Origin of the sequence: Geobacter sp. AOG1 (assembly GCF_019972315.1) — a bacterium.
In the GTDB taxonomy this organism is placed as follows: domain Bacteria; phylum Desulfobacterota; class Desulfuromonadia; order Geobacterales; family Geobacteraceae; genus Geomobilimonas.
In genome coordinates this window covers 2,863,550-2,921,220 of record NZ_BLIZ01000001.1, presented here as the reverse complement: position 1 = coordinate 2,921,220, position 57,671 = coordinate 2,863,550, and the positions used below count along the sequence as shown (strand labels likewise).

Below are 57,671 nucleotides of genomic sequence, written 5' to 3'. Positions count from 1 at the left end.
TCAAAGGTCAGGGTGATGAACAGGCGAAAGGTAGTCAAGCCACTCTCCACAGCACGCCTGATCGTCTTTCGTGCCTGTCTGGTGAACTCCTGGGAGATGATCCGTTCTTTCTTCCTGGGGAGTGATCGACGACCCGTCCGGAAAAAGCCGCCGGTGATCTCGCCACTGGGAAAGATGTTGATACAGGCACCTCGACTCGAAGAGCTTTCCACTTCCCATTTTTTGAGAAGGTTTTTGGCCTCTTCTGTCAGACTTATCGAACTATTATTAAATTCAAGAGGCGGAGGCGGGAAGTAGCTTTCCAGACCGGGGAGGGTAGGTTGATGTTCCGGTAGGTTTTCCGGTTCCGGCGGACTGGCAGTGGTACCAGCCGAGCTGGAAACCACAGCCAGTCCGTCCGGCGATCCAGGATCATGAGGGGTGATTGTTTCAGTTTGGGAAGGTTGGTCGGTAGGTGCTTCTTTGGTGTCCATAGTGCCTCCTGAGGGTATAAATTTTCCTCAGGATGCAACGAGGTCAGGAAAGGGGCTCGGACACGGAATTCACATATTTTTGTCCGAGGGTAATAACTGTCGCCACAGGTTCCGGTCTGGGGATAGAGCACGCGCCAATGCGTCGTAGTTTTCGGGAAGGTCGTCAAGGAGCTTGTTCTTGCTGTCCTGGTCAAATGCATGGACAAGTTCAAACAAATCTTGTGGGGTAAGAGGTTTTGTCGTCAGGTGTGATATGGCGGAGATCAAGCCGACCTGGGAGAGAAGGATGTTTTTGCTGGAGTCGCTTCCCTTCGGGGACTTGGTTGCGGCATCCAGAAGTTTCCGGTATTTGCTTGATGAATGCTTGAAACGATAGTCAATTATCTGTTTGCCGATAGCTGGATCGTGCAGCATGAGCTGATCTAAACAGAGAAGTTTTTCCAAAGCATCAAAATCTCCTTGTCTGGCCTTACGATATAAGGCAGTAGGTGACATTCGATAGAGTGCCCAGCAGGGAACCGCCACAAAAAGGTAAAAACCAAGCTCCAGCGGATTTTTCTCAATAAGCTTGCTCATCCTCCTTTTAGCAGCCTGTTTGATGGATACGTTATTGAATTCATCCTCTAGCTCTTTTTCTGATGCTGAAAGCATGGTTTGTAGGAATTTTACGGATGCATCCAATTCATTTTGTGTTGGTTGAGTGGAGATGGAATTTCCCCGCTTCTTCTTTTTCGCTTCTTCGCTGAGCCCGGAAAAGAAATCGACAATATTTCTGCCAAAGACCGCAGCCCAGATGTCTTTAACCTGTTGGACGGTTTTTCTATGGGAACGATACATGGCAAACCAAGAGGGAAGGTGGGGCGGGGAGAACTTTTGACTGGCAAAGCGCCGAAGCTTGATGGTCTTAAACTCTTCAGCCATACCCTGGACAGTAGAAACCAGATGAGCAGCAAATATCTTGATGATGTCTGGCTTGTCCTTCGCCCATTTTCGCAGTTCTTTCATGGATACCCCTAGGAAAATGTTGACTAGATTTAATCAAGGGTTTACAACATGTCGTAAGTTAGCAAATGGATTCTAGGTAAACAGATGGGATGTATGCTGGGATTGGAACACCTGAGTTACCGAAACGGGGATTGAAAAAAAGTCTTCGAGCCCCTTACTTTTATCTACCTGAATATGACTATAACCATTTGTTTAATCAATAGAAAATTTATATGAGTGACGACTACAAGAATAAACTTTATGAAGTATACTCGGCAGAACGAGAGAAACTCGATGCTGCTTCCATCGAAGCGGCAGGTAGATATGATAAAGCTGTCCTAGCGATTAGTACGGGGGCCTTGGCGCTTTCAGTTACATTCATTGAAAAAATTGCATCAAATCCTCAATTTTGGACACTATTTCTTCTCGTTCTAGGCTGGGTTCTACTCCTAGCAGCTATCATTTTTCAATTATGTGCACTTTCTTCAAGCCATAACTCAACACGCGATCAAATCAGCATTTTAGATCAGCAGTATGCCAAGTATTTTTTAGCTGAAGACCCAGCCAAACTAGTTGAGGCAGGGATGAAAGAACCAGCCACAACTAATCAGTATGTTGACCTAACTAACAAATATAATAGCTGGTCACAGATCACATTATATGTTGGCATAACTTGTATCCTTGCATTTTCATCCATCAACATTTTCCTAAAAAAGGAGATAGATGTCGCAGCAAAGTCTTCAGCCCTAAAGCCAACAGAAAAGAGCGAAAATGGAATTAAAGGAAGCTATACGCTACCAGTGAACCAACTGCCCCCACCTCCGCCGAAGAAAGGTAAGTAATCAAACTAAGATCAAAACCTTAAAAGGAGACAGACATGGCAGTTAAGTCTACGCCTACACCACCAACGTCGACAAAAAAGACAGTAATCAGAGGAAGCTATACGCCGCCAGTGAACAAGCTTCCCCCACCTCCGCCTAAGAAAGGCAAGTAATCAAACTAATATCATATCCTTAAGAGGAGTCAGATATGGCAGTTAAGCCTACACCTACACCCCCAACGTCGACAAAAAAGACAGTAATCAAGAATACTTATACGCCGCCAGTGAACAAGCTTCCCCCACCTCCGCCGAAAAAAGGCAAGTGATCAAACCGTTTGTTGGCCTAATATTGATGTTATTTACAATAGATCATGCAATAAGCTCAGAAAATAACAATAAATGTGTGACTTGGTAAAATTTATATTTAGGATATGTCAATGAAATTTTCAGAGTTTTTTCGTCTAAATAGAACACAACCTTTTCTGGACTTCGTTGATGTACCCTTAGACACCGATATAAACGTGTTCTTGGAACCAGTAGCAATAAAAAAACTGGAGTCACCTTGGGGAAATGAACTTGCATCTCTATTACAAACTTTTTTTGAGACGGTGCTGCGACTTATAAATAAGGGAGAACACCATAAAGCACAAGTGTATCTATCCTCTCTGAATGAAAGAAATGAGTTTCATTTGGGATATTCCAGTGGAAGATCAAGAGGACATGGTTTTGGTAAAGAGTCTGCAAAAAGTGTTTGGGGCGCACTGACAAAAAGCAATGCCAGCGTAACTGGACTCCTAAGAGACTTGGAAGATGCTGCATTGCTTATCCCTGGAATCGGTACTGATATGATTTCAGACGCTGTATGCAACATTCTACGTGGCCCCTTGATTAAATACACACAAGATATGTGTATTTATTATGGCGTTCCATTAACACCCGGTGTCGCATCAGGCCCAATTTGGAATCCTGGTAAAGAGGAGTGGGAAGAAACATTACTACAATTACCTATGACTACCTTTGGCAAGGTAATTTTAGTTCCAAAAATACTCGTGCGGCATCGTTTGTGTTTCCAATCTGATGAATATTACAGACATTATATCCTACCCGAAATGCAAGAGGAGCATTTACACGCACATTCTTCCTTGGTTGAAGTTTTGAACAGTGGTGAAAAAAGAGTTACTAAGAAGGCACTTATTGGAAAGTATGGAAGCGATAAACTTGCTGTTGTAAGGGAAACTATCGCTAGACCACATATTCTTGATGAATATAGACAAGAAAAGGCTAATTCACCATCCATACCACTAACACAAGAGCAATTTTCAGAGTTAGAAGGAATTGAGTTACCAGACGTAGAAGGCTTATTGGCGACCCTGACTCAGTTACCAGTTGGAAATGATTCTGCTTCTAAATATGAAGACTTAATAGAAAAAATATTTTCTGTTATATTTTATCCCTCTTTATGTAATCCAAAGAAACAAGATAAAATCCACAATGGTAGAAAGCGAATTGATATAACTTATACGAATGAGGCTAAAAGCGGTTTTTTTTATTGGCTGGCGTTACATTACCCATGCCCTTTGATCTTTATTGAATGTAAAAATTATGGAAAAGAAGTCGGGAATCCAGAAATTGACCAATTAGCTGGTAGATTTTCACCAAGCAGAGGCAAAGTAGGAATGCTTGTTTGTCGTTCCATAGAAAATAAGAAACTTTTACATCAAAGATGCATAGATACTGCTAAAGACGGAAGGGGATATATGCTTGTACTCGACGATCAAGATATAATAGCCCTAGCGAGAGAAAATCAAAATTCTGAAGGTAGCCAGTTATTTAAGCTATTACATAATCAATGGGAGCAACTAATAAAGTGAGGACAAATATTTATTTCATTACGAGCTATCTCATAAGGAGGATAAGTACTTTCACCCAGCTTTCACCAAACGGCTTGACTTTGACTAGCTTTTGCTGGATTATCTTGGACTATGGCTGGTGGGTTATGTAGGTACAGCTACTTGAAATAATTGATAATTTAGCTTTTGTGGATTCTTCAAAAGCAGCTTTCGAATCCCGTTTCCCGCTCCAAAAAATTATTAAGGACTTAACCGATACCGGTTAAGTCCTTTTTTATTGTTTTGAAGTTTGTGTTCCCCATCAGAATATAGGGCGAAAAATTGGCTACGGTTCTGCATTAAGGTATTGCTACAAAACCTTGGGCATGTACGGAGTATTTCGCGTGTGCTATTAAACTGGAAAGGTGAGTGGCTGACCTGCTATGATAAAAATCGGGCACATGGTCTTTGCAACTCTGCGCACGGCGACATTTGTTGCATCTATTGGAGCGGCTACCGTCAGTTGTGAAAACTGCTGTCGCCGATGACGGTGCTGCAGAACGCCGAAAACAGGCTCTGTTTTGATTCAGAATACAGGGAGTGATGTCTAGCATGAAACTTACTACTGCACGCATCGTACAATATTTATTCCTGGCGCTGTTCCTCATACTGTTCGTTCAAACCGAGTACCGCGGTCAGGATGAGATCAACGCGGCGGTGAACTCTTTTTTTCGGGTTGATCCTCTGGTGCTGTTCAGCTACCTGTTGGCTGCCAAATCCTGGACACACCTGCTTCTGCCCGCGGCGCTAATGACGCTGGCAACGCTGCTGCTTGGACGTTTCTTTTGCGGCTGGATCTGCCCGTTGGGGACGACCCTTGATCTGGTGACGTCCCGGATTCGCAAGACCGCCCCGGTTGCCGCACTCAAGGGAAGCCTGAAATACTGGCTGCTCGTGCCGATACTTGCGGCGGCCCTGTTAAACCTGAATCTTGCCGGACTTCTGGACCCTTTTGCCATCCTGCTGAGGGGGTTGACCTTCTTCTTCTACCCGCTTCTGGGGCTCTTTGCTCGAAAGGGGTGGGTGGAACTCTACCACCTGATCGGCGAACGTCGCGATGTGCTTGCCCCGGCCTGGAACCTGGTGCACTCCAGCATCCTTCCCTTCCGCGAGACTCTCTACCCGCTGGCATTCCTATCGACGGTAATCCTGGTGGGCATCATATATCTGGAACGATACGAGGAGCGCAACTGGTGCCGCAATCTCTGCCCGTTGGGCACTCTCCTTGGATGGCTGGGACGTTTTTCCCTGTTCAAGCGTGTACCAGGCGGTTTATGCGCCGATTGCGGGAAATGCCGCGAACTCTGCCCGACAACTTTTGACCGGGACATTCTGGCCAAGGAGGAATGTATTCTTTGCCTGGAATGTCAGGTGCGTTGCCCGCATCAACGTATTAGATTCCTGGCTGTTGCACCAAACCGCGGGATGGGGCCGTTGTTGCCGGAGCGGAGGGTGCTGCTGGGGGGGGTGGCGGCGGGTATGTTGCTGGCGATTCCTGCCCGTTTCCGCCCGCCGGAGAAACAATCACGCCTGCTGCGTCCTCCCGGCGTACGCAGTGAGGACGAGTTCCTAGAAAAATGCGTCCGCTGCGGAGAGTGTATGAAAGTCTGCCTGAAGAATGCACTTTACCCGGCGGCCTTCCAGGCCGGAATTGAAGGTATCTATACGCCACTGGTCATCCCGCGCCTGGGATATTGCGAGTACAACTGCACTCTGTGCGGCCAGGTCTGTCCCACCGGGGCAATACCGCGCTTGCCGGTGGAACAGAAGCGACGCGAGGTGATTGGCAAGGCGGTCCTTGATAAAAACCACTGCCTGCCGTTTGCGAAACGCGTCGACTGCATTGTCTGCGAGGAGCATTGCCCCATCCCCAGCAAAGCCATCCGCTCACGGGAAGTTGAAACCGTCGGTCTGGACGGTATTCGCAAAAAAGTCAAGGAGCCCTATGTTGTGGACGAAATCTGCAATGGCTGCGGTATTTGTGAGAACGTTTGCCCATTGGAAACCAAGGCCGGCATCGAAGTGTTTGCAGTACAGAACCGGACTCCATTGCCCGAGGTGACAGAAGGGACATCCCAGCCTGCTGACCCTTATGCCGGGGGCGGTTCCTGAATGGCGCTGGCAACCATGCACGCAGAAAGAAAGGTTAACTATGTCAACAATAACGGTAGTGGCAAAGCTCGTAGCCAAGAAGGATTCCATTGCAGCCGTCAAAACGGAACTGTTGAAGCTCGTCGCACCGACCAGGAAAGAGCAGGGGTGCATCGAGTACCGCCTCCATCAGGACAACGCTGATCCCGCCGTATTTGTCTTCTACGAGAACTGGGAGAATGCGACCTGCCTGGAAAAGCACATGAGCACCGATCATTACAAAGCCTACGTCAGCGCTGTCGATGGCATTATTGAGGGAAAAACCGTGAACAAAATGATCCAGATCGCATAGGCGTCCATGATTGGGAATATGTCTATCTGAAGGCGGGGAACATAAACAGATGTGGGATTGTCTTATTGTATGAGTCATGAACGGGATACCACTATGGATGACGATGCCGCTCTGGTAGCATCCTGGCGTAAAGGGAATGTATCTTCCTTCGAGGCGCTGGTGAACAAATACCAGAAGCGGATGCTCAATATCGCCTTCAGGATCACGGGAAACTACGATGATGCCTGCGAGGTGGTGCAGGACGTCTTTGTCGCGGCCTTCCGGAAGATCGATTCCTTTCGCGGCGAATCGCGCTTCTCCACCTGGCTGACGAGTATTGTGGTCAACATGTCGCGCAATCGGTTCCAGCAGATCCAGACAAAGCGGATGCACGAGCCATTCTCCCTGGATGGGTCCTCCACCGACGATGATTGTCCTGTCCATGAGCATCCCTCACACGCTCCATCCGCCTTGGAGCGTCTGGAGCGGCTCGATCTCCATGAAAAGCTGCAGGGGTGTATCAAGGCCCTGGCCACCGAGTTTCGGGAGACCATCGTGCTGAGGGATCTGCAGGATTTTTCCTACGATGAGATCTGCGCCATTCTCAAGGTTCGGGAAGGGACGGTCAAGTCCCGACTGTTCCGGGCCAGGGAAATGGTGAAGGACTGCCTGAAACGGGCAGTGGGAGAGTTGTGATGGAGCATACGGAGATACGCCGCAGGCTGTCTGACTATCTCGACAATGTCGTCAGCGCCACGGAAAAGTCGGAAATAGAGGCGCACCTCGCAACGTGCGGGAGCTGCCGCGGGGCGCTGGCAGACCTCCAACGGACAATCGCGCACATGAAAAGCCTTCCCGAGGTGGAACCGCCACCCTGGCTGACCGCGAAGATCATGGCACGGGTGAAAGATGTAGCGGAGCCCAGGCCCGCTCTCTGGAAACGGCTCTTCTTCCCGCTCCACGTCAAGCTCCCCCTGGAGGCGCTCGCTCTCGTCTTTCTCTGCGTTACCGGCTACTATCTGGCACGGACGACCGCCCCCCAGGTCCCCCTTACCGATATCCCAACCATGAGCCGTGAGGAAGTCATGCAACCCTCCGCAGTACCGCAGCCGAAACAGCGGCCTTCTGCTCCTTCGGCTGCGTCCCCCCAGCCCCAGCCAGCAACTCCGCCTGTCGCTTCGGGAGCACCGGCCGGTGCCCCCCCTCCTGCCGCCGACAGGGGCGGCTACGCTCCGCCGCCACCGGCAGCGGCCCCTCTTGCTACCCAGCCTCCTGCTCCTGCGTATTCCCCACCATTAGTCGGCTCCGGTCCGGCCGCTCAACGGTCGAAGGCAGTGGCGCCCCGGGCGGAGACAATGAAGGGCGGGGCACCTTCCCAGGAATCCGAAACGATGGAGGTACGCAAGGGAGCCCGGGAAGAACTGAAGGCGTTCGGAGGGGTGAGACAACAAGACGGCGCTTCCGGCACCAGGTTTCCCGCTGAGGTCATGGAAAGGCCGCCTGCGCCAGCTGCGTCTGCGAAATACCGGCCGGAGACGGCGGGAGAGGTGAGGGGAGAGCCGGTCGAAATCGCCCTCCAGGTTGAGGACTCCGCCAGCGCTGCCGGGGCGGTCGAAGAAGCTGTTACACGTGTTGAGGGCAGAATTGTCCGCCGCGCGTATGGCGAAGCGGGCCATATTCTCCTTGCTCAAATCGATGGTCGTAAAATTACGGCTCTCGTTACGCGCCTGGAGCGAATTGGGACACTCCGAAAACCGCCGCAGATCGCCGCGCGGGGTGGGGAAATGGTCGAGCTGCGTATCAGATGGTGATCAACTCTACACTCGAAGGAACTGAACCAGCGCCATTTCTCGTGTTCTGAAATTTTTTGCAGTTTATCAGGAACTTTTTTCGCCTCTCCCGTGTCTAACCGTGCAAAGAGTCAATTACACGGCAGGACAGGGAGGGGCGTATGAGAACGATGGTTTTTTTGCTGGTATTCATGGGGCTTACCGTCGGGGCATGGGCGGATTCGGTCGGCGATGCAGTGGATGTAAGGGTCAGGACGGACAACGGGCGTGAGCTCCCTTTGTCCCCGGCAACCGCGAGAGGAAACAACCGGAAGGTTTACGCGGAGGCGATAAGGGGGGATCACTACAGCATCGTCGTGCGCAACCGTCTGGACCGGCGGGTCGGCATCGTTATAGCCGTGGATGGTCGTAACATCATCTCGGGCAAGAAATCGTGGCTCGGAAACAGGGAGAGAATGTACATCCTGGAACCCTATGGTGTGGGAGAATACAACGGGTGGCGCACGGGGGACGACCGGGTCAACCGTTTCTATTTCACCACCGCCGCCGATTCCTATGCCGCGGCTTTCAAAGATGAGTCGGCCATGGGGGTGATCGCTGTTGCCGTCTATCCCGAGGTTCGCCACTACGAGCCGTCGGTTGGGTTATTCCGGGGGCAATCGGGATCGGCCGCGCCGGCGGCACCGTCCATGGAAAAAAGGGCAAAGGCGGCCGACAGGATGGAAGAAAGCGCCGGGACAGGCTACGGTCGGGAGGAGTATTCTCCGGTGCGCACGGTTGAGTTCGAGCCGGAGTCCGGCGCGTGGGAGAAGATATACATCCGGTACGAATGGCGCGAAACCCTCTGCCGCAAGGGGATTATCACCTGCGGCAGATACCAGCCGCCGAGAAACCGGATGTGGGACGATGACGGGTATGCCCCTCCGCCGCCGTGGAGGCATTGAGGAGAGGGAAGTATGCCGCTGTCAGAAAGCCCCGTTGGTCCTGTGACCACCGGGGCTTTTCTTGTCTTGCGGACGGGTATACCCAACGGGCATGGCTTGACCCGCCAGCTTCTTGGGCGGGTCGTAAGCCTTGTTGGAATCGTCATTATGTTTAAGAATAATCCATTAACAAAATGACAAGCAGCGTCTTTAGACCTCGCAACTTACAACTTACGGAGATTGTCTTCCAGAATGGCGCGCGTTTCGGCGACACGGTCTGCAGTATTGTTACCGAGCGGCACGTAAAAATATATTTCGATCAGTTTATTACCTGCTTCAAACAGTGCGTCCTCCCGGTATGATCCGGCAATTTCGTACCCGATCCGATGCACTTTCAGGCCGTTGATGTCTTTGATGTCCGAGAACTTTACGGTATTTCGGCCGGCGACCTGTGCAACATATCCATCCCATCCAAAAGACTTGAAGTTGTCAAGGCTGACGCCTGAAATATTGACAACCAGCAGTGATTCATCAGGTTTTGACGGGCTCGCCAGAAACAGGTACTGGTCCGCATACTCCTTCCGTATCGTTGCGCACGAGATCGCTTCCTTGACGGAATATCTCTTCCAATCGGCAGGGACAGAGACGGCAAACTTGAACTTTTCACTCCGGTACGAATTGCTCTCTGCCGTGCGATCCGCATGCGGGTTCGAGGATACCCACCACTGCCATCCTCCCCCAATACAGACAATGCTGCTGATTACCGCAATAACAAACCTGAGCTTGTAGCTGGCTTGCCTTCCCTCTGTTGCCGGGGATGGGGACGAACCCGTCATCAATGACTGTCGCTTAACGTACTTGGCAATGATCACCTGACAGGCGGTGCATGTATCGGTGATCGGCTGTGTCACGCCGCACTTCGGGCAGGTCATTGTCGCAGCGCCCTTGAGAGTCCTTTCAGTGGTGACGGCGATGGGTTGTGGCTGCAGTTGTTGCTTTCCCTCCAACGGTGCAGCTGCCGGGACGATTAACCCGCATACCTGTCGCAGCTGTCGGGCGATCTCCTCGGCAACGGTTCTCCCTTCAACTCCATCTCCCAGCGTGATGGTTGTGCCATTGCCGCAATCGGCCGTGATCCGGTAGATCAGTTTTGCGGATGTTCCTGTGCCGCGTGCCCCGGATTTCACGATTTCAACTCTCCTGACCAGAGCAGTCTCTATGCGGGAACTATAGACCGGGATGCCGAATAATCGACGCACGACGGATAGTTCGCCTGCTCCGACTGCAACCTGAAGCGAGTTGCTTAAGAGCCATACGGCATAAAGCAGCAAGCCTGCGCCGATCATGCCGAAAATGGGCAGGATCGCAAATCCCATGCCGGGCGATTTGAACACGAAGATTGATGTTCCCCCAAGAAACCAGCCGCTGAAAAATGCGAACAACAATCCGGTCATCAGATTCCGGCGACAGGGGTAGCGGAGCAGGAGCCTCCCCCCCTGACGTTCGACCTGTACTGTTCCGACAGGGAGCTCTTCGCAGGGCATCAGGTCAGGGGCCCGCGGTACGGTCAGGCGGGATGTCCGGGGCGATTCCTCTCGGATTACCGGAATGACGAAGCTTCGATCCAGGTCCAGGCCGGGAAGTTCGGCGGTGATACGTACCGTCCACTGATGGGAATCGCTGCTTGGCGGTTTGGTGGCAGGAACAGCAACCCGGAAAGCGATCCGTGTGCCGGCAGGTCCAAGTGTTGACGCAGCACAGCCGGCCTCCTGCCAGACCAGTTCTTTGCGGCTGCCATCATGGTGCTTGATAACCTGCTCGCAGCTGAGAGAGACCGCGAAGACATTGCCGCTGCTGAAGCGGACCGGAAGTTCGAGCGTACCGCCGGCTTCTCCGCCGATCGAGGAGGGGAACGGGTCCATCCGGAGCTGAATATCACCGAAAATCCGTACCTGGAGTGTCCTTCTGACTGCTTCCCAGAGGAGCCAGAAACCAACCAAGGGGAACATCAGTCCGATTGCCGCCAGACGGTTACCTTCGTAAATTACAGCGTTGATGCAGATGAATCCCGTAGGCTGAGCAATGGCATTCCAGACAGTGGCAAACAGCCAGAAAAAAGCCGCTTCCCTGCCAGTGGCTGACCTGATCGTTGCCGACTGCCAGTCCGATTCTGCCTTCCACTCCGGCACCCCCTTCCGTAGCAGCGCCTCCTTCTGTTCCGCATCCTTTACAGAACGGCGAATGGCGTAGATCATCCCCCCGCCAATCCCGCTGAAAGCAAGTCCGAGGGCCGAGAGGATGATGACCGGCATCCAGAGAGGGATGAACCCCTTGATCTCGGCGTTCCCCTCGTTTGTCGGGTCGTAGTAGACCTCCAGCCGCTGCCCGACGTTGTATGCCGATGTGCTGCCGCTGATCCGGGAGGTGAACCTGATCAGCCTCCCATCCGGGGTATGAAAGGTGACAGCGGGGGCGTAGGTAGTCGATTTCGAGCCTCGCTTCGCCACAAAATCTTCCACGGTTCCGGTGGTTACGGCTGCATTCCGGATGAAGAGAAGTGTTTTCACCGCCTTGACTGGGGCATAGAGCAGACAGCCGCTGCCGACAATGAAAAAGATGGCAAGAAACAGATAGAGCGGCCAGACGGTATGGCTGGATTTTTGGGGGATACGATTAGCTGTGTCAAAGAGTGGCATGTTGATCTGCTCCAAACAAATTCCAGTGTCTTTAGCTACTGTCCGGCCTTGGCCTATTCCTGCTCACGGAATGCTGTGCCGATATTCGTCCAACGGCTCGAGGGTCTGCTGTGTAGCGAAGCGGAAGCAGCAGCACCCGAGTGTTAGGCGGACCTCACTTCACAATTGCTCAACGCAATACAGCCTTACGACTTTCCTTGGAGTGCAGACTCAAAAAACTTTGTCTTCTTCAAGTAACTCAGGACTTTCTTTATGGCTCTAAAATCATATGAGTTGATTGGAAGCAATGCCGTGACGAAAACTTTCACCTGAGTTCGGCTTTCATTGATTTTGAGAAACTTTAAGTTTGCCTTTTCTACTGTGAAACTCCACGGTGACCGCAAATGTTCGATAAACTCTTGTTCGTTTGCGTCGTCCGTACTGAAGCTTTTAAGTGTGTGGCTAGACACATAGTTCATGTGGTTCAGACAGAGATTAAATGCCTGATCCACAGGTAGCTCAAGTAGAAAACTGTCTGTGAAATGCGGGTATTTCATGGTTTTTCTCTTTATTGCCTAACGGCGCGGGCGCTGACCTGACGGCTTTATCGGTCAGGTCTAGCGCTCTGGTTGGTACATCATATTTTCGTCAAACTTGCCGAGGCAGAGCCCTCAGAATTTTCTTTTTCAGAAATGTATTTGTGGTAGTTCAAAACCACTTGATCATAAATCAGAGTACGCTTTTTAGTGCAGGCAGGATGATTGGCATTAATACAGATAATGCTTCCGAATTGATGAATTCGTGTAGAAACTCTCGCCAACTCTGGGATGACATTGTCTTTCACAATCTGAAATGTCCCACCAAAAACAATGATTTCAGGATCTATGATCTCAATTTGTCTTCTAATAAATTTTGAGTATTTCTGTGCACTCTCATCTACTGTTTTGGTAGCAGTTCTACCCCCGGTCGTTTTTTTTAAATTTATGAACGAACATGAAAGTACCGATTTTTTACGATTATTATTTGCGGCCTTATAAGCGCCCACGCTTTGGGGATAATTGAGAAGACCGTAGGCCCATCGGCCGATGTTGTGAAACGTGGGACTACCCCAGAGTCCACTTTTAGGGCGAATAGTAGATGCATCGTGAATCAATTTTGAAATGCTGCCCTTGTAATCATTGGTTTCTTTTAGAATGAATAGGATTTTCTTCCTAGCTTGACTCCACATTTCAGGATAAATGATTCCATCTTCAACGAAATGATCGGCCTCATTCATAACCAACTTCTTCCACTCAGCAAACAAGGCTTCCATTTCATTCATTTGGTTCTCCGTTCTTGTACCAACTCGTTATTGAGCAGTTAGTACTTGGCATCTATATGTATATGCATGCATCTGCTTGTAGATACTTGCATCTATATATAGATGCAAACTAGGCATATACATATAGATGCTTTTTGGCAAATTGCTACTTATCCAATGCATCTATATATATGCTTTTCCAGAATTGTCCCGGAAATTTTTCCATATTGAACAAACCAAAGCCGCCTATCCGGCTTCCAAATTCCCCCGGCTTCCTTGACTTTCTTGCGCAACTCGGTTTCATATCCTTCTATTTTCAGTGCAACGAGAGTTTCTGCTGAGAACTTTTCCGGTGGAGGCTCCCATTCTTTTCGTTCGATAATCAGTTCAATCGTTTTTAACCGTTGACGAGTCTTTGGATCGTATCTGTAACGAACACATACAAGATCATCACCGTATTTGCTGATCAGACTTTTGGTGCCTCGTTGGCCGGGTTTGAGAATAAGGCGGGTTTTCATTATAGCGTCGTTTCCCATAGCACGAAAAATTTGTCGCATACTATACGTAAAATCTGATAAAACGTAAATTAAAAACATTAAGGAATTGGCGATGATTCGGCCACCAACGCACCTTTACAAGCAGTACCGGGAGTTCTGTGTCAAAAGCGGCATCAAGGACTGAGCAATGTGGCTGCCTCCACCCAGAACTAGGCTTTCAACACATAGACAGAAGGTTATAGACTGAAGACTGAAGGCTGAAGGAGAACCCAGTGCGTGATCATAATAAACTGAAGGCTTTTGAAATGGCGGACGAGATTGCATTGTTGGCCTATCAGGTAACAATGGCATTCCCGAAAGAAGAGCAATATGGTCTGACATCGCAGATTCGCAGGGCTGCAGTGTCGGTTCCGTCGAATATAGTCGAAGGCTGCGCGCGTGGCAGCCAGGCCGATTATCACAGATTTCTGACCATTGCTTTCGGCTCATTGAGGGAGCTGCGTTACCAGATCGAGCTATCAAACCGGCTTGGTTTTCTTAACGCGGAAGGATCGAAGCTCATTCAACCGAAAATTGTGGAGACAGAAAAGGTGCTGAATGCTTTGATCTGTTCTTTGCGGGGCTAACCTTTAGCCCTCAGCCTTCAGCCCTATTTTAAAAACCCCGATTGCCTTTCTGGCTTCCGGGGTTTTCGTTGTCGTACGTCAGGGGAGGTAGCGAACGACCGGCCGGTCGCCCGCGCTGGCAAGCGAGGCGCAGTAGCCGTCGGGAAGGGATATGTCTGCGAGGCTCCAGCGGGCGGGCTCGCCGGGAAGTGTACGATGGGCGATGAGGGCCGGAGGATGGCCGGGGAGGAGGGAGACGTCGAAACTGTCGGAGGGTTGGGTGAAGCCGGTGCCGCACCCTTTCAGCCAGGCTTCCTTGCGGGTCCAGCAACGGTAAAAGGCGTCGAGTTGTTCCTGATCGGTGAGACTGAACAGCTCGTCCCGTTCCCGGGGTGAAAAGTAGCGCCGGGCCATATCCCGGTAGGGCAGATCATCCCGCCGCTGCTCCAGGTCGATCCCCACATCGCTGCCGACGGTCACGGCCAGGATGCAGAGGTCGCCGCTATGGGATATGTTGAAGAGCAGTGGCCCGTCATCGGCCAGACGGGGTTTTCCCTGGTCACTCGTTTTAAACCGAAGCGAGGCGGGATCCTTGCCCAGGTAGCGGGCGATAGTTTCGCGGAGAAAACTGCGCCCCGCGATGAAGGTTTCACATGCCTTCTGATCCCGCAGGCGGTCCGCCCGTGCCAGTTCGTCCGGGGAAAGCATGTTTTTGAAACGGGTCAATCTGTCGTCATCGCCGGTGAGAGAGGAGAGCCAGACATGTACTTCTCCCGGCAGGACGGTGAGCGGGGGAGTCACGCTTTTCCCCCGGCAAGCGATTCACGGAGACGGGCGAGTCCTTCATCGATGGAGATGGCAGCCTCGTAGTCGAGGTCCCGGCGGGCGGCGGTGATGTCGAACCAGTGGGCGGTGGCCATCTCCCGCGCAACGAAGCGGGTCATGGGGGGCTCTCCCGAAAGGTTGAAGAGTGACCATATCCCCTCGCAGAGCATGCCGGCAGCATAGGCCACGGCTGGCGATACGTTCCCCGTAACTGGCGGCAGGCCGGCTGCGGCGAGTATTCTGTTGACCATGTCCCAGAGGGGGATCGGTTCGCCGTTGGTGATGAAGTAGCAATTGCCGGCAATAGTGGCGCCGGGAGTCAGCCGGTCAGCGGCGAGCAGGTGGGCTGTGGCGGCGTTGTCCACGTAGACCGTATCAACGAGGCATTCGCGCGTGCCGATCCGGCGCAGTTTGCCGGCACGCCCCTTGGCCACGATGCGGGGGACGAGGTGGTTGTCCCCCGGTCCCCAGATGAGGTGGGGGCGGAGGGAAACGGTGGCCAGGTCGGGTCCGTTGGCCGCGATGACGAGGCGTTCGGCCAGCGCCTTGGTCCGGGGGTAATGGGCCTCGTAGTGCGCAGGGTAGGGGAGGGATTCGTCACCCCCCTCCACGTCCGTGCCATCGAAGACCACGCTCGGGGAGCCGGTGAAGACGAGCCTGTCGATGCCGTGGTGCCGGCAGGCGGCGATGACGTTCTCCGTGCCGGTGACGTTCGCCCGGTGGAACTCCGCAGCACTCCCCCAGATACCGGCTTTTGCCGCCACGTGAAAGATTATGTCACACCCCTCGGCGGCGTGAAGCAGCGCATTCCGATCCCCGACGTCGCCCCGCACCTGTTCCACGCCAAGATGGGCGAGTATGGGGTATGTCTGACGGGAAAAGCTCCGGACCGATTCACCTCGCTCCCGGAGGAGCCTGACGATCGTTCCGCCGAGGAAACCGCCGCCGCCGGTTACCAGTGCCTTCACGAAAGCTTCCTTGCCGCCCAGAGCGCCAGTTTTTCCCGGAAAATCTTGGCGTTGTGGCGAATGTCGACCGGAAAAGCCGGGTGGAAGAGGATGGTGGTGATGGGCTGGGTGTGGATATGGGCGCCGCCGATAGCCAGGAGTTCCTTGCGGACTGTTTCCCGGTCGACCTTTACCCCTTTTTCCAGTTCGACGCAGAGTACCGGTCGCTGATCCCCTTCACCCCCAACTCCCACCAGGGCGGTGCGGAAGACGGCGGGATGGGTAGTGAAGACCGCCTCGCAGGGGATGGTGTAGAACGGCCCATCGGCCGTTTCCAGGCGATGGGACTTCCTGCCGCAGAACCAGATCCTTCCTGCCTCGTCGATTCCCCCCAGGTCACCCATGCGATGGAAAAAACCGCCGGTGGCCGGGTCGGCGATCTTCGACAGCAGGTCTGCTTCGGGGCGATTGTAGTAACCCCGGGTCACCTGTTCACCTTGGACGACGATCTCGCCGATGGTCCCAGCGGCGACGCGGAGTGAATCTTGCCAGACAGGGATGGGATCGTCACTGATACGGATGATTTCGAGCCGAATCCCCTCCACGGGACGTCCGATGCATATGCCTCCCCCCGCGTTGGTTATCTGCTGGGTCTCGGCAAGGATTTCCCTGCTGCCGATGGAGCAGACGGGGAGGGCTTCCGTCGCCCCGTAGGGGGTGTATATTTCCGCACCGGGGCCAAGGAGCCGGTAAAACCGTTCAAGGACCGTCGCCGGCACCGGGGCGCCGGCGGAAATGACCCGGCGCAGGGTCGGGAGACTCACACCACGCTCCGCGCCGTACCGGCCGACCCGGTTGATGAGGGCGGGCGAGCCGAACATGGTGGTGACGTTATTGGCCTTGATTGTGGCAATAATGCGGTGGGGATTGACCGACCCCGGCCGGGTGAAGTCCATCTGCGGAATGACGGCAGTCATGCCGAGGGCCGGGGCGAAGAGGGCAAAGAGGGGGAAGGTGGGGAGGTCGATCTCCCCCGGTTCGATACCGTAGACGCGGCGAAGCGCATCCACCTGGGCGGCGAAATTGCCGTGGCTATAGACTGCCCCTTTGGGGGGGCCGGTGCTGCCGCTGGTGAAGAGGATGGCAGCTACATCGTCACGTTCCGTCGGCGCCAGGGGAAAGGGTATGTCCGTTTCATTCTGTTGGAGAATCTCGGCAAGGGTCGTCCCTTCCCAGAAAAGACGCCTTCCCACGGTGACGAATATCCGGAGAGATTCCTTTCCCCAGCCGAAGAGACGCCGGGCGACGTGGGCCCGGGGGATGCCGATGAAGGCATGGGGTTCTGCCTCGGCGAGGCAGCTTTTCAGGTTCTTCATCCCCAGTCCCGGATCGATCAGGACCGGCACCGCGCCGACCTTGAACAGGGCGAAGGTGAGAGCGAAGAATTCCGGCCCTGGCGTCACCATAAGGGCGGTTCGTACGCCGCGGCCGATGCCGATGCGAATGAGCCCGTGGGCAATCCGGTCGCTCAGGGTATTCAGTTCGCGGAAGGAGAGCCGGCGGTTCTTTTGGGGGAAGATGATGGCCGTGGTATCGGGTTGTCGGCGAGCCATGTCCGGCAGGTGGCCGGCTATGTTGACGGGACCGGCTGTGCTCATGGATTGGCCTCTTTCGTGGCGGTGCGGTCGAGGAACTCGCCAATGAGCGGCACAATCTCTTCTCCGGCGTCTTCCAGGATATAGTGGCCGCAATCGGCAAAGCTGTGGACGTCGGCTCCGGGGAAGCGCCGCTGCCACTCGGCAAGGAAATGGCGGTCGAAGACGAAGTCCCGTTCCCCCCAGAACAGGGAGATCGGCAGGTTGCGGAACTGGTCGATTCCCGCAGCTACCGTATTCACGAGCTCGTAGTTCCGGTCGCCCGGCGTCAGGGGGATGTCCTGGACAAAGCGGAGGGTGGCAATCCGGTTCTGCCAGCTGTCGTAAGGAAGCCGGTAGGCCCGTCGCAGCTCTGCCGGCATGGGGTTCCGTTTGCACCCCACGAAGGAGGCGGCGAGGCTGAAGGCGTTGAAACCGCGCACGAGCAAGGCGCCGACCCATGTGTCGCGGCAGATTTTCAGGGCGAGGGGGAACGGCTTCTCCGCGGGGAGATGAAAGGCCGCGGTGTTGAGAATGACGAGCCTCTTGATCCGTTCCGGATGCCGGACAGCCCAGGCCATGCCGATCATTCCCCCCCAGTCGTGGAGCACCAGGGTGACGTTCTCCTTGATGTTCAGATGATCGAGGAGCCTCTCCAGGTCGTCTACCCGCCGGGGGAGGGTATAGTCGTAACGGTCGTCCCCTGGCTTGTCGGAAAGGCCGCAGCCGATGTGGTCGGGAACGACGCAGCGGTAGCGGTCCCGCAGGGCGAGGACGAGATTGCGGTAGTAGAAGGACCAGGAGGGGTTGCCATGGACCATCACCACCGGCTCGCCGCTCCCCTCGTCCAGGTAGTGGTAGCGAAGGCCGTCCAAGTCGAGGGCCTTACCGGTGAAGGGGTACTCTTTTGTGATGTTGATAGCCATGGAAATCGGGAATCCCTGTTTAAAACGTGTCAAATAGACGGTTTGCCGCCTTGAGTGTCAAAATCTCGTCCATTCCGGTCGAGGTTGTGCTGCGGACCTTGACCGGTTTCCTCTTCGCTTTACTTGGGTAGATCTCGCTACTGTGGTGATGTCGGAAACGGCTGGCGGGTGTCCGCTCGTCGCACAACCTGTTCCCTCCACTCCCGAGCCTTTGCCACTCAAGACTAATCCCAAGAAAGCTATGCCAGCTTACCTACCACTCCAACCCGAGCATCAGGCAGTTCAACCCGCTCCCTATGCCGAGAAAAGCGACCCGATTACCGGGGGAGAGGATGTCCCGCTCTTCCGCGAGGGCGGCGGTGAGAGGGAGGGAGACCGTTCCCATGTTGCCGAGGAATTCGTAGGTGGTGAAGTCCTTTTCGACGGGTATTCCCAGAGTCCTGAGAATGGTGCTCTGGTGCGCCGAGCCGACCTGGTGGCAGATCACATGGTCCACGTCCTCGACCCGCCATCCCATCTCCGGAAGGAAGGCCTCCCAGGTGCGCCGTCCGAGCTCGACGCCGTTGTTCATCACGTTCACCGCATCGGTGCGCATGGACTGGACATATCCCCCCATTCCGTCCGGGTCGATTCCCCAGAGGCAGAGACCGTGGTGCTCGGGGGCAGCTTGCGCCATTCCGCCAAGAAGCCGTCGGCCGCTTGCCGATCCGAAGGAGCCATCGGTAAGCAGGACCGCCACTGCCCCCGAGCCGCCGGTCAGGGTGGCAAGGGAGGAGGCGAAGTGGTCCATGCTCTGCTTTTCGAGCATGTCGGCGATCATGATGTCATTGATATCCCGGGCGCTTTCGCAGGAGACAACGAGGCCTGCCCTGATCTGGCCGAGCTCGATACGGTTCGCCACGTCTATGATACCGTTGAGGACACCGAGGCAGGCGTTGGATAGGTCATAGATCATGGTCTCCCCACCGATGTCGAGGCCCGCCGCGACGCGGCAGGCGGTCGCCGGTTCGAACTGCTCCCGGCAGACGCCGGTGTAGACGAGCACGCCGATGTCGCGGGGGGATATCCCTGAAGACGCGAGGGCCTTTTTCCCGGCGGCGATCGCCCCCCGGGAAAGGGGGTATCCCGGTTCCCACCAGCGTCGCTCCCGGATGCCGGTGAGCACCTGCAGTTGCCCCGGCGTGAACCGGAGTGCCTTGTAGAGCGGTTCGAGACGTTTCTCCAGTTCGGCGGAGGTCACCACCACCGGCGCCAGTTCGTAGCCGAGCGCCTCGATATGTACACGGGAATATCTCATGCTGTCTGCTCCATGCCAGTCTTTGTGCAGGACGTCAGATTTGAGATGATAACAAGGCGGCGATGAGAAAGCGACGAGGCATAGTTGTCACTATGTCGAGGAGCTTTCGAAGAGCCAACAAAGTTAGCGCTCAAATGTGGCGTCATGCTGCAGCGTAAAATCGTTCATCTGGTAGATCACCTTCCCATCCACCGACAGGAACCCGTCGGCGGTGAGTATCCGCTCTCGTTCATCCACGGCGGTGATCCACGCATGGACCGTCACCAGGTTGTTTGTCGGTACGATCTGTCCCCGGTAGAGCCAGCGGTGACGCCTTGCCGGGGCAACGGCGGCCAGGACTGTCCCTTCCTGCCATCCCCACCGTTCCACCGTGGCTAACTTGAGGAGTTGGAGGAACGATTCCAGTCCCAGAGAGCCGGGGGTGACCGGATCCTGATAGAAGTGGGCCTTGAAGAACCACTCGTCCGGAACGACCTCCTTGAGTCCCCGCAGGTAGCCAAGCCCTGCCGGACCGCCGTCCGGCACATACTGCTCAACCCAGTCGATCATCCGGAGCTGTTTCTCAGGGTAAGGGGGGAGAACTGGATAGGGGAGATTCCTGCCGCGTGCCGTCTCATCTGCCGTCGGCATATAGATGGCCGCATCCCGGATTCCCACCTGGTTGGCAAGGGCCTCGCGGGAAAAGAAGCCGAACATGGTCTCCCCTTCATAGAGGATTCCCAGCCCGTCCGCTACGCTGAAGTCAAACTCCTGGATGATCATCCCGCCGCTGGTGGCGGCCTTTGTCATGGTTGCCGTGGCGGTCAGGGTGCCGCTGTCCGGGGTAACCGGCCGATGCTGCAGAGCACTTCCCCCGAGGTTGCGGAAGGAGATGTCGGTGGGGGAGGTGAGGGCCGAACCGACGTATGCCGCCAGCCAGCCACAGGGCTGGAGGGCAGCCTCAAGCAGGATGGAGAAGGGCATGCGTGGCTGACGGTCGGCGGTAAAGTACCAGGCATCGGCCGGTACGTCGTACTGGGCCTCGGCCATGGCGCCGGCAACCATCTGCCATGGCTCTCCACGCACGGCGGTGACCCGATCCATGAATTGGAAGGGGGGGCCGGGGAGACGGGCGATCTTCCGTTCGCTGTCGAATATCCGGTAGGGTTCGCCGAACCCTTCGGAAGGCTTGCCATTGCTGTAAGCGAGGATCTGTTCCTTGGTATAGATGGCGGGCTTCTTTCCACCAGGCACCGTAGAGACATTGTATGCGGCGTCTCTACCGGCAACGGTCCTACCCCGCCACAGGGCGAGCAGATGTTCTTTTGTCGTCCCCACCAGGCGGACCGACATGTTGGTGATCTCCACGATCGGTTTGCCGTCGGCATACATGAGGGCGTCCACAATGGCATACGGCTCGGGGCGGTATCCCAGTTCCCGGATGCTCACCTCGTAGGCGGCGATCTTCGTCGTTTCCAGCACCTGCCCCCGGCAGCGGAGTTGGCTCGCAATCCCCGGAACCGGCTCCCATGCCGCCTCGTCGCACTCCGCCACCCATCCCATACGGAGGAGGAAGATGCGCAGGGTGTGCATGCAGCACTCGTACATGAGGGTGCCGGGCATGACCCGGTCATCGACGAAATGGCAGGTGAGGAACCAGTCGTCGGGGCGGATGTCGGCTTCGGCGCGGATGATCCCCATGCCGTAGCGTCCGCCGGCGGGATCAAGCTCCATGACCCGGTGGACCAGTTCCATCCTGCCGCCGGGGATGGTAAGGGGGCGAACTACCGGGAGGTCGGCGAAGGGGCTTCCAAAGCAGCCGGCCAGCTCACCCTTCCGGAGTCGGTCCAGCTGCCCGGCATCGTAGCTTTCCCGTACCATGGGGACCAGCGCTTCCCAGTCGGCGGGACGTATGCCGGTACGGGGGCGGAGGTCGAGGGAGGGCCGGACGATCCCCTTGCCCGCTTCCAGTTCTGCAGCGGAAAAGAAGCCGGCACAGCCGTCCCGCATGGTGAGGAGCGGCTCGCCGTTCACCGTGGCGTCGAAGAGAAAGCGGAAGAGGTGGGTTTCGCCCTGGCGGAAGAAACGCTCGATCCGGATGTCGTAGTGGATGGTCTCCCCCGGACCGGGGAGCCCGCGGTGGAAGGTCACCACTGCGTCGAGGAGGCGGTAGACCGCCATTCCCCGGGTTATGAAGTCGATTCCCAGGTAGCCGGAAAGGAAGAGGTCCGCCTGACCCGCTTCCACGGCGATACAGGTGGGTATCCGGTTGCCGTCCAGGTACCAAGCGTTGGGGTGGATGTCGTGCTCAGTGACCACCCGTCCGTTGGTCATGGATTTCGCCTTCCCCTCCACCGTGACGATCCGGTCGACAAGCATGAGGGGTTCGTCGGGGAGCCGCACCCGGGTCGGGAAGCTGTCGGCTTCGGCGAAATCCGGGCCGAGCATCCGCCCCACACTCCCCCGGGCGAATTCGAGGCACATCTCCCGCGTGAAGGCGACGTTTGCGGCCGGAGGTGGAGGTGCATACGGCTGTGCCCCGGCAACGGCACAATCCCCCGTGGCCCCGGCACCTTCAATGACCTGCTGGATGGAGAGCTGGAACGCTATGGTGTCCGCCATGGTCCTGGCCAGACCGTCGCTGAAGTTCAAATAGGCCTCGTGTGCCTTGGTGCGTGCCTCCTGGGCGGCGGCAAATTCCTCGAACACCGGTTGAAGTGCATCCTGCATGAACGGAACGGAAGCGGATGCGCGAGGTGGTGCAGCAGGTCTTGTCACCGTTGGAGCCGGCTCTCTGGCGGTTGCCGCATCCTTGGGCAGAGACGTCGCTGGCTGGGGACGGCGGATGGGGAGAGATGGCTGAAACGGCGCACCACCTGTCCGGACACGAATGAGGTGATCCGGTCGCGAGGTCTGAACCTGCAGCGGCTGTGCCGTATAGAGGGGGGCGAGGTCCACCGGCACCCGCTCCGCTGCCAGGTTCCCCAAAAGGCGCAGGACGGAGGATACCGTGTCCTGGCCCGAAAAACAGGCCGACCGGGCAAGGTGGGGGCGGCCGTCGAGGATACGGCCGATCATCCGGCTGCATGAGCTTCCCGGCCCCATTTCGAGGAAAATCCGGATGCCGTCATCGTAGGCAGATTCGATGACAGCGGGGTAATCGATGCCATCGAGAGCCTGGGCGAGGATGGAGTCGGCGGCGCTCTCCCGGTTCAGTTCGTAGGAACGCCCCTTTGCGCCGCTGTAGAAGGTGATCCCCCGCGGTGGCACGGTCGGGAAAAGATGCAGCTCCCGATAGGGGGCTGCATCCTCCTGTGCTACCTCGCAGTGAACCGTGGTGACCCCGTGCAGCGGAAAGAACCTGCAGCCGAGCATGGCGACGAGCCGCTTGACCCCTTTGGCGTCGCCGCCGATGACACACTCATCGGGGGTGTTGACGATGAGGAGGTAGACGCGGGCCGTGGAGCGAAGGGCCTGGCGGACTTCGCGGGCGGAGGCTTCCACCACGCCGATACTCCAGTCGACGGCGGCTCCCTCTTTCAGCTTCCAGGCCCGCTGGGCCGCGCGGCACTCACCGGCAAGATCACGGGTGAAGAGGGTTGACGCCTGCATCCGCGACAGCATGCCATCCCGGTCGCGCCAGGCGCCCATGGCGAACAGGGCGGCCGATTCGCCGAGGCTGTAACCGATGGCCGCGGCCGGTTGAATGCCGAAGCTGCGGACAACATCGCTGACTGCGCAGCCGGTGGCTACCTGGCCGAAGATGACGGCACGGTGGTCGTCTATTTCTGCGGAGAGCGGCCCGTTCCAGAAGAGCTCAGGCTGGAACTGACGCCGGAGGTTGAGGTTGTCCCGGTCCTGATGCCGGAATACCTCGGGCCAGCGGGCGGAGAGTTCCAGTGCCATGCCGTGGTAGTGGTTCCCCGAACCAGGGAAGATGAAGGCGATCTTCCCGTCGTTCCCCAGCGGGGTCGGGGAGTAAAACAACCGGTCACGGAGGAGTGGGGAGAGGGTGGAAACGATGCTGCCGGAAGCGAGGGTCTGATTCCCCTGGTGAATGAGCGCAGTGAGTTCCTCCCGGTTTCGGGCGACCAGTGCCAGGGCAAGCACGCCGGCTGGAGTGGCTGCTTCACGGCCGTGCCATTCACGGGCCGGGACGGAGAGGTTCGAGTTGTTGTTTTCCCGGATGTTGTGTGCCAATAGTTCAAGTTTTTGTTTAATCTCTTCCGGAGTGTTTCCCGTCAGGGTAAAGAGAAATTCGGTCCCCAGGTCGACGGGGGTGATACGCTCCGGTTCGGCGTTGCCGGTTCTGTTTTCCCATCCCTCGAGGACAACGTGGCAACAGGTGCCGTCAACTCCGAAGGTGCTGATGCCAGCTCGCCGCGGTCCGTCGGCCCGGTTGCGGAGCCAGTAGCGGGGGGTGGGGGGGAGATAGAACGGACTGTTGCCGGCGAGGCCGGGAAGGGGATTTTCCACGCCGCGGCAGGGGGGGATGATCTCCTGGTGAAGGGCGATGCACCCCCGGATGAAGGAGGCGAAACCGGAGGCGGCCCCGGTCTGGCCAATGTCGCCCGCCACGCTGGAGAGGGCGCAGGAACGTTCAGGAAGGTGCAGTTCTCCGAAGAATGTCTCCAGAGCCTGGGCTTCCATTCGGTCCTCGACCGGGTTGCCGCTACTATGGGCTTCCAGCAGGCCGACCGTCGATGGCGCAACACCGGCATCGGCGTAGGCCCGTTCCAGGGCGTGCCGATAGGTGCTTACGCCGGGAGTCACCGTATCACCGCCGGCGGACCCGACCCCGCGAATGACCGCGTAGATGCGATCTCCATCCCGTTCGGCATCTTCGAGCCGCTTGAGGACGACCGCCGCCGCGCCTTCGCCGATAATGCCTCCATCGGCATGGGTGTCGAAGGGGAGACCCCGACCGGAGAGTGAGTAAGGACGTACTCCGTGCTGTCCGAGGACCGCGCGCAGGTCACCTGCAAGATCGACGGCACCTACGAGCGCCTTGTCGATTTCCCCTGCCTGAAGAAGCCGAGTAGCAGCTTCCAGTGCCCGGATACCGGAATTTTCCTCGTTCGAAAGGGTGAAGCTGGGGCCGCCAACCCGGAATTCACGTGCGATACGGCTTGCCACCACGCTTCCGAGCGCCCCCATGGTCCTGTTGGCAGTAAGGGGCGGCCCGGCAGCATCGCGAAGCGACGCGGTCCATTCGGCCGCCTCTTCGGGCTGAAGATCGTCGTGACTCAGTTCCTTCCCCCACTCCGTCGATCTTTCGGCAAGGGACCAGCGGAAGCTGAAGTTGGTCGAATTGAGATCGAGGGCGATACCGATGAATACCCCGGCGTGGAGATTGTCCTCACGGTTCATACCCGCATCGGTCAGGGCCCCCGCAGCCGCATTGAGCATGAGAAGCTGCTGGGGAAGCATCTCCTCGATCTCCCGCGGCGGTATCCGGAACTGTTCTGCGGCAACCGCCACGTCGTCCTGAAAGTAGCCGTTGAAAGGGGTCCGGTGATAGCCTTCCTCCCGGAACCAGGAACTCTCTTCCGCACCCCACCACCTGCGGGAGGGGACGGCGACGGGCATCCTGTCGGAATCGCCGCCGAGGACCCGCTCCTGGAAGGCACGGAGTGACTGCCAAGGTCCGAAGCGTGCATCCATGCCGACAACGGCAATGGGTGGGCGAGGTGGTGGCGTGGAGGAGACCGAAGCGCGAAGGGAATCTCCCGTGCCGGGCAGCCATTCCTCCACGAGCAGGTGGGCATTGATGCCGCCGAAGCCGAATGCGCTGACCGCCGCCCGCCGGGGGATACCGTCGCCTCGACGGTGCCAGGGGGTACTGCCGGTCAGGACGCGAAACGGTGAGTTTTCAAGGTCCATTGCCGGCTGGGGGGCTGTGAAGCCGGCAGTCGGGGGGAGCGTTCCCTCTGCCATGGCGAGAAGGACCTTCGTCAGGGCGGCAGCGCCGGCGGCGGTGAGGAGGTGACCGATGTTGGACTTGACCGAGCCGATGACGCAACGCTCTGCCGCTGGCGGGGTTTCCCCCCAGAGCTCCCGGAGGCTGGCCACTTCGGTTGCATCCCCGACAGGCGTCCCGGTGGCATGGCACTCGATGAGATCCACGTCGCCGGGATTCCATCCCGCCGTTTCATAGGCGGCGCGCATGGCACGCAGCTGTCCTTCGGACATGGGGGCGAGCAGGCTTCCCCCCACATCGTTGGCAAGCCCGATCCCCCGGATGACGCCGTAGATCCTGTCACCATGGGCCAGGGCATCCTCGGTTCTCTTGAGAAGGAACAGGCCGGCACCTTCGCCGACCACGAGACCATCGCCGGCGGCATCGAAGGGGGAACAGATGCCCCGCTTGGAAAGGGCGCGCAGCTGGGAGAAGCCCATTTGGGTGTAGAGGGGATCGGGGCGGGAAAGACCGCCGGTCAGCATTGCGTCGGCCCGGCCGGCAAGGAGTTCGTCGGCGGCGAGCTTGATGGCGTAAAGAGAAGAGGCACAGGCGGCGTCGAGGGTGCAACTCCCCCCTCCGAGACCGAGGGCATGGGCGAGAATGCCGGCGGGAAGGCCGGCGACGTAGCGGTTGAGGGGTTCGGTCGCTGTATGGTCGCGAGACTTGCCGAGAAGTTTCTCTTCGAACGTCCTTCCCAGCCACTGGCGGGTCAAGGCAGCGGACTTCTCGCTCGGCAGGGCCAGGTTGCCGATGATGACGCCAACACGGGTACGGTCGAGTTGATCCGTGATACCGTCTTCGAACGCCCGTTTTCCCGCATGGAGCAGGAGATGAAACTGGGGATCAAGGCCGGCTAGGAGCTCCCGGTCGATGGAGAGGCCGTCCAGCTCCGACGGGGGGGGGAGTTCGTCTATGAAGCAGCCGCGCCGCGAATAAACGCGGTCCGGTGCGCCCACTTCCTCCCCGAAGGCAGCGTCGGCGGAGAGAAGCCATCTCCCCGGGGGGACGTCCCGCATAGCGCTGCAGCTAGTGCGGATATTGTTCCAGAAACGTTCGAGATCCGGTGCATCGGGAAAGATGCCTCCTATCCCGACGATCGCCACTGATGGAGCATGCTGCATAGGTCAGGCGGCTCCCCGTTCCTGCGATAGCTGGTTACGCTGGAAAGCGCGCTCCAGAGAGGGATCTATGACGCATTCGTACCCTTCCAGCCGAGCGACGAGTTTTCCCGAATGACGATCCAGAAACTCCATGTCGGCAGTGGCACCGTGTTCGCGTTCGGCGGTCACACGAATGACGACCTGGACACCCTCTTCGGGAAAGGCTTCCTGGAACTGCCGGTAGCGGCCGGCATAACAAGGAAGGGAACCGGCTCCGAAGCGCTCGAAACTCCAGAGAATCATGAGCTGGAATGCGCTGTCGATAACCAGGGGATCGGTGAGCCAGGCGCTCCGGAGTGGGTGTTTCATCCAGCTTGATGGGGGGGGCGCGATTTTGACGGAAGCGGCAATCCCCTTAGCCGAGCAGCCGTCGACCTGCTCGATGCCGTGCAGGTCGGGGCCGTGGAACAGCCGTTCCCGGTCGTACAGTTTGCCATTATGAAGGGCGTAGGGGGTCGTGGGGAGCTCGATGATGGATCTGATTCCCTCGGTGAGCCGTGTCGCCAGGACGATCTCGGCCCGTGCATTGAGGACCGTCTGCCCGTTTTTGCCCGTGCTGTGGAGCTCGACCGGTACCAGATGGAACGATTCACGCTTTTCGGCGCGCCCTGCCATGAGCTGAATGGTGCAGGGGGTCGACTGGTCGAAGACGACCCCCTTGCAGATGCGCAGGTCGTTGAAACCATGGAAACGGAAGCCCGGATTGCCGTGGAGCGCACCGTGGGCCAGCCACTCCACGATCACTGCCATGGGGAGGACCGCCTTGCCGTCGAGGACGTGGGAGCGGAGGAAGGGGTAGTCATCCACGGTCAGGGTAAGGGTCAGCGCTTCGGTGAGGTTCTTCGAACGTACTGCGGTCTGGACGGTTGCCGGCGAACCAGGAGCCGTAGCAAGGGCGACTACCTCGACCGGGCCGTCCGATGCGGCGATTTCCCTGACGAGAAAATCTCCCCCTTCTGCAAGGCCGATGAGACCGATCCCCTCGCCGGTAAAGACCTTTTTGAGGGCCGGTGTCACCATGCCGCCGTCCCAGGGGCCCCAGTTGATGCTCACCGTCCGGCAGGCCGGTCGGCGCCGCATTTCCACCTGGGCGAGCTTGTTGAGTACCTCGTTGGCGACCGCGTAGTCCACCTGACCGGTCCGTCCGAAGCGGCCTGTGGTCGAGGAGAAGAGGGCGATGAAACGGAGGCTGTCATCACGGGTAGCGGCCAGAAGGGCACGGAGTCCGTCAACCTTGGTGCCGTAGACGGCAGTGAACTGCTCTCGCGACTTGTCGACGATGAGACGGTCGGCCAGTACCCCCGCACCGTGGACGATTCCCCGAACCGGCCCGTATTCCCGGCGGATTTCCTCGATAACGGCACCGACTGCCGCCCCGTCACGGATGTCCACTGAGCGGTAGAGTGCCCGGCCCCCTGCCGCCTCGATCCTGGCCATGGTGGCGGAGAGCTCACGGCCGGCAATCACCGTCCGGAAGCGTTCCTCGATCTCCCGGGGATGGAGTTTTCCCCCTGCCTGCTCCAGAATGGCCCGCTTGATACGCGGCTCTTCCGTGAGGTTCAGGAGCCACTCCGGCTCCGTTGACGGTGCCGCACTTCTTCCCAGGATGAGAAGAACCGGCTGGCATGCTTCAGCAAAAGCGATTGCCGCCGCTGCCGTCACACCCCTCCCGCCGCCGGTTATGACGACCAAATCCCCCTTGTCGACGGGGATTGCTGACGGAACCGGGGCTGCCGGCAAATTGGTCAGGGCGAGGGTTGAACGGCCTTCGGGGGTAAGTCCCACCTCCAGCGGTCCGGAGCGGAAAAGTTCATCGGCAACGGCGCAGGCTGCCGCTGCCGGATCGGCGAACTGACCCAGGTCGATGGCCCTGCAGGCAACTTCCGGCCATTCGTGACTGGCAGTCTTGGCGAGTCCGGCAAGTCCGCCGGAGAGCGGATCGGAAAGTTGCCCGTCCGGCGCGGCACCGAACGCGCCATCGAGACGCGATATGGTTGCAAAGAGAGCACCTCCTGCGGTTCCCGCCTGACGCAGGGCCGGCGCGGCACCTTGCAGAAGGAGAAATGCCTCTTCGAGGAACAGGTCGTCGGTTCCCAGGAACGGAGCGGTTACGACCAGTCCCGATAGAAGAGCTGGGGAGTGGAGAGACTGCTCGTGGGTAGAGACCAGGCGGGAGGTGACCCCGCGATCACGGAGGATGGCGCAGAGCTCTGTCGTAAAGGGAGAACCGTCGTCGACAACCCAGAATTCTCCTCCGGCCGCCACTGATATGGTTGAATCGTTCGTGTCCAGGGGGACCGGGACAATGGTGCTTCGCCCGATGGGAGATACGGAGAGAGCGGGTTTCGCAGCGTCTGCCGGTACGCCGGTGTCGGCAACGGGCGTGACCGGGAGAGAACTTGGCTCGGACGCCGGTGCGGCACCCGCACCCAGGTGGCGGGCGATCTCTCCCAGGGTGCGAAGGGACCCCAGGTGTTCAGGGCCGATGGCCGGTGCGCCGGGGAGGCGTTCCTGGAGAGTGGAGAGGATCTCGACCCGTTTGATGGAGTCGATCCCCAGATCCGCATCCATCCCCATCTCCAGGTCGAGCATCTCGACGGGATAGCCGGTCTTCTCGCTCACCACCGCCAGCAGGGTTTCGGCGACATTGTTCACGGTAGCCGGTGCAGGAACAGCCGCAGCTACCGGTGCGGCACCCGCACCCAGGTGGCGGGCGATCTCTCCCAGGGTGCGAAGGGACCCCAGGTGTTCAGGGCCGATGGCCGGTGCGCCGGGGAGGCGTTCCTGGAGAGTGGAGAGGATCTCGACCCGTTTGATGGAGTCGATCCCCAGATCCGCATCCATCCCCATCTCCAGGTCAAGCATCTCGACGGGATAGCCGGTCTTCTCGCTCACCACCGCCAGCAGGGTTTCGGCGACATTGTTCACGGTAGCCGGTGCAGGAACAGCCGCAGCTACCGGTGCGGCACCCGCACCCAGGTGGCGGGCAATCTCTCCCAGGGTGCGGAGGGACCCCAGGTGTTCAGGGCCGATGGCCGGTGCGCCGGGGAGGCGTTCCTGGAGAGTGGAGAGGATCTCGACCCGTTTGATGGAGTCGATCCCCAGATCCGCATCCATCCCCATCTCCAGGTCGAGCATCTCGACGGGATAGCCGGTCTTCTCGCTTACCACCGCCAGCAGGGTTTCGGCCACCCGGTTGCTGGAAGTGGCGGGAGCTGTAACCGGCATGGCGACCGGTGAGGGGACCGCTTCGGAGACAGGGGGGGATGCCGGCATCACCACGGGGGGAGGTGTAACCATGGTGGTCGGTTGGACGGGAACGAACGGTGCAGCCGGAGCGACGATTCCTCCCATAAGAATCTGGCGCTGGCTTTCCAGAAGCGTCTGGAAGGTTCTGCTCGCCGTTTCCTGCCCTTCCAGGAACCGGCGGTGGAGCATGGCGGTCTCCTCCTGCATCTTCTGCAGCAGTACCATGCTTTCACGGGTGACCCGGAGCGATTCGGCAAGCATTCCCTGGGGAACTGCTGAAGTTGCCGATGGAACGGCCGCAAGGGGGGGTGCAGTGGCGTGGGGTGCGGGTGATGCGCTAGCGACAGCAGGCTTCGGCGCCACCGGCGGGCGTGCAGGCTTGGGCTGCATGTAGTTGGCGCCGCAGAGCGGAATGGTCATGGCCGGTTTTTTTGTTGTGGACGATACCGGGGGTCGGTACGTTTCGTCCCAAGCGGTAAGCCGTACGCCGTAACCGAGGACGGCAAGCTGGGCCAGGGCGCGTGCCAGATCGGCTATGCCGGCGCGTCTGCCGGAGGAGGCATCGATGGCAACGGCGACATGGTCGCGCTCGCCGAGGATCCCGTCGATCAGTCCGGATAGGCGGGCGCCGGGACCGACTTCGACGAAGGTCCGGATGCCGGCGGCATACATTGCCTCGATTTCCGCGACAAATTCCACCGGGCGGGCCAGTTGGCCGGCGAGGAGCTCTTTCGCAGCAGCAGGATCGGCGGGGTAGGGAGCTGCTGTGGTGTTGGCATAGACCGGAAGATTACCGGGAGAGAGGTCGATGTCTGCCAGCTCGGTCAGGAATGGTGCGGCGGCATCGGCGACCAGGGCGCTATGGAAGGCGGCAGCCACCGGCAACCGCTTGCATGTGAGTTTGCGGGCGGCGAAAATGGTCGCGGCCCGGTCGATTTCGGCGCTGCTGCCGGACAGCACGGCCTGGGCCGGGGCATTCCGGTTGGCAATGACAAGATCGATTTTTTCCTCGGCGAGTATCTGCTCTATTGTTGCCAGGGGGGCGGGAACGGCCAGCATTCCCCCCTTGTCGCCGGCGCCGGCGCCCATGAGGCGGCCACGCAGGCGGGAAAGGCCATGGAGTGCAGATTCGTCGAAGCGACCGCCGGCGCAGAGGGCGGTCAGTTCACCGTAACTGTGCCCGGCCACCGCCTCGGGGGCGAGGCCGAATGATTCCAGTATCCGCAGGGCACCGAGGCTCACCGCGCCGATGGCGGGCTGGGCTGCTTCGGTTGCGCGCAAAACTTCCTCTTGCCGTTCCCGTGCCGCCGGATCGAATGCCGGAATCGGGTAGATCCTGTCCGACAGGCGCATGCCGTCCGAAAACACTAGCCCCGCATCCGCGGCGGTCAGGCTGTCGATCATCTGGGGGAAACGGCAGGCGAGATCGCGAAGCATGCCGGTATACTGGGAACCCTGGCCGGGGAACACCATCCCCAGTTTGCACGGCATGGTCCGGGAAAAATAGGCGCCGTCCGGAGTATTCCAGCGTTCGGCGGCATTCTTGCGGAGCATGGCCTGGGCGTTGGCGCAGAGTCCGGTAAGGTTTGTCCTGTCCCGCTCGACGACCAACGCCAGCCGACAGGGGGCGCTGCCGTCGAAGGTGGCACGTGCTGCGGCAGCCCGACCACGGAGCTCTTTCCAGGGCATGTCGGCCGGCAGCGCACCGACTGCCGTTTCCAGGGTCGACACATCGGCACCGGAAAACGGGAAGATCTGGGTGTCGCCGTCCCAGTCGACGGTGTCCTTTTTCGGGCGGTACTCTTCCAGAACCGTATGGAAATTTGAACCGCCGAAGCCGAAGGCACTTACCGCCGCACGGCGGGGACCACCGGCCCGGGGAAGCCAAGGGCGCTTTTCGGTAGGGATGTAAAAAGGGGTCGGCCCCGAGGTCACTTCGTCCAGCGGTTTTTCAACCTTGATGGTGGGTGGGATGACCTTGTGGTGCAGGGCGAGTGCTGCCTTGATGAGTCCCGCCGCGCCGGCCGCCGCTTTGGTGTGGCCGATCTGGGATTTGACGGAGCCGAGCGCGCACCAGGGGGTGTCAGCTTCGCCGTAGACCTGGCGCAGCGCGGAGACTTCCACGGCATCACCGACCTTGGTACCGGTGCCGTGCGCCTCGATCAGTTCGATGCTCTCCGGAGTGACGTCGGCCTGCCGGTACGCGTTAAGGAGCGCTTTCTTCTGGCCGGCGGCACTGGGTGCGTAGATGGCATCCCCCTTGCCGTCGCTGGAAGAGCCGATGCCGCGAATCACCGCGTAGATCCTGTCACCGTCTCGCTCTGCATCGGCCAGCCGCTTGATGACAACGATCCCCAACCCTTCGCCGAGAATGGTGCCGTCGCCGCTTGCATCAAACGGTTTTGCGTTGCCGCTCGGGGAGAGGGCGGGAGTCTTGCTGAAGCACATGTACATGAAGATGTCGTTGAAGGTGTCGACCCCGCCGGTCACCACCATGTCGACCTTGCCGGAGTCCAGTTCCATGGATGCTAGATGGAGAGCGCTGAGCGAACTGGCGCAGGCCGCATCCACGACACAGTTGGTTCCGCCGAGGTCGTATTGCTTGCTTATCCTCCCCGCAACCACGTTGCCGAGGAGCCCGGGGAAGGAATTCTCCTGCCAGGATACATAGGAGTCGGAGATGCGCTGAACTGCATCCTCGGCGACGGCATCATCAACCCCGGCATCTTTCATGGCCTTTTTCCAGATGGGATGCCCCAGTCTGGCCCCCAGGGGGATCACTAGTTCGAGAGTACCGGTAACGCCGAGGATGACGCTGACCCGGTTCCGGTCGAACTCCTTTTCCGGTCCGTAGCCGGCGTCTTTCAGGGCCTGACCGGTGGCAACCAGCCCGAGAAGCTGGGATGTATCGATCGCTTCCATGGTATTGGGGGGAATATTGAACTCGATGGGGTTGAACGGAAAGGGAGAGAGGAAGCCCCCCCGTTTCCCATAGGTATGGTCGGCGGTCTTGGGGTCGGGGTCGTGGTAATCCGTCGTGCGCCAATGGGTCGAGGGGATGTCGGTGATGGCATCGATTCCTTCACGGATGTTTGCCCAGTAGGTACTCTGGTCTTCAGCCCCGGGAAAGAGACAGCCGATGCCGATAATGGCCAGCGGGGATCCGCCGGTAGTGATTTCCGGTTTTCCTTCTTCCATATTCACCTTAGGTACTCCTTGATCTGTTCAAGTTCGAGCGGTTCCGTCCGTAAGGCTTCGGGGGGGAGTTGTATGCCTTGACTCCGGAGAAAGTTGATACGGGTGAAAACAGCTGCACCGTAAAGTATGTTGAGAGCGACGGAAACAGTCGCACGGCGCTCGGGACTTTCCAGGTACGTACCGGCTACCCACTCGTTGAAGGCTCCCATGGCGGGCCCGCACCATACCTGGTAGTCGATTTTGCGGGACGGCTCGCCGTCTTTGGCCCAGTGGGCCGCCTGCCCGAGATACCACCGGAAGACCAGGGCCATCCGATGTTTCGGGTCACGGTCTCCCCGTTCGGCCTGGCGTGGGTCCCGCTGCTGGAAATAGGCACGGGTGTCGCGCCATATGTCGGTCAGCGGGGCGAGGAAAAGGGTCTTTTCCAGCTTTTCCCGTTCGGGTGCGGGAATATCCTCCATACAGCCGTAACTCCGGTACAGTTCATATAGTTTGGCGGCCCGCATGGGGAACATGGTTCCCCGCTTGAGAACCTGTACCGTCACTCCCATTTCGAACATGTCGGCTGCGGGGGCCATGGCCACGTCCGCCTGGCGGGTACCGGCGAGCATTTCCCGTACCTGGCGAGAGGTGCCCGATTCGATGCACGCCTGATGAACGGAACCGGTCATTATATAAGCGGCACCCATTGCAAAGGCAGCTGCAGCGGCCGCTGGCGTCGAAATTCCGCCGGCAAGGCCCACCCGGAGCCTGCAGTCGTAACCGTGCTGTCGTTCGAGACGGGCGGCCAGAGATTGTATGGTGGGGAAAAGGGCGATGGCCGGACGGTTGTCTGTGTGTCCGCCCGAATCCGCTTCGGCGGTTATTTCCCGGGCCAGGGGGACCTGCGCGGCGAGTTCGGCCTGTTCGCTGGTGAGCTCACCGCCGGCGACCAGTTCGCGTAAAAACGATTCGGGAGCTGGGGAGAAAAATTTGGCAGCCATCTCTTCCCGGGAAATCTTGGCAATGATCCGGTTTGGCGTGACGATGGTACCATCGTCACGGCGATGGATGCCGTGGAGGCTGTAGCGGACGAGGGGCAGAGTCAGACTGAGGAAGGCCGATGCTTCCAGAAGCTGTACGCCCCTCTGCAGGTAAAGATCGGCAAGGGCCTGTTCCAGATCCGGCTCATGGGGGGAATGAATCAGGTTGACGCCGTAGGGAACACCGCTTTTGGCGAGTCGGTCAACGGCTTTCTCAACGTCTAAGTAAGGGAGGCCGGCGGCGCCGAAGAAGCCGAGCATCCCGGCACGTCCGAGTTCCTCGACCATGGCGGCAGAACTTATCCCCTTTGCCATGGAACCGCCAAGGTAGGGGTAACGAATCCCAAGGTCGGCACAGAACCCAGTGTCGCCCAAGTTTTCCGGTAGGCAGGGGGGAGCATACCCCAGCAAGGGGAGGGAACCCGGCTGCTCTCCGTCGAATCCGGCTGTTCCGCTGGTCTGCATGACGACTGTTCTTTCGCCGGCCACCAGGTACACCGGCAGGCGGACCTTGCGAAGCGCCGTTTCACTATCCTCTGTCGGTAGGAGAGAAAGGGGAGATGCAGGACGCCACCATCCGAGGCCGATATGCCCGGTGGACTGACTTGCACTTGTGCCCCTCTGCTGAAACTGATCCAACGATATCTCCCGTCTTTATGGACATTTTTGATGCGAAGTGTTGTGGACTGCTGGGATGCGGATTTACATACGGACAGGGTAGAGTGGGGGGATGCCCGACATGCGGTTTTTCGGTGACGGAACGAAGCAGGGGAGTGGACGCATCACCGGCACCGAGTTTAACAGATGATTTTTAGCCGAATTTTGCAATAAATGCAAGACAAGAACGCGACGAAGTTTATCATCTACTGTGAACCTTTGATTTATGTGATTGTAGAACGAACATGCTCTGAATCAAGGATGCAGGAAGGGAAAGAGAAATCGATGAATGGCAACTCGAAGCAAGACTGTATCCAGCCCTAATCCTTTGGTTCTGTTGATTACACTGTTCTGGTTTTATGCCGTCTGCAGGGGGAACGGTACTCCTTCCCCGGGGGTGTTTTCCAGATTATTGCGCACGCCACGGATGTATGTACCGGGCGTTGCCCAAGGCTGGTGAAGATCTGCGCTGGGGGAACGGGCGGTGATGTCGTGGTTTGGGAACGGATGTGTTTACCTGCCCCGACGATTCAGTATTTCCATCGATTTTTTAAGGCTTACCCGCATCCGTTCGAAGGAACGGATCAACATGCCGATCTCATCGGTACGATTGGTTTCGAGGTTCTTGTCCACATTCCCCATGCTTATGTCGATGGCGGCTTCCGACAGTTCGATGAGGGGAGTGATAATTTCTGTCTTGAGATGGCGGTAGGTAAAGATGAACGATACGGCGAAGAGCATGAGTCCGGCAATGAGCAGGATGAGGAGGGTCAGTCTCTCGTGGCGGACCTGCTCCTGGATATTGCTGAGCACCATGACCACGCCAACCTTTTTTCCGGTCATATCGCGCAGGGGGAAAGCACCTTTCATAAGGTTCTTTCCCTCAAATGCGACGGTACCGAGGAAGGTCGGACCCTTGACAGCGTGCGCCTCCTCCTCGTTGAAAACCTTATTGGCGATAAATGCCCGGTTGTCAAAGGTTGTGCTTACCAGGGCATACCCTTTGAGATCGTCCCAATCGTCCTTCTGCCCGATGGTCAGGCGTGTTTTCCGGTAGCTCTTTTCGTCAAGGAGCGATTTGTCGATGATCACCGCCACATCACTCCCCGTTTCCTTTTTGACGATCTGGTCAAAGTGATCTATTTCCTCGCCGAATTCCACATACCCGATGCGACTGCCGTTGTCGATATATGGCGCCACGACCCGCAGGGCGAAGGCCGTTTGCCCCAGCTCCAGGCCGCTTGACACGGCTCCGGTCTCTTTTGCCTTGAGAAACGTGAGGCGGTTGATTGTGTCGCCGAAGAGTTCCGGCTTGTGGACGCGAAGAAAACAGGTACCGTCGTTATCGATGAAATAGAAATGGGTTATACTGAATTTGTCGTGATTGGTCTTGTAGAGGTTTTCAGCGGCCTTGGTGAGTAACGCCCGATCATGCCGGGCATAGAGCTGCTTGTAGGTCGGATCGTTCATGAACGTGTTGAGGGCCGCCGAGAGCATCTTTGTGTCGTTCGTCAGGATGCTGTTGTAGATCCCTTGGGTATTCCGGATGGTCTGCTGTGCGTTTATGCGCAGATTCTGCTGGAAGAAGTAAATGACGATGGCGGCGAAGACGACGACAATGAGGACCTGGATTCCCAGGATTTTCCCCCGTATGCTGGTGTGTAACTGCTCTTTTATGAGGGTTTTCGGCATTTCAGTGCCGGTCGGGGTAATTCTCTTTCCTGTCACGGTGTTGAACCCTCCCTTATGAAAGTATCGTTATGGATTCATTGATAAATTCTGTTTTTCCGACAGTGCTCTCAATTTCGTCTTTCAGGAGGTCAACCAGGTCGACAAGATCATCATCGTCTTTGAACGCCGCGGTCCCCAGTTTTTTGAGAATTTCTTCGAAAAGGTACTCTCCAACCGGCCCAACCTGACGGATAAAGGCGATTTTCAGTTTATCCATGCGCTCCGTCAGGTTCTTTACAACATCAGGATTGACGGATATCGTGGCGGATTCGGCAAGGAGAATTTCCAGTTTCGGTTTGGCCACATTAAGGGAGATAGTAAGTAGCGACATGTTTATGTCGTTCGTACACAACAGGGCAAGGAAACCTCCCCGCAGCATTCTGGTGATGATCATTCCGTTCTGGTAGCGCATCTCCAGCAGTTCTGGCGTGTCTGCCGTGGATGACTGGCGGATGGTGCCGGAGATGGTTGTTGCTATTTTCCGTATGTGCTCTCCATCGAAGAGAGGTGGAAACGCATGGACCGTCTTTTCGCCATCGACTGTGCTGACCAGGCTGCCGATAACGCCTTCGACCTTGTTAATATTTTGCAGCATATCCCGCATAATGCTTCTATCTCCCTGTCGCGAGTATTTTGCTGATAGCGGCTTCCACCAGTGCCAGTCTGATATCTTTAGTGACGAAAATATGAAGATACTGGTTATCTAAGGCGTAGACGAGCATGCGCCCATTGTGGTCATGAACGGCCACACTCTTTGTTTCACCCACGCCCATTGTTTTACCCGCCAGGATAGCTCCATCGATAAACACTTTGCCCCGGGTAGCTAGTGACCGCCCGATGTCGCTCTGGTCGTCGAGCGGTACGCCATTTTTGTCGGACACGATGGCCTGGATTACGCCGGGGACCTTCAGCAGTCTATCCAGGAGTTGACGTAGTACAGGCGGGGAGGCATTTCCCATGCTTTCGGGTTGGTGTGAATTCTGCTCGGCCACGGATAAGACCTCCCGGAAGAGAAAAGCTACACTAGGAACAAGGTCAATAGTGCATATTGCACGATAAATTAACCGTTTGGATACTAGCATCTGGTGGATTTATGTCAATCCAAATATCTTTCTTGGTAGTGCCCAGATGGGGCGTTCACGGGGTGTTGCCGTACGACTGATATTTGAGCACGGCAATGACCGTAGAGGCGGAGGAATGAACCAAACTGACTCTGCACCGAGAAATATGACTTATCCTTCCGTCATCTCTGGTCTATCTCCTTTACAAAGAGAGGGGGGATACATTATGCTAACGGGCAGTCACCATACTCTTTCCTACGAGGTTGTCCGTGTCTCCCCGCATCAGAATCCTTCCTGAAAATCTGACCAACAAGATCGCTGCCGGTGAGGTGGTGGAGCGCCCCGCATCGGTGGTCAAGGAACTTGTGGAAAATGCACTCGATGCCGGCTGCGGTGATTTGGTGGTGGAGATCGAGCAGGGTGGGCGGAAACTGATAAAGGTGAGCGACGACGGCTGTGGCATGACCCGCGAAGATGCACTTCTTGCCCTGGAACGACACGCCACGAGCAAAATTGCGACGGACGCAGACCTGTTCGGTCTATCTACCCTCGGCTTTCGTGGTGAGGCTCTTCCGTCCATAGCCTCCGTTTCGCGATTCACCCTGGCTACGCGGGAATCGGAGCAGATCGAGGGAACCGAGATCTATGCCGAGGGGGGGCGGATCAGGGAAGTCAAGTCCTGTGGCATGGCGGTCGGGACGGTTATAGCCGTGCGCAACCTGTTTTTCAACACGCCAGCCCGCCTTAAATTCATGAAGAGCAGCGAAACCGAGGCGGGGCACGTGGGGGACCTGTTGACCCGTCTCGCCATTTCCCGCCCCCAGACCCGTTTTACCTATATTGCCGATGGCCGGACCGTTTTTCGCCTGTTGCCGGGCGACCTGCTCCAGAGGGTGACATCCCTGCTGGGGGGAACCATCGGCAAGGCACTGTATCCGGTCGATTACATCGACGGCCCGCTCTCTGTAAGCGGGCTGGTCGCCAGCCCCGATTGCAGCAGGTCGGCGGCTTCCCATCTCTATACCTTCATCAATGGCCGCTTCATCCGTGACAAGGTCGTCCAGCACGCCATTCTCCAGTCATACCGGAATTTTCTCGAAAGGGGACGCTATCCGGTGGTGGTGCTCTTTATCGGGCTTCCTCCCGGCGAAGTAGACGTCAACGTGCATCCCACCAAGCACGAGGTGCGTTTTCGGGAGCAGGCGCGGGTTCACGACGGTATAGTGGCGGCGCTGGAGTCGGTCCTGCGCACGACACCCTGGCTGGGGAAAGGACGCGATGCGGCTTCACCGTTCACTAGCACGAGGCTGACCTCGTCTCCATCATCTGCCAGAGTCGAAACCGTGCGGGAGGCGCTGACCCGTTATCAGCCGCCTCCACCCCGCCAGGGAAGCTTTCCCGTCCCGCCACCGGTACAGAGGGTGGGGCGGGATGGGGTACCGCAAGTGCCGGCGACTGTTCCGGAGGTCATCGACAAACATCCGGCTTCTTTAGCGTCCGGCTATTTTTCTTCCCTTGCCGTTATTGGCCAGTACCACGGGTCCTACATCGTCTGCCAGGACGAAACCGATCTGGTGCTCATCGACCAGCATGCAGCCCACGAACGGGTCGCTTTCGAACGCCTCAAGGCGCAATTTGCCGCCGGCGGTGTGGAGTCCCAGGGACTCCTCTTTACGGAAACCCTCGAATTTTCTTTCCGCGAAGGGGCAGCGCTGGGAGAGAACCGGGAACACCTGACCCGACTCGGCTATGAACTCGAGGAATTCGGTGGCACGACCTGGCTGCTCAAGGGGGTGCCTCGTCTCTTGATCGGTGGCGACTACCTGCGGACACTAAGGGATATCGTGGAGGAGCTTCAGAGCCTCGGGAAGAGCCGTTCCTTTGCCGATTCCCTGGAGGATATCCTCGCAAGAATCGCCTGTCACAGTGTGGTACGGGGGGTCCACTCCTTGGGGCGGGACGAGATCACGGCCCTTTTCTCCCAGATGGATGCCACCGATTTTTCCAGTAACTGCCCCCACGGCCGCCCGGTCAGTCGCACCCTGACCCTTGCCGAGATAGAGCGCCTCTTCAAGAGAGGGTGACGTGTCCGACGATACCGGTAAAACCAGGCTGGTGACCATTCTCGGGCCGACCGCTTCCGGAAAAAGTGATATGGCGGTTCAACTTGCACGGCGATTCGATGGCGAAATCGTCAACGCCGATTCCCTGCAGGTATACCGCGGTCTGGACATCGGCACCGCCAAGCCTCCTGAAGAAGTACGCCGGCAGGTTCCCCATCACCTCATCGACCTTGTCGAGCCGGACGAGTCTTTTTCGGCGGCTGTCTTTCAGGCAGCGGCATGTCAGGCTATCGATGACATTACCCGGCGCGGTAAACGGGTCTTCGTGGTCGGAGGGACCGGTCTCTATATAAAGGCTCTGGTGCAAGGGCTGGTCGATTCGCCGAGCGGTGCGGGGGAAGTCCGCCAGGAACTTGAGGAGATGGCGTGCAGATTGGGGAAGGAAGAGATGCTGCGGCGTCTGGCGCAAGTTGATCCGGAAACGGCAGCGAGGCTCCACCCCAACGACCAGGTACGGATCATCCGGGCCCTGGAATCCCATCGACTGACCGGTCGTCCCATCTCGGCGGACCGCTCCGCCCATGGTTTCGGCGAATCCAGGTACCATGTCCTGAAACTCGGTATCCTGGTGGAGCGGGAGGAGTTGTACCGGCGCATCGATCTCCGGGTGGAAAGGATGCTCGGGGAAGGTCTGGTGGAGGAAGTACAATCCCTTCTGTCCCGCGGATTTACCCCTGACTTGAAAGCACTCCGGTCCATCGGTTATAAGGAGATATGCGCGTTCCTGGCGGGAGATTGCGATCTCGCGGAGGCGACCCGGCTCATAAAGCGCGACACCAGGCACTATGCAAAACGTCAGCTGACCTGGTTCAAACGGGACAATGAAATTAATTGGGTTGATTATCCTGGCAGTTTTGCTACTATTTGTAACCATGTAATGGAATTTTATGCGTAAAGGAGAGGGAGATGGCCAAAGCACCGTTCAATATTCAGGACCAGTATCTCAACCAGTCCCGCAAGGAGCGGGTGAAAGTGGTCGTGCAGCTCATGTCCGGCGACAAGATGGAAGGGTATATCAAATCATTCGACAACTTCTCCGTGCTGATGGAAATCCACGGCGACATTCTCATTTACAAGCATGCAATTTCGACCATCACTTCGGCGGACGGTACTTTCAAGCTCCATCAGTAGTTTCCGCACTTTTCTCGTTACCTTCCATAGGGGCGTTCCCGCAAGGGCGCCCCTATCGGCGTTTTGAGCCGGGACATTTATTTTAGCCATGAAAAAGACGAATCCTTCCCCCTCTCATTCCGGCCTGATAATCGAGCGTGTGCTTCCCGGCAGTATTGCAGCCGAACTGGAGATCGATGTCGGCGACCGACTGCGGGAGATAAACGGCAGACCGGTACGGGATATCATCGATTATACGTACCTTTCTGCCGAGACCGAACTGACACTGGAAATCATCAAGAGGAACGGCGAAGAATGGGAAATGGAGGTGGAGCGTGGTGAGGATGAGCCGCTCGGGCTTATCTTCCCTGCACCCGTTCCAAAACGGTGCGGCAACAAGTGCGTTTTCTGCTTCGTCCACCAGCTTCCCCGCGGCATGCGCTCCCCACTGTACGTGAAGGATGAGGATTACCGTCTTTCCTTTCTGTACGGAAACTATGTCACCCTTGCCAACATAACGGCGCCCGACCTGGGGCGTATCAAGGAGCAGCACCTCTCCCCCCTCTATGTTTCGGTGCATGCCACCGACCCGATAGTGCGGGAGCGCCTGCTCGGCAAGGCCGCTATCAAGCCGCTTCTGCCTGTCATGGAAGATCTGGCACGCGCCGGCATCACCATGCATACCCAAGTGGTCCTCTGTCCGGGGCTCAATGATGGGGCCGTGCTCGAACGTACGGTGGCGGATATGGCTGCGCTCCATCCGTGGGTTGCATCCTTGGCGGTGGTGCCCGTTGGGTTGACACGCCACCGGAAGGGGCTTCCCCCGCTCGAACCGGTTACGTCCACGTATGCGGCTGAATTCCTCGCAGTATGGCAGGCGCGTGCCCAGGAAATTGCTGACCGGCTCGGCGAGCCGTTCCTGTATCTGGCCGATGAATTCTACATCAAGGCCGGCCGGGGATTCCCCCCCCTGGAGACGTATGGTGACCTGCCCCAGCTTGAAAACGGCGTTGGCATGGTGCCCCTCTTCCTGGAAGAGGCGAAGGGGGTGCTGGCTATGGCTGAACCGTGCTCTCCACGTGTCGTGACGGTGGTGACGGGGGAGTCTGCCTATTCTTATCTTTCAGATTTCCTCGTTGAACTGGGGAAGATAACAGGTGTTACGTTCCGGCCGATGACGGTACCGAACCGGTTGTTTGGCGAGAGTGTAACGGTTGCCGGACTGGTGGCTGGCCGGGACATCCTGGCGACTCTGGCTGGGCGGGACCTGGGGGACCTGCTGCTTATCCCTGACGTTATGATCAAGGAAGGGGAGGGGGTGTTTCTCGATGATCTCACCGTTACCGAACTGGAAGAGACGCTCCGCGTTCGGACGATCGTGGTTGAATCAACGCCTGCCGGTATCTATGGTGGTGTGATGGAGAAGTAGAACTCGATTGTGCAAGAATGAAAAAAGGCGGGGCCGCAAAGCCCCGCCTTTTTTCGTTCTTCTCAACAATGCTGCCTCACATTTTGTGGCACTTTTCGCAGTTTTCCTTAACGGTGAAGGCATCCTTGCTATTGTGACAGGCACCACAGGATGCGCCACCTTCCATCTGGCTCATGGTGTTGTGCTTGATGCCGGCCTTGAAGGGAAATACCTTGGTGTGGCAGTCGGCACATTTATACATGCCGGTGTGGATTTCGTGGCTGAATTTGGCTTCGCCCGCATCGGTCTTGAAGGTAACCGTGCCGGGCTTGAAGTTGTTGTGACACTTGTCACAACTGCCGGCGGAAGTAAAGGCATCCTTGCCGTTGTGGCAGGCGCCGCACGATTTACCCTTGTCCATGTCCGCCATGGTGTTGTGAACGGCGCCAGCCTTGTAGGGGAATACTTTGGTGTGGCAATCCTTGCAGCCATACATGCCTGTATGGATTTCGTGACTGAAGGTGACGTCGGAGATTCCCTTTATCTTGAAGTTGACATTCTGCGGCTTCATGCCGCGATGACAGTTGCCGCAGTTGCCGGCCACGGTAAATGCCTTCTTCCCGTCATGGCAGGCACCACATGTTTTCCCCTTTTCCATCTGCGCCATGGTTGCGTGCTGGTCCTTGCCGGTGATCACCTTGCCGTTGTGGCAACTCTTGCACTTGCCGCCAGTCTTGGCTATATGCACATCGTGACTGAAGACCACATCACTCAACCCCTTGACCTTGTATCCGATGTTACGGGGTTTCCCTTTGTGACAACGGTTGCAATCCTTGTCGTCGGCGACACTGAAGGCCTTTATGCCCGAATGGCAGGCGCCGCACGACTTGGTCTTTTCCATTTCCGCCATGGTAAAGTGCTTGCGCTGCTTCAAATTGTAAATGGCGTTGTGACAAATCCGGCAATTGTTGTTATATTTACTGAGATGAACGTCATGGCTGAATACCACGGGATCAGCGTTAGTGAAACGGAACTGGATGTCCTTGGTTTCCTTGGCGTTCGTTACGACGGTCAGGAGGAGGGTGGAAAGCACTGCAAGCATGGTGAAACGCAACTTCATGGCATTCTCCTTAACAGGTCGAATAGTTACTGGGTCAAATATAACCGCGGTACTATACACGTACGGCGTCGAATCGTCAATTCAAATGTTGCAGTGAACCTAATGGTGGAGCGGGGTTAGGAGAATACTTTCAACATCGGGGGAGAGGAATCACATTTATGCACAGGTTTATGTTGGTTGTTATCATGATTTTCACGGTTGTAGCGGGACCATCGTGGGCAGATACCTATGAATGGACTGACAGCAAGGGAGTGGTCAACTTTACGGATGACCTTGACAAGGTTCCCGCCAAGTACCGCACGAAGGTAAAGGAACGGGAGTCGATCAGGAGCGAGCAGGGGACGATTCCATCCTCCGACGGTACGGAACCGGTGATGAAGCAAACCGGCAAAACTCCTCCTCCATCCTCCACACCTCCCGTAGCGGTGTATGGAGGCCATGGTCAGGGGTGGTGGCGCGGGCAATATGCTTCCTTGCGACAAGGTATCAAGGCGATCGAGGGTGGCCTTGCCGACAAGCGGGAAAAACTGGCAGAATTGAAGCGCAAGCGTATCATCTATCAGCGGACGAGGGATAGGGTTGCCTACAACCAGATGGAGGAGGATATCAAGAGTGATGAGGCGCAGCTGAAAGAGGCGCAGGACAGGCTCAATGCCCTCGACGGCGAGGCGAACAGTGCCGGTGTCCCGCAGGAATGGCGGCAGTGAAAGCATGTCTGTGTTGTGATGGGTGAGGTGGAGGAGGGAATTCAGGGTTTGGTTTTCTGCTCCAGCTGAAGGTCAAGGTGCTTCAACTGTTCCAGGTTCTGGCGCAGATCCTTGTTTTCCTTGGTCAGCAATTGATTACTGTTTCTCAGGCTCCGGTTCTGACGGCGTTGTTCATTGGCGGCGTTGACCAGGTCCAGCAGCTGTACCGACTGAATGGTCCACGGACTTTTCGGGTACTCTTTGTGGAGGCGTTCAAGGGTCTGCTGACCTTGCAGATAATCCTTTTCCCCCGCTGCTTTCAGTTGTAGCAGGCTCAATCGGAAGAGAGCCTCATCGGTAACGCCCGCCATTCCTTTTTCAGCGCAGAGTGCCGTCAGGATATCTGCGGCGGCCGTTCCGTTCCCTTTTTCTATCTGATTGACGGCAGCTGCCAGTTTACGTTGCTGGCTGAAATAGTTGATGAACCCGAAGCTGCCGTTGTGCAACGTGGCGCAACCGGTTGTCGTCAGAGCGAACAGGACTGCAAGAGCAAGTTTTCTCATCGATTGTGTCTGCGCCGGTTCATCAGGTAATTGCTTCCCGGCTGTCCCTTCACATAATCCTTCATTTCTGCCGCTGCCCTGGCAATATCCACCGCCGATTCATATTCCCCTTGTCCGCAGATGATAACGGCAATGGAGATGGTCATGATCGGGAATACGCGCGGCACACCGTAGCGGTCCACTGCCTCTATCGCCCCTCTCTCCAGGTCTACTGTGTCGTAATAGCTGACGATTGCCTTACCGAACTGTTCGATGATCGCTTCGCAGACTCCGGCAGCCTCTTCAACGGATACCACCATCACGAAGTCGTCCCCACCGACGTGGCCCACGAACGCGTCCTGTCCCGCGTGTTGCCGAACCGCCTCATGGATAATTTCTCCCGTGGTCTTGATCAGTTCACTGGCTCGTATATAGCCGTAATGGTCGTTATAGGCCTTGAGATTGTCCAGATCGGCATAGCAGACGGCAAATGGTTCGGGTTCCTGGAGACGGCGGGTAAGAACGCGCTCGATGGCGATATTCCCCGGCAGCCTGGTAAGGGGGCTGGCATCGAGATTCATCTGTTCCGATATCTTGAGGCGGGAGGCCATTCTGACAAAATCACTTGCCAGTTCGCCGATTTCATCACCGGCCGGAATCCGCGGGTCGAAGTCGAAATCTCCTTCGGCAATGCGGTGTGTGGCCTTTTTCAGCTTGGTGAACGCCTTTGATATCTTGTAGGTAACAAGAGCCGCCACGATGATTGCCAGCAGAAAACCGGTGAACGAGAGGATCAGGGTCCACTGAACGGTCCTCCCCTGCTTTTTGTCCGCGGCATCCAGTTTGCTGCTGAGTTGAACCTGCCGGTTGGCGGCACTGACATCGATGGCACCGACAACCCGGTCCGCCGCGTTATTGAGTTGCACTGCGCTGTTTTTGTCGCCGCCGAGCAGTTGTTCGGCATAGCGTTTAAAGCTTACGTAATTTTCGAGTATCGGCTTCAGTTCAACCGGATTCTGGGTTGTCGTCAGATTAAGGAGCAGGTGCTGGAATTCGTCGGCGCGTTCCTGGTAAAGGGTTTTGAATTCGGGGCTGTTCAGTACCGCTCCCTTGACTGCAGCCCGTTGCTGGGCAAGAACCGACTCCCGCAGCTTGATTGCCGTGTTGATGAAGACCAGATCATTTTGGGCGATGTCACGGGCGGTCGTATTGAGTGAATAGAGCCCCGTGACCGAATAAACCAGCGCCGCCATGGTGAAAAACGCTATGGCGGCATATCCAGCAACGAGCTTCTGTACCAGGGTGAGTCTCATTGGTTGCGGCCTTAAGGAAAACGCTGACGTGGTTTTATATTGCAGGGTAACTTCATTCCGGGCATTGTAGTTCACCACCGGGGTTTAGTCAACCTTCAGGAATGCAGTCTTGTTTTCCCCCGTTGGATGTTGCGTTCTTCGCACGTGGAGCCTTGATTAGCGGTTGCTACCGTTACAAAGCTGTGGTATAAACAGGTGCCATTCAAGAGAGTTGGAGATTTCTTATGACGGGTCTGGACAGAATAGTTGAAAATGCACTGCTGGAGGACATCCATACCGGCGACATCACGACGCTTGCTGTTGTCCCGGAGCCCCGGGCCGCCCATGCCCGGCTCATAGCCAAGGAGGCGATGGTGCTGGCGGGGATTGATGTGGCGGCACGCGTATTTCATCTGCTCGACAATACCGTGCTTTTTACTCCGGCTTTCAGGGACGGAGACCGCCTCCAGCCGGGGGATGTCCTTGCCGGAGTAGATGGTAATGCTGCCATACTTCTCCAGGGGGAACGGGTCGCTCTCAACCTGTTGCAGAGAATGTGCGGGGTGGCCACCCTTACTTCCCGCTATGTAACTGCTGTCGAGGGGACAAAGGCACGGGTGGTCGATACGCGCAAGACCACGCCGGGGCTCAGGATGCTCGATAAGTACGCTGTTAGGGTCGGAGGGGGGATCAATCACCGGACCGGCCTCTACGACGGGGTGCTCATCAAGGAGAACCATATCGCTGCGGCAGGTGGCATCACCGAAGCCATCCGCCGTGCCAGGGCCTATATCCCCCATACGATGAAGATAGAGATAGAGACGGAGTCCCTTGCCGAGGTGGGAGAAGCCCTGGCTGCAGATGCCGATATCATCATGCTCGACAATATGGACTTGGCCACCATGGCCGAAGCGGTGCGTCTCATCGATGGCCGGGCTCTGGTAGAGGCTTCCGGCGGGGTCAATCTCGACACCATTCGTGCTATTGCCGGCACCGGCGTTGATATCATATCCGTAGGTGCCCTGACCCATTCGGCACGAGCCATGGACATTTCCATGCTGCTGGAGGGGGTGTGAAAGAAGATTTTCTCCGGCATGCCGCCATGGACGACAAAACAATAGACCAGCGCATTCTGGAGATATTTCGGGCAACCCCCGGTGGTATCGTGTCGGGGGAAGAGTTGAGCAGTAGGCTCAAGGTCTCCCGCACAGCGGTATGGAAGCATATCAAGAGTCTGAAGGACCTGGGTTACCGCATAGAGGCGGTGCCATCCGTCGGATACCGGCTCGTTGCCGTTCCTGATCTCCTTCTGCCGGCGGAGATCGCGGTCGGTCTCATGACGAAGCGGATCGGTCGGCAGATCATTTCGTTTCGTGAGACCGATTCCACCAACGAAACCGCTTTCAAACTGGCTGAAGAGGGAGCACCGGAAGGGACGGTTATCATTGCCGAGTCCCAGCGCCGGGGGAAGGGGCGGATGGGACGGCAGTGGGAATCACCGCCAGGGGTAAACCTCTACTGCTCCATCATCCTTCGTCCTCCCATCCTGCCATTGCAGGCTGTCCAGTTGACGTTTCTCTCTGCTGTTGCCGTGGCCAGGGCTGTCGAGGAAACCACCCCACTCGTGCCCACCATCAAATGGCCCAACGATGTGTTGTTGTCGGGACGCAAGGTGGCGGGACTGCTCAATGAGATGGGGGCCGAAACAGAGAAGGTCAATTTCATCATTCTCGGTATCGGTGTTAACATCAACATGGAAGAGGGACAGTTTCCCGCCGACCTGCGTTACCCTGCAACGTCTCTCCGCATGGAAACCGGGGGGGCCGTCAACCGCATGGAATTCACTCGCGCCTTTATTCGCGCAGTAGACAATCTGTATTCTGCCTTCATGGCTGGCGACTATGGGGTCATACGAGACGAATGGCTGGCCCGTTGCTCTATGATCGGCCAGCGGGTGCACGTATCCTATCGTGACAGCGTTGTCGCCGGTGTGGCAACCGGCATCGACGACTATGGAGCACTTCTCCTCAACCTGGACGACGGTCGCGTGGAGCGGGTACTGGCCGGTGATGTATCGCTCGTCTGAGCTTCGCTGAGCGTGTTTGATAAGAAGAGTGAGGAGAGTTAGGTGCTTCTAGTAATCGACGTCGGCAACAGCAACATCGTACTCGGTATCTACGATGGAGAACGGCTTCTCAAAGACTGGCGCGTTTCCACTGAAAAATCGAAAACCGCCGATGAATACGGCATCCTCGTCCACGACCTGTTCCGGCTGGCCGGCATTTCCTTCGGCGATATCCGGGATATCATCATATCGTCGGTGGTGCCGACCCTTACCGGTGTGCTGGAACGACTGGCCGTCGAATATTTCGGTTTTCGCCCGTACGTCGTCGGCCCCGGTATCAAGACGGGGATGCCGATTCATTACGACAATCCAAAAGAGGTGGGCGCCGACCGCATCGTCAACGCGGTGGCAGGTTTCGAGAAGCACAAGACCGCCCTGATCATCGTCGATTTCGGTACGGCGACCACATTCGATTACGTGAACAGGAAAGGTGAATACTGTGGAGGTGCCATTGCCCCCGGTCTCGTGATTTCCATGGAGGCATTGTTCCAGAAGGCGAGCAAGCTGCCGCGGGTAGAAATACTCAAACCACCTTCCATCATCGCCAAGAACACGGTCAATTCCATGCAGGCAGGCATTTTTTACGGTTATGTCGGACTCGTCGACGAAATCGTCGGAAGGATCAAGACTGAGAGCCGTGATAATCCGCGGATTCTCGCTACTGGTGGTCTTGCTCGCCTTATTGCCCCCGAATCCAAAACAATTGACGAGGTAGACGAATATCTGACTCTTGAAGGCCTGCGTATCCTGTATCAGCGTAACCATGAAAATTAACGGCGGGTTGATGTCTGGCCTGCTTTCATTTCAAGGGGGGCACAATGGGAAAGTATGATACGTCTAAGCTGAGAAATCTTGGTATTATTGCCCACGGCGGAGCTGGAAAGACCTCATTGGCCGAGGCCATCCTGTTTGATACGGGGATGATCGATCGGCTCGGAAGGGTCGATGACGGCACTTCTACCATGGATTTCGAGCCGGAAGAAATCAAGCGGAAGATTTCCATTACCTCCTCCCTCGACCATTGCGAATGGAACGGTCATTCCATCCACCTGGTGGACACCCCCGGTTACGGCAATTTCATTGCCGACACCCGGGCCTGCATGCGCGCCCTCGACTGTGCGGTCGTCATCCTCTCGGCCATCTCCGGGGTCAAGGCCCAGACCGAAGAGATCTGGCAGTGGGCAAACGAGTTCGAAATTCCCCGCATCGCCTTTGTCAACAAAATGGACCGGGAACGGGCCAGCTTCCTGCGCGCCATAGACGACATGGAAAAGGCCCTCGGCGCGCGGGGTGTGGCGATACAGATACCCCTCGGAGCCGAAGAGAATTTCGAAGGGGTCATCGACCTGGTGAAGATGAAGGCCTATCGCTATGCAAAGGACCAGTCGGGGAAATACACCGAAGAGGCGATACCCGCCGAGTATCAGGCCGATGCACAGCGGCTGCGCGAGCAGATGGTGGAGACGGTTGCCGAAGCATACGACGCCCTGACCGAAAAATTTCTGGAAACCGGTGAACTGACCGATGAGGAAATACTTGACGGCCTGCGGGTCGGAACCATGCGTAATACGTTTACGGCCGTGTTGTGCGGTTCGGCTGCCATGAATATCGGTGTTCCCCATCTGCTGGATGCCATCGGGGCTTTCCTCCCGTCACCCATTGATCGTACCAAGGCGGTAGGCACCCATCCCAAGAGCGGGGACATCATCGAACGTGCGCCGGCCGAGTCGGAGCCGTTTTCCGCGCTGGTGTTCAAGACCACCTCCGACCCCTATACGGGTAAAATTACCATCTTTCGGGTCTACTCAGGTGTGCTCAACTCAGATTCCACCGTCTATAATTCGACAAAGGACGTACAGGAAAGGATCGGCCAGATCTATGAACTGGAAGGGAAGAAGCAGAAACCGATCAAGCAGGCAGTGGCAGGCGATATCGTGGCAGTGGCCAAGCTCAAGGAGACCGTGACCGGCGACACCCTGTGCGACGAGGTGAAGCCCATCGTCTACGAACCTGCCAAGCTTCTGCAACCGGTTATCTCCTACGCCATCGAACCAAAGACCAAGAACGATGAAGACAAGATCCATTCGGCCCTCCACAAGATGATCGAAGAAGAACCGACCCTGGAATCCCACCGCGACACCCAGACCAAGGAACTAATCATATCCGGCATGGGGCAGGTACATCTTGAAGTCATCGTGGAAAAGATGAAACGAAAGTTCGGCGTGGAGGTTCTCCTCAAGACCCCGAAAGTGCCCTATCTCGAGACCATCCGCGGCACGGCGAAGGTGCAGGGAAAATACAAGAAACAGTCGGGTGGCCGCGGTCAGTACGGCGACTGCTGGATCGAGATGTCCCCTCAGCCGCGTGGCGAGGGGTACCTTTTCGATGACAAGATCGTCGGTGGCGTCATCCCCCGCCAGTACATTCCGGCGGTGGATAAGGGAATTCAGGAGGCGTCGCAGGAAGGATTCCTTGCCGGTTATCCGGTAGTCGACTTCAAGGTCGCCCTCTATGACGGCTCGTTCCATACCGTGGACTCTTCGGAGATGGCGTTCAAGGTTGCCGGGTCCATGGCATTCAAAAAGGCGATGGAACTCTGCAAACCAGTGCTTCTCGAACCTATCGTAACCATGAAAATCACGGTTCCAGATGAGAACATGGGTGATGTCATCGGCGATCTCAACTCGCGGCGCGGCAAGGTAGTTGGCGTCGAGCCGAAGGCGAATTCCCAGATCATCAGGGCGGTCGTGCCCATGTCGGAAGTGCTTGCCTATTCCAATGATCTCAAGTCCATGACGAGTGACCGTGGCCTCTTCACCATGGAGTATTCCCACTACGAAGAGGTGCCGAGTCATCTGTCCCAGAAGGTCATTACGGAAGCAGCGGCTACCACGAAAAACAATCATCAATAAATTATCTTTACCAGGAGGATGGATACATGTTCGGTTTCAGGAAGACATCGACGGACGCGAGTACTGCCGACGGCGAGAAGGGTAGTTCCCAGCAGATACTGCTGTTGGTACTGGTTCTGCTGCTGGCGGTATTCGGTTATCTCTATTTCTTTACCGGCATCATCAAGCCACGGGAGGAAACGCCAGTTCCGCCGCCGCCAGCTCAGGTAAAACAGCCGATTCCGGCAAGGCCGGCGGCCGGCGGAGCAGCCCCGGTTACTGGTAATGCGGTAGCACCCGCAAGCACCGCCGCCAAAGATGTCCCGGCAGCAAAGCCTGCCGGCGCGCCGACAACGGCCCCTGCGGCTCCCGCAACAGCAGCTCCTGCAACGAAGCCTGTTGCTGCGCCTCCAGCACCGGTAGCTGCTCCGTCCGCTAAGCCGGCGCCAGTTGCTGCTGCTAAACCACCGGCCCCGGCTGTTGCCCCGGCAGTAAAACAGCCCGTACCTCCAGCCAAGACGGCAAAGGTTCAACCGGCTGTGACGGGGAAACCTGCTCCTGCGCCTGCTGCTAGCCCTCAAAAAGTTGCGGCGGCTAAACCCGCCGCGAAGGCATCCAAAGTGGGGAGTAAATCTGCTTCCGGTGCCTACACCCTGATGGTCGGTGAGTATGTCGTGGAGAAGTCGGCTGCATCGGTACAGGCAAAGCTGAAAAAGCTCGGCATCGGGCCGGTTGTCAAGACGAAAACGAAGCGGTCCGAGCCGATGAATCGCCTGTATCTTGCGTCGTTCGATAGCCATCAGGCGGCTGATGCGGCATTGGGGAATCTGAAGAAAGCAACATCCGACGGTTTCATTCTCCCTGAGAATGGCAAATATGTGGTCTATGCCGGTTCCTACTTCAACGAGGGGAAGGCTGCCGTTGAGCAGGACCGTCTCTATGAAAAAGGGTACAAGCTGGTGATGAAGAAGACTATGGCACCCGTGCCGGTCGTGCGCCTCACCGCGGGCAGGTATGCTAGCAAGGATGAGGCTGTCAAGGATATTGCGAGTCTGAAGAAGCATGGTATCAAGGTTCACGTCGTAAAGGCGGGGAAGTAGGAGGAAGTATCCTTGATGAACAAAGTGGTCCTGAACGTCTCCCCGGCCGCTGCAGGCTATGCCGCGGCGGCCACCCCCCGAGAGGACCGGTTGCGGGCCGCACGCTGGGAAGTGCCCTTTGCTGCTGGCGATCTTGTTAATCTTCTCCTCTTCCTGAGTTACGATCAGGATGAAGAGGTCAAAAGCGCCGCCATAAAAAGTCTGCGGCAGATGCCGGAATCGGTCGCCCTGCAGGTAGCCGATTCCGCTGAAACGCCGACGAAGGTGATTGAACTACTGGCGAGGCTTTATTATGGCAAGCCGGACCTGGCGTCACGTCTCGTTGAGCATCCCATGATCGATAGGCAGACCATGGTCTTTCTTGCGGAAAAGGGTGTTGCCGGTGCAGCGGCGGCTGTCCAGAATATGCTGCCTGAAGAAGAAGCTCTTTTGGACGAGTACGAAGATGAGGACCTTGACGCTGAAGCTGAGGAGGCCGAAGAGGAAACGGACCCCGAGAGCGAGGAGTATGCATCCAAGTACAAGATGGCACAATCGATGGGTGTTTCGGAAAAGATCAAGATGGCCCTGACCGGAGACAAGGAGTGGCGTTCCATACTTGTCAGGGAACCGAACAAGCTGATATGCGGTTCGGTGATCAAGAACCCCCGCATAACCGAGGCGGAGATCTTGAACCTTGTCAAAACCGGCGTTCAGAATGATGAGATCATGCGCCTCATCTGTGCCAACAGGGAATGGGTAAAGAACTACCAGATTCGCAAGGCACTGGCGACAAACAATAAAACACCGCTCCCCAATGCCCTTCGCTACATTTCGACTCTCACCGAGAAGGACGTGGCTGCCATTGCCAAGAGCAAGAACGTTTCGAGCGTGATCTCGACACAGGCACGTCGCATCCTGCTCCAGAAGCAAAAACACAGATAGGGGGAAGAGCCCATGGCACTGGTTAATCACGCCAAAAAGGAAATCAACGCCAAGATCGTCTATTTTGGTGCGGCGCAGGCGGGGAAGGCGACGAACCTCAACTTTATATTCAAAAAGCTTAAGCCTGACTTTCGGGGGCAATTCAAGAGCATGAACGTGCAGGGAAGCAAGATGCTCTTTTTCGATTTTCTACCGTCGGGGCAGGGGAAGCTGAACGACTACGCGGTCAGATTTCACATTTATACCGTTCAGGGGGATGTCCCCCAGGACTCCACCTGGAAGATGGTGCTCAAGGGAGTTGACGGGGTAGTCTTCGTTGCCGATGCATCTTCTGCACGTCAGACGGAAAACCACACCAGCCTGGAAAGGTTGCAGACGTGTCTACGCGGCCATGGTTTGTCAACGGATGCGCTGCCCATCATTGTACAGTGCAACAAGAGCGACCTGGCAGACGCCGTTTCGACTGCTGAAATGCAGCAATCCTTCGGTCTTGGGGGGGGGGCCTTCATGAAGGCCGCGGCTGGTACGGGAGAAGGGGTGCTGGAATGCCTCTTTACCCTGGTGAAAATGGTTTTGAAACGATTGCGGGAGAGTGGTTTGGAACTGGCGGGAGAGGCGGTAGAGGGTACGGCCACCGAGGCTGAAGAGGTCGCGGGTGAACAATCTATTCCTGCGCCGATCGTCGTGTTGCCGGCTGCCGAGTCTAGTGCAGCCGGGTCGGAAGAAACCCCGAGCGAAAACGCAGCATCTTCTGTAGAGATTCTGGAAGGGGTGCATCTTACGGCTGACGGCCACCTGCAGGTCCCTCTGTCCATACGATGCGGGAATATGACGCGTCGCATGGTGCTGAACCTGGCTGTTTCACTGGAAGCCGAATGACAAAGCTGTCGAGGTGATGGTGGAGGACTCCGATGCACTTTGACTTCAGCCTGGAACTTCTGCTCAGACTCGTATTGTCCTGCCTGTTTGGAGGACTCATTGGTCTGGAGCGGGAGGTGCATGGTCGTCCGGCCGGTTTTCGTACCCACCTGCTTGTTTCTCTTGGTGCCTGCCTCTTTGTTCTCACATCAATCCAATTTTATTATCAGTATGGAAACCTGAGCGGCGCGGGACCGGTGGGGGTTGACCCGGGCAGGGTTGCAGCGCAGGTGGTGACGGGGATCGGTTTTCTCGGGGCGGGCGCAATCATCAGGGAAAGGGCTTCCATCCGTGGTCTTACGACAGCTGCCTGTCTCTGGGTGGCGGCTGCCCTTGGCGTTGCCTGTGGCGTGGGAATGTACGCAATGGCGACGGTGGTGACCCTGATTGCACTCATGAGCCTTCTTCTCCTGAAAAAGGTGGAGAGTCGGTTGCAGCGTGATACCTATGTGACGCTCAAGGTATGGAGCAGTGACCTGAAGGGGCAGCAGATAATATTCGAGGGATTGATCACGGCGTGCCAGATGCAGGTGGTAAACGTGAATCTGGAGAAGGATGTGGAAAAAAAGCAGACCACCTATGAATTTTACGTCAAATTCAGTACTCAAGAGCTTGCCTGCAGGCTGGTGGACGATCTTGCTGCCGTTGTCGGTGTCAGAAGGGTGCGTCTCGAGTAACAGGCTTGTCAGCGCAGCCTGCCACGCAGGTGGTAGCCCTTTTTTGCTCCTGGAATGAACATAGGTACCCTGCTCTGATACCCGCGGTAGCTTTCTCCGAATATCTCAACGAGTCTCCTTTCTTCACTAATCGAACCGATAAGAAAATACAGTGCGGAAAGCAGGGTCAAGGCCAGCCAGCGTGCGGTCATGGTCGGCGTGCACAGCAGGAACAGTACGGCCAGCAGATACTGGGGGTGCCTGACTTTTTCATAACAACCGGTTGTCAGCAGGACGGGGGTGACGGCCTGGCCGCGCACCTGATGGATACCGAGGAAGTCTCCGACTCCGGTTTGCGCCGCACAGATACAGAGCAGGGTAAAAATACCTCCCTGGACAAGGTATCCGATTGGTCTGACGTTCCCGGGGAGTTGATAGAGAACCGGAGAGTTGGTGTAGGCATTCATCGTCCAGCCAAAGGTAGCCATGGCCAGAATGTTATACATGAGTCGATAGTAGCCAGACAAACGGTGCATCCGGGGTTTTAGAAAATCCTGGACACGCTGCATGGCGAGGATCGAGTGAAATGTCGCAAAAACAACAAAACGGAATATGAACACCAGCAGATCGGGCATATTGTCCTCAGGGAAAAGCGAGCGAGATCACTGCGGATACCGTAGGGAGCAGATAATCATGAAAATTAGCCTCTTGTATGCGGAAAGATTACATGCTACCATCCTGCGACTCAAGGTTGAAGGAGGAAGTAGATGGCGATAATCACCATATCCCGGGAGATGGGAACCGGCGCCTACCAGATTGCCAAAGAGGTTGCCCGAAAACTCAAGTATACGCTGGTGGACGGGGAAAAAATTGCCGAACTGGCACCAAAGTATGGATTGACTCCCGAAATCATCGAGAGGGTCGATGAAAAGCCCCCCTCTTATAACACGGCAGAAGACCGTCTCCAGGCGGCCCGTCTCACAACCATGGAACTTATATTCCTGGAGAAGGCCAAAAAAGGGAACGTCATCCTCTATGGGCGGGGTGGGCAGGACCTCCTCAAGGAACTGCGCAACGTACTAAGGATCCGGTTCATCGCCCCCTTCGACGAACGGGTGGAAATGTTTGCCGAGCGGGAATGGATCGACCCGGATCTGGCCAGCGATCTGATCAGGAAAAGCGACCACCAGCGGGGTGGTTTTATTCACTTCTATTTTGACCGCAACTGGCATGATCCCCTTGGCTACGATCTTGTTTTCAACACCTCCCGCATTTCCCATGCTTCCATTGTGGAAAGCATCGTCGCTGCCGCGAAAGAGCCACGGCTCAAAGATGTCGATGGGGAGGCGATGGCCCTGCTGGAGGATATCATCCTCAGCAAGCGGGTTGAAACGGAGCTTCTCAAGTCGGACAAGGTGGAAAACCTCCACTTCAAAATCACCTCCCAGGATGGGATGATCGCCCTTACCGGCCACGTGCATGATGAGACGGAAAAGAACCAGGTCATCAAGATCGTCGGCAAGATCAAAGGGGTCAAAAAAGTGGTGGATAACCTGCAGGTGATGAGTTTCAAACCCTACAAAGAGTAGTAATATAGGCGAAATAAATGGACGTGAAAAGGCCCCGAAGGGGTCTTTTCACGTCCATTGTCAAGTTTTCTATCGCGTCTTGTGTTTATTGCCTCTCCGCCCGTCGTGCCTTCAGGTCGGCTACCAACCGGTAGGCCACCGCCAATCCACCCCGTCCGCTTCCCATGTCCACGTCATCCTCGAAGCCGTGAAAGTCCGAGCCTCCGGTCATTATCAGCCCCAGGTCGTTAGCCAGGGACTCAAGAAAGATCATGTCGTCGTCGAAGCAGCAGTTGCTGAAAACCTCCAGACCATCCAATCCCATAGCTGCGAGTTCACGCACTAGTTCGCCGAGGCGCATGCGGTCTGGGGTTATGGTTGGTGGATGGGCAAGAACCGCGACACCCCCGAGGCGGTGTATTTCCGTCAGTGCTTCGTCCATGGGAAAATACTGCTTGGAAACGTTGCACGGAATGAGATACTGAACGAAAGCATCCTGCATGTCACGGGCGTATCCCTTGGCAATGAGTGCCCCCGCGATATGGGGTCGCCCCAGGGCTCCGGAAACTTTTTGCAGTATGTCTTCGTAGGAAATGCTTCCCCTGCCTTGGCGTGCAAGTCGATTATTGATCCGGGTTACGATGGCTCGACCCCGATCATCCCGTCGACGGCGGAATTCTTCGAGCCTTTCCCGGAAGGCCGGATCTCGGTGATCTATGCAGAATCCCAGCAGGTGTATGTCCTGGAATCGCTTGTGTTCCACCGAAAGCTCGACGGCCGCAATCACTTCCACATCCAGCGCACGTGCCGCGGCAATCGCTTCATCGACGCCGCCCACGCTGTCGTGGTCGGCGATGGCAATGGCCTTGAGTCCTTTTTGAGCTGCCATCTCGACAAGTTCCGTCGGGGTATGGACACCGTCCGAATGGATCGAATGGAGGTGCAGGTCTACATACTGTTTCACGGGGGTCTCCAGCGGCATGAGTTGACAACGGCTTGCGCTCGCCATTATAGGTGAGTACGGGTATACGCGCAACCTGCATCTTTCGGGTGTCACGGGTACGAATGCTGTTGCCTTGAAATTGCGGATTTTGTAGAATGCCGGGACGCAGCGCAGTGAAAACGGACAGGGGAGTTGATCATGGTGAAGCATGAGGGGATAGGATTGGCTGTCGTGGCCTT

At 57.0% G+C, this 57,671-nt stretch carries 44 protein-coding genes (2 of these 44 running past the window's edge); 23 read left to right on the top strand and 21 right to left on the bottom strand.

The window, feature by feature from the left end; all coding sequences use genetic code 11:
• Together LDN04_RS13235 and LDN04_RS13230 are read right to left on the bottom strand one after the other, a co-directional pair.
• On the bottom strand, nt 1-473 hold the 5' portion of the coding sequence (locus LDN04_RS13235) for a hypothetical protein (protein WP_223911432.1). Its footprint begins 700 nt before the window's first position; only the first 473 of its 1,173 coding nucleotides appear in the window; the start codon lies at nt 471-473; its stop codon lies beyond the left edge, outside the window.
• 69 nt (nt 474-542) lie between these two features.
• Nucleotides 543-1,478 (bottom strand): hypothetical protein, encoded by a 936-nt coding sequence (locus LDN04_RS13230; RefSeq protein ID WP_223911429.1) that lies wholly within the window; start codon nt 1,476-1,478, stop codon nt 543-545.
• A gap of 212 nt (nt 1,479-1,690) precedes the next feature.
• Between LDN04_RS13230 and LDN04_RS13225 the strand changes: the two genes are divergently transcribed.
• The 7 genes from LDN04_RS13225 (at nt 1,691) to LDN04_RS13195 (ending at nt 9,322) form a co-directional block, all read left to right on the top strand.
• Nucleotides 1,691-2,299, top strand: coding sequence for a hypothetical protein (locus LDN04_RS13225; protein ID WP_223911427.1), 609 nt, complete (start codon nt 1,691-1,693; stop codon nt 2,297-2,299).
• A gap of 415 nt (nt 2,300-2,714) precedes the next feature.
• Nucleotides 2,715-4,148 carry a hypothetical protein gene (locus LDN04_RS13220; RefSeq protein ID WP_223911424.1) on the top strand — a complete coding sequence of 478 codons (1,434 nt, stop codon included), beginning with the start codon at nt 2,715-2,717 and terminating at the stop codon, nt 4,146-4,148.
• Between the two features lie 570 nt (nt 4,149-4,718).
• Nucleotides 4,719-6,278, top strand: a complete 1,560-nt coding sequence (locus LDN04_RS13215; RefSeq protein WP_223911421.1) for a 4Fe-4S binding protein — start codon at nt 4,719-4,721, stop codon at nt 6,276-6,278.
• A 40-nt stretch (nt 6,279-6,318) separates the two neighbouring features.
• Nucleotides 6,319-6,609, top strand: coding sequence for a putative quinol monooxygenase (locus LDN04_RS13210; protein WP_223911418.1), 291 nt, complete (start codon nt 6,319-6,321; stop codon nt 6,607-6,609).
• A gap of 69 nt (nt 6,610-6,678) precedes the next feature.
• Nucleotides 6,679-7,284: an RNA polymerase sigma factor gene (locus tag LDN04_RS13205; protein ID WP_223911415.1), complete on the top strand. Its 606-nt coding sequence runs from the start codon at nt 6,679-6,681 to the stop codon at nt 7,282-7,284.
• Nucleotides 7,284-8,399, top strand: coding sequence for a DUF2275 domain-containing protein (locus LDN04_RS13200; RefSeq protein ID WP_223913393.1), 1,116 nt, complete (start codon nt 7,284-7,286; stop codon nt 8,397-8,399). The genes LDN04_RS13205 and LDN04_RS13200 overlap by 1 nt, the downstream gene beginning before the upstream one ends.
• A 140-nt stretch (nt 8,400-8,539) precedes the next feature.
• Complete coding sequence (locus tag LDN04_RS13195; protein ID WP_223911413.1) at nt 8,540-9,322, top strand: hypothetical protein; 783 nt, start codon at nt 8,540-8,542, stop codon at nt 9,320-9,322.
• Between the two features lie 203 nt (nt 9,323-9,525).
• Here LDN04_RS13195 and LDN04_RS13190 read toward each other — a convergent pair whose 3' ends face one another.
• From LDN04_RS13190 to LDN04_RS13180, 3 genes are all read right to left on the bottom strand, one after another.
• Nucleotides 9,526-11,997 carry a DUF3592 domain-containing protein gene (locus LDN04_RS13190; RefSeq protein WP_223911411.1) on the bottom strand — a complete coding sequence of 824 codons (2,472 nt, stop codon included), beginning with the start codon at nt 11,995-11,997 and terminating at the stop codon, nt 9,526-9,528.
• Nucleotides 11,998-12,613: 616 nt separating this feature from the next.
• On the bottom strand, nt 12,614-13,297 hold the full coding sequence (locus tag LDN04_RS13185; RefSeq protein ID WP_223911409.1) for a hypothetical protein: 684 nt from the start codon (nt 13,295-13,297) through the stop codon (nt 12,614-12,616).
• Nucleotides 13,298-13,446: 149 nt separating this feature from the next.
• Nucleotides 13,447-13,794, bottom strand: coding sequence for a hypothetical protein (locus LDN04_RS13180; protein ID WP_223911407.1), 348 nt, complete (start codon nt 13,792-13,794; stop codon nt 13,447-13,449).
• A 251-nt stretch (nt 13,795-14,045) separates the two neighbouring features.
• Here LDN04_RS13180 and LDN04_RS13175 point away from each other — a divergent pair, with 251 nt between their 5' ends.
• The gene (locus LDN04_RS13175) at nt 14,046-14,399 is read left to right on the top strand and encodes a four helix bundle protein (RefSeq protein WP_223911404.1); all 354 of its coding nucleotides are present in this window, start codon (nt 14,046-14,048) and stop codon (nt 14,397-14,399) included.
• 78 nt (nt 14,400-14,477) lie between these two features.
• On the opposite strand, the gene LDN04_RS13170 is transcribed toward LDN04_RS13175, so the two are convergent.
• The 11 genes from LDN04_RS13170 to LDN04_RS13120 all read right to left on the bottom strand — a co-directional run bounded on the left by LDN04_RS13170 (nt 14,478) and on the right by LDN04_RS13120 (nt 37,957).
• Nucleotides 14,478-15,179, bottom strand: a complete 702-nt coding sequence (locus LDN04_RS13170; RefSeq protein WP_223911401.1) for a 4'-phosphopantetheinyl transferase superfamily protein — start codon at nt 15,177-15,179, stop codon at nt 14,478-14,480.
• Nucleotides 15,176-16,171: an NAD-dependent epimerase/dehydratase family protein gene (locus LDN04_RS13165; protein WP_223911398.1), complete on the bottom strand. Its 996-nt coding sequence runs from the start codon at nt 16,169-16,171 to the stop codon at nt 15,176-15,178. The genes LDN04_RS13170 and LDN04_RS13165 overlap by 4 nt, the downstream gene beginning before the upstream one ends.
• Nucleotides 16,168-17,808: a fatty acid CoA ligase family protein gene (locus LDN04_RS13160; RefSeq protein WP_223911395.1), complete on the bottom strand. Its 1,641-nt coding sequence runs from the start codon at nt 17,806-17,808 to the stop codon at nt 16,168-16,170. The genes LDN04_RS13165 and LDN04_RS13160 overlap by 4 nt, the downstream gene beginning before the upstream one ends.
• Nucleotides 17,805-18,710: an alpha/beta fold hydrolase gene (locus LDN04_RS13155; RefSeq protein ID WP_223911392.1), complete on the bottom strand. Its 906-nt coding sequence runs from the start codon at nt 18,708-18,710 to the stop codon at nt 17,805-17,807. Before LDN04_RS13155 ends, LDN04_RS13160 begins: the two co-directional genes overlap by 4 nt.
• Before the next feature lie 253 nt (nt 18,711-18,963).
• Entirely contained in the window at nt 18,964-20,007 is a 1,044-nt protein-coding gene (locus LDN04_RS13150; RefSeq protein WP_223911390.1) for a 3-oxoacyl-ACP synthase III, read from the bottom strand.
• A gap of 123 nt (nt 20,008-20,130) precedes the next feature.
• A complete protein-coding gene (locus LDN04_RS13145) occupies nt 20,131-27,069 on the bottom strand; it encodes a type I polyketide synthase (protein WP_223911386.1) in 6,939 nt (2,312 codons plus the stop codon).
• Between the two features lie 3 nt (nt 27,070-27,072).
• A complete protein-coding gene (locus LDN04_RS13140; RefSeq protein WP_223913392.1) occupies nt 27,073-33,555 on the bottom strand; it encodes a type I polyketide synthase in 6,483 nt (2,160 codons plus the stop codon).
• A gap of 2 nt (nt 33,556-33,557) precedes the next feature.
• The gene (locus LDN04_RS13135; protein WP_223911383.1) at nt 33,558-35,216 is read right to left on the bottom strand and encodes a PfaD family polyunsaturated fatty acid/polyketide biosynthesis protein; all 1,659 of its coding nucleotides are present in this window, start codon (nt 35,214-35,216) and stop codon (nt 33,558-33,560) included.
• Between the two features lie 531 nt (nt 35,217-35,747).
• Nucleotides 35,748-36,962, bottom strand: a complete 1,215-nt coding sequence (locus tag LDN04_RS13130) for a cache domain-containing protein (protein WP_223911380.1) — start codon at nt 36,960-36,962, stop codon at nt 35,748-35,750.
• 16 nt (nt 36,963-36,978) lie between these two features.
• Entirely contained in the window at nt 36,979-37,560 is a 582-nt protein-coding gene (locus LDN04_RS13125) for a hypothetical protein (protein ID WP_223911377.1), read from the bottom strand.
• Between the two features lie 16 nt (nt 37,561-37,576).
• Complete coding sequence (locus LDN04_RS13120; protein ID WP_223911374.1) at nt 37,577-37,957, bottom strand: roadblock/LC7 domain-containing protein; 381 nt, start codon at nt 37,955-37,957, stop codon at nt 37,577-37,579.
• Nucleotides 37,958-38,295: 338 nt separating this feature from the next.
• Here LDN04_RS13120 and mutL point away from each other — a divergent pair, with 338 nt between their 5' ends.
• The 4 genes from mutL to LDN04_RS13100 all read left to right on the top strand — a co-directional run bounded on the left by mutL (nt 38,296) and on the right by LDN04_RS13100 (nt 42,688).
• Nucleotides 38,296-40,110: a DNA mismatch repair endonuclease MutL gene (mutL, locus tag LDN04_RS13115; protein ID WP_223911370.1), complete on the top strand. Its 1,815-nt coding sequence runs from the start codon at nt 38,296-38,298 to the stop codon at nt 40,108-40,110.
• Nucleotide 40,111: 1 nt separating this feature from the next.
• Nucleotides 40,112-41,044: a tRNA (adenosine(37)-N6)-dimethylallyltransferase MiaA gene (miaA, locus tag LDN04_RS13110; protein ID WP_223911367.1), complete on the top strand. Its 933-nt coding sequence runs from the start codon at nt 40,112-40,114 to the stop codon at nt 41,042-41,044.
• A gap of 11 nt (nt 41,045-41,055) precedes the next feature.
• Nucleotides 41,056-41,280, top strand: a complete 225-nt coding sequence (hfq, locus tag LDN04_RS13105) for an RNA chaperone Hfq (RefSeq protein WP_223911364.1) — start codon at nt 41,056-41,058, stop codon at nt 41,278-41,280.
• An 88-nt stretch (nt 41,281-41,368) separates the two neighbouring features.
• Nucleotides 41,369-42,688 (top strand): DUF512 domain-containing protein, encoded by a 1,320-nt coding sequence (locus LDN04_RS13100; protein ID WP_223911361.1) that lies wholly within the window; start codon nt 41,369-41,371, stop codon nt 42,686-42,688.
• Nucleotides 42,689-42,764: 76 nt separating this feature from the next.
• Here LDN04_RS13100 and LDN04_RS13095 read toward each other — a convergent pair whose 3' ends face one another.
• Nucleotides 42,765-43,787, bottom strand: coding sequence for a cytochrome c3 family protein (locus LDN04_RS13095; protein ID WP_223911358.1), 1,023 nt, complete (start codon nt 43,785-43,787; stop codon nt 42,765-42,767).
• Between the two features lie 158 nt (nt 43,788-43,945).
• On the opposite strand from LDN04_RS13095, the gene LDN04_RS13090 reads away from it, so the two are divergent.
• Entirely contained in the window at nt 43,946-44,494 is a 549-nt protein-coding gene (locus LDN04_RS13090; protein WP_223911355.1) for a DUF4124 domain-containing protein, read from the top strand.
• A gap of 41 nt (nt 44,495-44,535) precedes the next feature.
• On the opposite strand, the gene LDN04_RS13085 is transcribed toward LDN04_RS13090, so the two are convergent.
• On the bottom strand, nt 44,536-45,036 hold the full coding sequence (locus LDN04_RS13085) for a hypothetical protein (RefSeq protein ID WP_223911353.1): 501 nt from the start codon (nt 45,034-45,036) through the stop codon (nt 44,536-44,538).
• The gene (locus LDN04_RS13080; protein WP_223911350.1) at nt 45,033-46,328 is read right to left on the bottom strand and encodes a diguanylate cyclase domain-containing protein; all 1,296 of its coding nucleotides are present in this window, start codon (nt 46,326-46,328) and stop codon (nt 45,033-45,035) included. Before LDN04_RS13080 ends, LDN04_RS13085 begins: the two co-directional genes overlap by 4 nt.
• Nucleotides 46,329-46,552: 224 nt before the next feature.
• Here LDN04_RS13080 and nadC point away from each other — a divergent pair, with 224 nt between their 5' ends.
• From nadC to LDN04_RS13040, 8 genes are read left to right on the top strand one after another with little or no spacing between them, the layout of a single operon-like run.
• Nucleotides 46,553-47,383, top strand: a complete 831-nt coding sequence (gene nadC / locus LDN04_RS13075) for a carboxylating nicotinate-nucleotide diphosphorylase (RefSeq protein ID WP_223911337.1) — start codon at nt 46,553-46,555, stop codon at nt 47,381-47,383.
• On the top strand, nt 47,380-48,393 hold the full coding sequence (locus tag LDN04_RS13070) for a biotin--[acetyl-CoA-carboxylase] ligase (protein ID WP_308464663.1): 1,014 nt from the start codon (nt 47,380-47,382) through the stop codon (nt 48,391-48,393). The genes nadC and LDN04_RS13070 overlap by 4 nt, the downstream gene beginning before the upstream one ends.
• A 42-nt stretch (nt 48,394-48,435) precedes the next feature.
• On the top strand, nt 48,436-49,206 hold the full coding sequence (locus tag LDN04_RS13065; protein ID WP_223911333.1) for a type III pantothenate kinase: 771 nt from the start codon (nt 48,436-48,438) through the stop codon (nt 49,204-49,206).
• Nucleotides 49,207-49,250: 44 nt separating this feature from the next.
• Nucleotides 49,251-51,344 (top strand): elongation factor G, encoded by a 2,094-nt coding sequence (gene fusA / locus LDN04_RS13060; protein WP_223911330.1) that lies wholly within the window; start codon nt 49,251-49,253, stop codon nt 51,342-51,344.
• A gap of 26 nt (nt 51,345-51,370) precedes the next feature.
• Nucleotides 51,371-52,423 carry an SPOR domain-containing protein gene (locus LDN04_RS13055; protein ID WP_223911321.1) on the top strand — a complete coding sequence of 351 codons (1,053 nt, stop codon included), beginning with the start codon at nt 51,371-51,373 and terminating at the stop codon, nt 52,421-52,423.
• 15 nt (nt 52,424-52,438) lie between these two features.
• Nucleotides 52,439-53,347 (top strand): hypothetical protein, encoded by a 909-nt coding sequence (locus LDN04_RS13050; RefSeq protein WP_223911318.1) that lies wholly within the window; start codon nt 52,439-52,441, stop codon nt 53,345-53,347.
• A gap of 12 nt (nt 53,348-53,359) precedes the next feature.
• Complete coding sequence (locus tag LDN04_RS13045) at nt 53,360-54,226, top strand: ATP/GTP-binding protein (protein WP_223911314.1); 867 nt, start codon at nt 53,360-53,362, stop codon at nt 54,224-54,226.
• A gap of 32 nt (nt 54,227-54,258) precedes the next feature.
• Nucleotides 54,259-54,942 (top strand): MgtC/SapB family protein, encoded by a 684-nt coding sequence (locus tag LDN04_RS13040; protein WP_223911311.1) that lies wholly within the window; start codon nt 54,259-54,261, stop codon nt 54,940-54,942.
• An 8-nt stretch (nt 54,943-54,950) separates the two neighbouring features.
• Here LDN04_RS13040 and LDN04_RS13035 read toward each other — a convergent pair whose 3' ends face one another.
• A complete protein-coding gene (locus LDN04_RS13035) occupies nt 54,951-55,556 on the bottom strand; it encodes an isoprenylcysteine carboxylmethyltransferase family protein (RefSeq protein ID WP_223911307.1) in 606 nt (201 codons plus the stop codon).
• A gap of 132 nt (nt 55,557-55,688) precedes the next feature.
• Between LDN04_RS13035 and LDN04_RS13030 the strand changes: the two genes are divergently transcribed.
• A complete protein-coding gene (locus LDN04_RS13030; RefSeq protein ID WP_223911304.1) occupies nt 55,689-56,510 on the top strand; it encodes a cytidylate kinase family protein in 822 nt (273 codons plus the stop codon).
• Nucleotides 56,511-56,595: 85 nt separating this feature from the next.
• Here the strand turns inward: LDN04_RS13030 and LDN04_RS13025 are convergent, their stop codons facing one another.
• Nucleotides 56,596-57,453, bottom strand: a complete 858-nt coding sequence (locus LDN04_RS13025) for a PHP domain-containing protein (RefSeq protein WP_223911300.1) — start codon at nt 57,451-57,453, stop codon at nt 56,596-56,598.
• A 177-nt stretch (nt 57,454-57,630) separates the two neighbouring features.
• On the opposite strand from LDN04_RS13025, the gene LDN04_RS13020 reads away from it, so the two are divergent.
• Nucleotides 57,631-57,671, top strand: partial view of a hypothetical protein gene (locus LDN04_RS13020; RefSeq protein WP_223911297.1) — the 5' end (the start) only. Its footprint extends 190 nt past the window's final position; the window shows 41 of its 231 coding nt (coding positions 1-41); it begins with the start codon at nt 57,631-57,633; the stop codon falls past the right edge of the window.

Excerpts from the sequence above, each read along its gene's own strand:
- LDN04_RS13230 (WP_223911429.1), bottom strand. The coding sequence starts at position 1,478 with ATGAAAGAACTGCGAAAATGGGCGAAGGACAAGCCAGACATCATCAAG.
- LDN04_RS13225 (WP_223911427.1), top strand. The coding sequence starts at position 1,691 with ATGAGTGACGACTACAAGAATAAACTTTATGAAGTATACTCGGCAGAA.
- LDN04_RS13220 (WP_223911424.1), top strand. The coding sequence starts at position 2,715 with ATGAAATTTTCAGAGTTTTTTCGTCTAAATAGAACACAACCTTTTCTG.
- LDN04_RS13215 (WP_223911421.1), top strand. The coding sequence starts at position 4,719 with ATGAAACTTACTACTGCACGCATCGTACAATATTTATTCCTGGCGCTG.
- LDN04_RS13210 (WP_223911418.1), top strand. The coding sequence starts at position 6,319 with ATGTCAACAATAACGGTAGTGGCAAAGCTCGTAGCCAAGAAGGATTCC.
- LDN04_RS13205 (WP_223911415.1), top strand. The coding sequence starts at position 6,679 with ATGAGTCATGAACGGGATACCACTATGGATGACGATGCCGCTCTGGTA.
- LDN04_RS13200 (WP_223913393.1), top strand. The coding sequence starts at position 7,284 with ATGGAGCATACGGAGATACGCCGCAGGCTGTCTGACTATCTCGACAAT.
- LDN04_RS13195 (WP_223911413.1), top strand. The coding sequence starts at position 8,540 with ATGAGAACGATGGTTTTTTTGCTGGTATTCATGGGGCTTACCGTCGGG.
- LDN04_RS13190 (WP_223911411.1), bottom strand. The coding sequence starts at position 11,997 with ATGCCACTCTTTGACACAGCTAATCGTATCCCCCAAAAATCCAGCCAT.
- LDN04_RS13185 (WP_223911409.1), bottom strand. The coding sequence starts at position 13,297 with ATGAATGAAATGGAAGCCTTGTTTGCTGAGTGGAAGAAGTTGGTTATG.
- LDN04_RS13180 (WP_223911407.1), bottom strand. The coding sequence starts at position 13,794 with ATGAAAACCCGCCTTATTCTCAAACCCGGCCAACGAGGCACCAAAAGT.
- LDN04_RS13160 (WP_223911395.1), bottom strand. The coding sequence starts at position 17,808 with ATGAGCACAGCCGGTCCCGTCAACATAGCCGGCCACCTGCCGGACATG.
- LDN04_RS13155 (WP_223911392.1), bottom strand. The coding sequence starts at position 18,710 with ATGGCTATCAACATCACAAAAGAGTACCCCTTCACCGGTAAGGCCCTC.
- LDN04_RS13150 (WP_223911390.1), bottom strand. The coding sequence starts at position 20,007 with ATGAGATATTCCCGTGTACATATCGAGGCGCTCGGCTACGAACTGGCG.
- LDN04_RS13145 (WP_223911386.1), bottom strand. The coding sequence starts at position 27,069 with ATGCAGCATGCTCCATCAGTGGCGATCGTCGGGATAGGAGGCATCTTT.
- LDN04_RS13140 (WP_223913392.1), bottom strand. The coding sequence starts at position 33,555 with ATGGAAGAAGGAAAACCGGAAATCACTACCGGCGGATCCCCGCTGGCC.
- LDN04_RS13125 (WP_223911377.1), bottom strand. The coding sequence starts at position 37,560 with ATGCTGCAAAATATTAACAAGGTCGAAGGCGTTATCGGCAGCCTGGTC.
- hfq (WP_223911364.1), top strand. The coding sequence starts at position 41,056 with ATGGCCAAAGCACCGTTCAATATTCAGGACCAGTATCTCAACCAGTCC.
- LDN04_RS13100 (WP_223911361.1), top strand. The coding sequence starts at position 41,369 with ATGAAAAAGACGAATCCTTCCCCCTCTCATTCCGGCCTGATAATCGAG.
- LDN04_RS13095 (WP_223911358.1), bottom strand. The coding sequence starts at position 43,787 with ATGAAGTTGCGTTTCACCATGCTTGCAGTGCTTTCCACCCTCCTCCTG.
- LDN04_RS13090 (WP_223911355.1), top strand. The coding sequence starts at position 43,946 with ATGCACAGGTTTATGTTGGTTGTTATCATGATTTTCACGGTTGTAGCG.
- LDN04_RS13085 (WP_223911353.1), bottom strand. The coding sequence starts at position 45,036 with ATGAGAAAACTTGCTCTTGCAGTCCTGTTCGCTCTGACGACAACCGGT.
- LDN04_RS13080 (WP_223911350.1), bottom strand. The coding sequence starts at position 46,328 with ATGAGACTCACCCTGGTACAGAAGCTCGTTGCTGGATATGCCGCCATA.
- nadC (WP_223911337.1), top strand. The coding sequence starts at position 46,553 with ATGACGGGTCTGGACAGAATAGTTGAAAATGCACTGCTGGAGGACATC.
- fusA (WP_223911330.1), top strand. The coding sequence starts at position 49,251 with ATGGGAAAGTATGATACGTCTAAGCTGAGAAATCTTGGTATTATTGCC.
- LDN04_RS13055 (WP_223911321.1), top strand. The coding sequence starts at position 51,371 with ATGTTCGGTTTCAGGAAGACATCGACGGACGCGAGTACTGCCGACGGC.
- LDN04_RS13050 (WP_223911318.1), top strand. The coding sequence starts at position 52,439 with ATGAACAAAGTGGTCCTGAACGTCTCCCCGGCCGCTGCAGGCTATGCC.
- LDN04_RS13045 (WP_223911314.1), top strand. The coding sequence starts at position 53,360 with ATGGCACTGGTTAATCACGCCAAAAAGGAAATCAACGCCAAGATCGTC.
- LDN04_RS13040 (WP_223911311.1), top strand. The coding sequence starts at position 54,259 with ATGCACTTTGACTTCAGCCTGGAACTTCTGCTCAGACTCGTATTGTCC.
- LDN04_RS13035 (WP_223911307.1), bottom strand. The coding sequence starts at position 55,556 with ATGCCCGATCTGCTGGTGTTCATATTCCGTTTTGTTGTTTTTGCGACA.
- LDN04_RS13030 (WP_223911304.1), top strand. The coding sequence starts at position 55,689 with ATGGCGATAATCACCATATCCCGGGAGATGGGAACCGGCGCCTACCAG.